The sequence below is a fragment of the Streptomyces sp. NPDC033136 genome (assembly GCF_055578235.1).
In genome coordinates, this window is sequence record NZ_JBVIPD010000009.1 from 128,678 (window position 1) to 185,636 (window position 56,959).

Genomic DNA, 56,959 nt, shown 5'->3' on the forward strand with positions numbered 1-56,959 from the left:
GCCGCGGGCCTCCTTCAGGTCGGGCTCCAGCAGGTACTGCAGCTCGCCCTGGCGCTCGGCGCGCTCGGCGCACAGTTCCTGCAGTTCGGGGAGGCGCTTGGGCGCCTGGTTGCGCCAGTCGGCCAGAACGGCCGTACGCAGCCCGGCCGTGAGGCCGAGGTCACCGGCGATGTGCCGGGCGTCCAGCAGTCCGAGCTGCACCTTGAGGTCCTCGCCGGCGGTCTTGCGGGCCTCGGCGGGCGTGCGGACGGAGTGGTCGAGGGCCAGGCCCAGGTCCCAGACGGGGTACCAGAGCCGGTCGGCGAGGGCGGCGACGCCCTTGGGGTCGCTGCCGTCGTGCAGCAGGAGCAGGTCGAGGTCGCTGCGGGGCGACAGCTCGCCGCGTCCGTAGCCGCCGACGGCGACCAGGGAGGCCCCGCGCAGCCCTTCCGCGCCCGCGGCGAACAGGCCGGTGAGCCAGTCGTCCGTCAGGTCGGCCAGGGCCGCACGGCGCGGCGGCCCGGACCGCGCCTCCTCGGTGAGGAGACGCAGCCGGGCCGCCGCGTAGCCGCTGGGTCCCGAGTCCTCTGCTTCTTTCTGCACGTCCGTACCCGTCACCCAGCGACTCCTGTTCTGTTTTCCTGCCTCAGAGCGCGTCGGGGCCGCGCTCGCCGGTCCGGACCCGTACGGCCGTGTCGACCGGGACGGACCACACCTTGCCGTCACCGATCTTGCCGGTGCGGGCCGCCTTGACCACGACCTCGATCAGCTGCTCGGCGTCGTCGTCCTCGGCCAGGACCTCGATGCGGATCTTGGGGACCAGATCGACGGTGTACTCGGCGCCCCGGTAGACCTCGGTGTGACCCCGCTGACGACCGTAGCCGCTGGCCTCGGTGACCGTCAGGCCGTGCACGCCGAAGGCCTGCAGGGCCTCCTTGATCTCGTCGAGCCGGTGCGGCTTCACGACGGCGGTGATGAGCTTCATGCGTCCACCTTCTTGCTCTCGGCGCCGCCCACGGCGGCCGCGACGGCGGCGGTCTTGGCGGCACCGCCACCAGCGCCGCTGAAGTCGTATGCGGTCTCGGCGTGCTCGGCCTGGTCGATGCCGGCGACCTCGTCGTCCTCGGAGACCCGCATGCCCATGGTCTTGTCGAGGATGAAGGCGAGGATCGCGGAGACGACCAGGGAGTAGGCGAGGACACCGAAGACACCGGCGCACTGCTTCCAGAACTGTTCCAGGCCGCCCCCGTAGAAGAGGCCTTCGACCTCGGACTGGCCCTTGCCGCTGGCGAAGAAGCCGATCAGCAGGGAGCCGAGGATACCGCCCACCAGGTGGACGCCGACGACGTCCAGGGAGTCGTCATAGCCGAACTTGTACTTCAGGCCGACGGCCATGGCGCACAGCACACCGGCGATGGCACCGACGGCGATCGCGCCGAGCGGGGTGACCGCGCCACCGGCCGGGGTGATGGCGACCAGACCCGAGACCGCGCCGGAGGCGGCGCCCAGGGTGGTGAAGGCGCCGTGGCGGATCTTCTCGTAGGCGAGCCAGCCGAGGACGGCGGCGGCGGTTGCGACCTGCGTGTTGACGAACATCAGGGAGCCGACGCCGTCGTCGTTGCCGAGCCAGGAACCGGCGTTGAAGCCGAACCAGCCGAACCACAGCAGACCGGCGCCGAGCATGACCAGCGGCAGGCTGTGCGGGCGCATCGGGTCCTTCTTGAAACCGACGCGCTTGCCGATGACCAGGATCACGCCGAGCGCCGCGGCACCCGCGTTGATGTGGACCGCCGTACCACCGGCGAAGTCGATCACGCCCATGTCGAAGGCCCAGCCGCCCTCACCCCAGACCCAGTGGGCGACGGGGAAGTAGACGATCGTGGCCCACAGCGCGATGAACAGCGCCCAGGCGGAGAACTTCACGCGGTCCGCGAGCGCACCGCTGATCAGGGCGGGCGTGATGATCGCGAACATCAGCTGGAAAACCATGAAGGTCAGGAGCGGGATGTTGGTCGAGCCCCAGAGCTCGCCCGTGTCCACCCCGGTGAGGCCGACCCAGTCGGAGTTCCAGCCGATGAGGCTGGCGGAGTCGGTGCCGAACGCCATGGAGAAGCCGTACAGCACCCACAGGATGGTGACGATCCCCAGGCTGATGAAGCTCATCATCAGCATGTTCAGGGTGCTCTTGACGCGGACCATGCCTCCGTAGAAGAAGGCCAGGCCCGGCGTCATGAGCATCACCAGGGCGGAACAGATGAGCATGAACCCTGTGTTGGCGGCAGACAGCTTGGGTGCTTCTGCGGCAAGGGTGATGGCTGGTGCCATCGGCGTCTCCTCGTCGTTGGTACGGCCCCGTGCGGGCGAAGCCTCGAGCGGAATGAGGGGTGGGCCGGTTATGCGCCACGAGATTGGCGCAGCGCCGTTTCGGTGGAAGCCCCTCGTTGTTTCGCGGCCGTGACGAAGGCGCCTGCTGTGTTACGGGTCGATGAACTGCCGGATAGCGGGCGCGCTGATCGTTATCGTGGCGCAACCTTCGGCTCTCGCGGCCGTGGGAACACGGACCGGCCGCGGTCGGCCTTCCGATGACCTGGCATGGGGGAGCCGAGTCGGGCAGTTCGGGAGGACCGGCCGCGGCCGGAGTTCCGGGAGGTCGTACGGCTGGTCAGACCGCCTCGGCGGTCTCGGGCAGTTCGGCGGCGAGCCGCTCGGTGAGGTCGACGACCTCGCCCAGGTCGCCGAAGTCGCGTGCGGCCGTGTCGACCGTCTTGCGGATGCGGGTGTTGACCCGCTCGGAGCGGACCTTCTTGGCGACCTGCATGGCCTCGGCGGCGAAGACCGTGCTCTGCCCGGGCTCGCGCTGCAGGAGGTGCACGGTGGCCATGCCGATCAGGTTCAGCGCGTGGGACCGCTGGTGCTCGCCGTCCGCGGCGAAGAGCTCCACGGCCCGCCTCATCAGGGGCTCGGCCAGCGAGGCGTACGTCGGGCTGCGGCCGGCGACGTAGGCCAGGTCGCGGTAGGAGTGGGAGTTCTCGCCGTACAGCTCGGCCTCGGAGAAGAAGCGGATCCAGTCGGGGTCCGGCTCGTCCCACTCGCCGGCGTCGGCGAAGGTGTCCTCGGCCATCCGCACCGCCCGCTTGCACTTGCCGGGCTGCCCCATATTGGCGTAGGCACGGGCCTCCATCGCATACAGCATGGACTGGGTCCGCGGACTCGCGCAGTCCCGGCTGCCGTACTGCGCGAGGTGGATCAGCTCCAGGGCGTCGTCGGGCCGGCCGAGGTGGATCATCTGCCGGCTCATGCTGGACAGCACATAGGACCCGAGGGGCCGGTCGCCGGCCTCCTTGGCGGCGTGCAGCGCGAGCACGAAGTACTTCTGGGCGGTCGGCTGGAGCCCGATGTCGTACGACATCCAGCCCGCCAGCTCGGCCAGTTCCGCGGCGACCTTGAACAGCCGCCGGGTGGTGGCCTCGGGCTGGGACTCCTGGAGCAGGTCGGTCACCTCGTGCAGCTGGCCGACGACCGCCTTGCGGCGCAGGCCGCCGCCGCACTGGGCGTCCCACTGGCGGAACATCACCGTCGTGGACTCCAGCAGGTCCAGCTCCGGCTTGGAGAGTCGGCCGCGGGCGCGCCCGGAACCGGCCGCGGACTCGGACTCGGACCGCGGTGCCGGGGGCGAGGGGACGAGCCAGCGCTGCATGGGCTCGATGAGGGCCGGGCCCGCAGACAGGACCAGCGAGCTCCCGAGGAAGCCGCGCCGCGCCAGCATCAGATCGCTGCGCGAGAACTCGCTGAGCAGGGCCACGGTCTGCGGGCCCGTCCAGGGCAGGTCGACGCCGGTCGCGGACGGCGACTGACGCGCGGTGCGCAGCCCCAGGTCCTCGACGGAGACGACGAGGCCGAAGCGCTCCGAGAACAGCTCGGAGAGGATTCTGGGGATCGGCTCGCGGGGGTTCTCGCCGTCGAGCCAGCGGCGCACGCGCGAGGTGTCCGTGGAGATGTGGTTGGCGCCCAACTGCCGCGCCCTGCGGTTGACCTGGCGGGCGAGCTCGCCCTTGGACCAGCCGCTGCGCACGAACCAGGAGGTGAGCAGCTCGTTCGGGCGCTTGTCAGCGTGCGTCGCGCTCGCAGCGTTCGTTCCGCTTCCGCCGTTGCCGCTCACTGGAACGCCCCCATCCCTGAGACCACTTGTCGCCGAGTGCGCCAAGCCCTATCAGCATGCCGGTTCGTACGGCCGTCCGTCCGGCCCTTGTCACCCTTCGAACGCAAAGCCGACTTGCCTCCGGCATACCCACGAGCGCATGTGCCCCCAGGACTCGTGCACACAAAGTAATCCTACGATCACCCGTCCAGCCACGGCTTGCACGGAAACGCCACCATTCGCCACCCCAACGAATGAACTCACGTACGGCTCCGCACGATTCACTTGACCCAGCACAACCAGGAGCGGGTGCAGCGATGCACCCGAGGGCGCGCAAGCCGGGCACACCACCCTGGGCACCCCCGGGCGCCGAGTACGACGACCGCCACCGGGAAGGCGGAAACAGAGAGTCACACGACGCGTCCGCTGCGTAACCACCGGTGCGTCGGACCCGTTGGAGGGGGCATGGGCTTCACGATCGGCATCAGCCGCGGCATGCGCGACATCCGGACCGGCTCGCGCCGCCGCCGCACGTCGGACGGCACGGCCGTGGCCGAGTACACCGGGCTGTGGGGCTGGGACGTCGTGCCGGGCGCCCGGGCGTCGGCGGGCACCTGCTCCTGCGGCCGCGGCGACTGTCCGGCACCGGGCGCGCACCCGCTGGACTTCGCGCCGGTGCTCCCGGCGGGGGCGACCCTCGACGACGTGACCGAGACCTGGGGCGAGTTCCCCGGCGCCTCGGTGATGCTGCCGGTCGGCCGGGCGTTCGACGTCATCGAGGTGGCCGAACCCGCCGGCTGCCGCGCCCTGGCCCGGCTGGAGCGCATGGGCCTGCCCGTCGGCCCGGTCGCGGCGACTCCGGACGGCCGCACCCACTTCTTCGTCGCGCCCGGCGCCGCCGCCGACCTGACCGGCCTGCTCTACCGCATGGGCTGGGACGACCCGGCCGCCCTCGACCTGCGCGGCCTTGGCCCGGGCACGCACATCACGGCACCGCCCTCCGACCGCGGCGGCCTCGGCCCGGTCCGCTGGCTCCGGTCCCCCGCCCTGGACTCGGCGTCCCGCCCGCCGGAGGCCCGCCTGGTGCTGGGCACACTGGCGTACGTGGCGCACCGGTCACGGGCTTAGGGTCCCGGCAGCCGCCCCGGCACCCGCACCCGCACCCGTACCCGCACCCGCACCCGCCCACAGCGAAGCGCCCGGCCCCCGACTGCACCTCGGGGGCGGGCGCTTCTCGCGCAGGTACCGAAATCGCGCGGGTACCGATCTTCGGAGGTCGTTCCTCGGCGGGTGCCGAGCTCACTCCCCGATAAGGGCGTCAACGAACGCCTCCGGCTCGAACGGCGCCAGGTCGTCCGCACCCTCGCCGAGCCCGACCAGCTTGACCGGGACGCCCAGCTCGCGCTGGACCGCGACGACGATGCCGCCCTTGGCCGTGCCGTCCAGCTTGGTGAGGACGATGCCGGTGATGTCGACGACCTCGGCGAAGACCCGGGCCTGGACCAGGCCGTTCTGGCCGGTGGTGGCGTCGAGGACGAGCAGCACCTCGTCGACCGGGGCGTGCTTCTCCACGACCCGCTTGACCTTGCCGAGCTCGTCCATGAGGCCGGTCTTGGTGTGCAGACGCCCGGCGGTGTCGATGAGCACGACGTTCGCGCCCATCTCCTTGCCCTCCTTGACCGCGTCGAAGGCGACGGAGGCGGGGTCGCCGCCCTCCGGTCCGCGCACGGTGTACGCGCCGACGCGCTCACCCCAGGTCTGGAGCTGGTCGGCGGCGGCGGCCCGGAAGGTGTCGGCCGCGCCGAGCACGACGCTCTGGCCGTCTGCCACCAGGACGCGGGCGAGCTTGCCGGTGGTGGTGGTCTTGCCGGTGCCGTTGACGCCGACGACCAGCACGATGCCCGGCTTGCGGTCCTCCGGTTCGGTCTTGACCACGCGGTCCATGTCGCGGCCGACCAGGGTGATCAGCTCCTCGCGGAGCAGGGTGCGCAGTTCCTCGGGGGTGCGGGTGCCGAGCACCCGTACGCGCTCGCGCAGGCGCTCGACCAGTTCCTGGGTGGGCTGCACGCCGACGTCGGCGGTGAGCAGCGTGTCCTCGATCTCCTCCCAGGTGTCCTCGTCGAGGTGCTCGCGGGACAGCAGGGTGAGCAGGCCCTTGCCGAGGGCGTTCTGCGAGCGGGAGAGACGGGTCCGCAGCCGGACCAGGCGGCCCGCGGTGGGCTCCGGGATCTCGATCGGGGGAGCCTCGGTGGGCGGCTCCTCGATGACGACCGGAGCTGAGCCGTCCGGAAGATCCACCTCCTCTATCGTGCGCCGCGGTTCCTCCCGCGGCGTCTCGGCCTCGTCGCCGACGTGCGGCTCGGCCGGTGGGGCGGTGATGTCGGGCGCTGCGGGCGGCGGCGGGGGCAGCTGCTTCTTGCGCCGGCTGCCGACGATGAGCCCGCCGAGCGCGACGAGCACGACCACGGCGATGACTACAGCAAGGATGACGATTTCCATAACAAGCCCAGTATGGCGTGACCCCCGCCCGGCCGTTCCTTGTCCACGCGGGGCCGCGAAAGCCCCACTGGGCCGGAAGCCCCTCGGGGCGGAGTCACAACGCGCCCGGTGCCGGCTCGGACCCGCAGGGTGCGCGTGCAGCGCCCCAGGGTGTGTCACGGCCCGTGCGGTGGGCCGTGGCACACCCTTTTTCCCGGTGAGAGCACCTAGCGGCCTGACGACCCGTCAGCTATGGTCCCCGCACAGCCGCCGATGAAGGGGGACACGCCCCATGCCCGTCACGGTCGTACGCTTCAACCTCGTCGCTCCCGGGGCGGGCCCCGCCGAGCTCGGCGCCCGGTACCGGGCGGCCCTGGAGATGGCCGCGTACGCCGACGACCGGGGCCTGACCACGGTGCAGACGGAGGAGCACCACGGGGCGGAGAACAACTGGCTGCCGTCGCCGTTCGCCTTCGCGGGGGCGGTCTTCGGCGCGACCCGGCGTGTCGCGGTCACCGTCTCGGCGATCATCGGCCCGCTGCACGACCCGCTGCGGCTGGCCGAGGAGATCGCCGTGCTTGACCTGCTGAGCGGCGGCCGGCTGGTGACGGTCGCCGGGATCGGGTACCGGCCGGAGGAGTACGACCTGTTCGGCGTGGACTTCGCCCTGCGCGGACGGCTCCAGGACGAGCTGCTGGAGACGCTGCTGCGGGCCTGGACGGGCGAGCCCTTCCCTTACCGGGGCCGCACGGTCCGCGTCACCCCGCGCCCGTTCACCGAGCCCCACCCCCTGCTTCTGGTGGGCGGCTCCTCCCGGGCCGCCGCCCGCCGCGCCGCCCGGCTCGGCCTGCCCTTCTTCCCCAGCGCGCACCTGCCGGAGCTGGAGGCGTACTACAAGGAGCTGCTCGTCGAGCACGGCACCGAGGGCTGGGTCATGATGCCCGCCGCCGAGACACCTCTGCTGCACGTGGCCGAGGACCCGGACCGGGCCTGGGCGGAGTACGGCCGGCACTTCCTGCACGAGGCCCGGACGTACGCCTCCTGGCAGTCGGGCGGGGTGCGCTCCGCGGTGAAGTCGGCCGCGACGACCGTGGAGGACCTGCGCGCGGAGGGTGTGTACCGGATCCTCACGCCGGAGCAGTGCGTGTCCCTGGGGCTGGACTCCTACGTCCTGCATCCGCTGGCGGGCGGGATGCCGGTGGAGGAGGGGTGGCGGAGTCTGCGGCTGTTCGCGGAGCGGGTGGTGCCAGAGCTGTGAGGCGGGAGACCGCCGCCCCGGCTCGGGCAGTGGCCGAACCGGGGTGACGGCGGGTTACGGGGAGAGGGGCAGCGGGAACCTCGGCCCTTCTCCCCGAGTTTCGGGGTCGGGGTCAGCCCATCTCCTCCAGGGTCTTGCCCTTCGTCTCCTTGACGAACTTCAGGACGAACGGGATCGAGAGCGCGGCGAACGCGGTGTAGATCACGTACGTCACGGAGAGGTTCCAGTCCGCCAGCGACGGGAAGCTCGCCGTGATGGCCCAGTTGGCGATCCACTGCGCGGCGGCGGCCACGCCCAGCGCGGCGGCGCGGAGCCGGTTGGGGAACATCTCACCGAGCATGACCCAGACGACCACACCCCAGGACAGGGCGAAGAAGAGGACGAAGACGTGTGCGGCGATCAGGGCGATCCAGCCCTGCGTGGCCGGCAGCCTGCCGTCGACGAGGGGGTGGGAGAAGGCCCAGGCCTCAAGCGCCAGACCGGCGACCATGCCGACCGAGCCGATGATCGCGAGCGGCCGGCGGCCGATGCGGTCGACGAAGATCATCGCGATGACGGTGCCGACGATGTTGATGATCGACGTGGTGAAGGAGTAGAAGAACGAGGCCGTCGGGTCGACGCCGACCGACTGCCACAGCGTCGAGGAGTAGTAGAACGCGACGTTGATGCCGACGAACTGCTGGAAGACCGACAGGCCGATACCGACCCAGACGATCGGCTTGAAGAAGAAGCTGCCGCCGAGCAGGTCCTTGAAGCTGGACTTGTGCTCGCTCTTCATGGCGCCCTCGATCTCGGCGACACGGGCGTTCAGGTCGACGTCCTTGCCCTCGACCTCGGTGAGGATCTCCCGGGCACGCTCGTGCTTGCCGACGGAGATGAGGAAGCGCGGGGACTCGGGGATCGCGAAGGAGAGCAGCCCGTACAGGACGGCTGGGATCACCTCGACGCCGAGCATGACCTGCCAGGCTTCCAGCCCCATCAGCGTGCCGCGCTGGTCGCCGTCGGCGGCGTTGAGCAGACCCCAGTTGACCAGCTGCGACACGGCGATGCCGACGACGATCGCGGCCTGCTGGAAGGAGCCGAGCCGGCCACGGTAGGCGGGCGGGGCGACCTCGGCGATGTAGGCCGGGCCGATCACGGAGGCCATGCCGATGGCGAAGCCGCCGACGACGCGCCAGAAGGCGAGGTCCCACAGCGTGAAGGGCAGTGCGGAGCCGACGGCGCTGACGGCGAAGAGGACGGCGGCGATCTGCATGCACCGGATGCGGCCGATGCGGTCGGCTATGCGGCCGGCGGTCGCGGCGCCGATGGCGCAGCCGATGAGAGTGATGGCGATGACCTGGGCCAGGAGTGCGGAGCCGACGTCGTACCGGTCGCGGATGGCCTCGACGGCGCCGTTGATCACGGAACTGTCGTAACCGAAGAGGAAACCGCCCATCGCGGCCGCCGCCGCGATGAAGATGACGTGCCCGAGATGATCGGGGTGAGCCGTCCTGGCTCCTGACTTGGATGCCTGCGCTGTGCTGGTCACGTGTACTCCTCGGGCCACCGGCAACGCTGCCGGAGCGGGTCAGCCCTTCGAGGTGCCACCTGAAGGTACCTGAAGGTAAAAAAGACGTCGCCGAGACTATGCCTTCAAGTCTCGAAGTCAATAGGGCAGCGGATTGGAATCTCAGGCAGGACTGTGTTAGCCGTGTGTTCAAGAAATGAATCCACTGAGGGGCGCAGATGGGACCGGTGCAGCCGCACGCATCTAGCGGAGGCGCTGGGAGATGACCTTCGACACACCGTCGCCCTGCATGGAGACGCCGTAGAGCGCGTCGGCGACCTCCATCGTGCGCTTCTGGTGCGTGATCACGATCAGCTGGGAGGCTTCCTGGAGCTCCTGCATGATCCGGATGAGCCGCTGGAGGTTGGTGTCGTCGAGGGCGGCCTCGACCTCGTCCATGACGTAGAACGGGCTGGGCCGCGCCTTGAAAATCGATACGAGCATCGCCACGGCGGTCAGCGACCGCTCCCCGCCCGAGAGCAGCGACAGCCGCTTGACCTTCTTGCCCGGCGGTCGGGCCTCGACGTCCACGCCCGTGGTGAGCATGTTGTCGGGGTCCGTCAGCACGAGCCGCCCCTCACCGCCCGGGAACAGCCGGCTGAAGACGCCCTCGAACTCCCGGGCCGTGTCCCGGTAGGCCTCGGTGAAGACCTGCTCGACGCGCTCGTCGACCTCCTTCACCACCTGCAGGAGGTCCGCCCGGGTCTTCTTCAGGTCCTCGAGCTGCTCGCTGAGGAACTGGTGGCGTTCCTCCAGCGCCGCGAACTCCTCCAGGGCGAGCGGGTTCACCTTGCCGAGCTGCTGGTAGGCACGCTCGGCGGCCTTCAGTCGCTTCTCCTGCTCGGCCCGGAGATACGGCTTGGGCCGGTTGCGCGGATGCTCCGGATCCTCCGGCAGCTCCTCGCCCTCGGCGGGGGGCGAGGGCGGCACGAGCTGATGTGGACCGTACTCCACCACCAGTCCGGCCGGTTCGACACCCAGCTCCTCCAGCGCCTTGGTCTCCAGCTGCTCGATGCGCAGCCGCTTCTCGGCGCCGAGTACCTCGCCTCGGTGGACCGAATCCGTCAACTTGTCGAGTTCTGCCTTGAGATCGCGTCCCTCGGTGCGGGCACGGGTGAGTTCCTGCTCGCGGAGGGCCTTCGCGGCCTCGGCGGCGGTGCGCTCCTCTTCGGCGCGGGCGAGCGAGACCTCGACGTGCGCGAGCAGCTGCCGGGCACCCGCGCCGACGGCCTCGGCGACGGCCGCCTCGTGCCGCAGCCGGGCCCGCCGCTGCTCGGCACGCGCGCGTGCCTCGCGTTCCGCCCGGGCGGCCCGGTCCAGCGAGTCGGCCCGCCCGGCCAGGCCCTTGACCCGTTCCTCGTGCGTACGGACCTGGAGACGGGCCTCCATCTCGGTCTGGCGGGCGTTGGCACCGTCGGCGGCGAGCCGGTCCCGTACGGAGGTGTCGGGCTCCTCCTCGATCGGCATCTCCTCGGCGACCACGAGCCGCTCGGCGAGTTCCTCCACCTCCTGGAGCGCCTTGTCGAGGGCCTCCTGGGCACGGGCCGCGGCGGCGGTGGACCGCTCGGCCTCCCCGGCCGCTCCCCGTGCCTGCCCGGCGAGCCGGCCGAGCTGCTGGGCGACGGCCGACTTCTCCCGGTCGGCGGCCCGGCGCCGCTCCCCCAGCTCCTCGACCAGCGCGGCACACTCCTTGCGCCGTGCCACGGCCGAGGCCTGGGACTCGGTGAGTTCCTCGCAGCGGACGGCCAGCTCCTCCAGCTCGGCGGCGGCCTCGTCGACGGAGGCCTGTACCTCGAGGAGGCTGGGTGCGCCCGCGGAGCCGCCGTGGGCGACATGGGAGCCGAGGAGGTCACCTTCCGCCGTCACCGCCGTGAGGTCGGGGTGGGCGTAGACGAGGTCCTCTGCGTCTTCGAGGGTGCCGACGACGACGATCCCCCGCAGGAGGCGGCGTACGGCGGGCATCAGCTCGGCGGGGCCGCGGACCAGCTCGGCGGCGAAGTCCCGGCGTTCGCCCGCGGGTGCGTCGTGGTGGTTCACGCCGTCCCCCGGGCCCTCAGGGCCGGAAGCTCCAGCCAGGAGCAGAGTCGCCCGTCCGCCGTCCTGTTTGCGGAGGAGTCTGATCGCGTCTGCCGCCGAGGCCGGGGTCGTCACGGCGATCGCGTCCGCCGCCGCTCCGAAGGCCGCTGCCAGGGCGACTTCATGGCCGGGGGTCACCGTCAGGAGTTCCGCCGCCGGGCCGAGGAGGCCGGAGAGACGATCCTTCGCCGCGAGCAGCATCCCGGTGCCGTCCTTGCGGCGCAGGCCCAGCGCCAGGGCCTCGTGGCGGGCCTGGGTGGCGGCGCGCTTGCGTTCCGTCGCCGTGGTCGCCTCGCGGGCTGCCGTGAGGGCGGCCTCGGCCTCGGTGAGCTGCTGCTTGGCGGCCTCGTACTGCCCGGCGAGTTCGACGTCACCGGCGTCGAGGCCGTCGACCTCGGACTTGAGGACCTCGTACTCCTCCTGGGCCGCGACGGCACGTTCCTGCGCCTCGTCGCGGGCGGCGGCCAGGCGTTCGATCTCGGCCTGGGCGGAGGCCGCCCGGGAGCGGGCCGCGTTGACCTGGCCGCCGAGCCGGGCCAGGCCCTCGCGCCGGTCGGCGATGGCCCGGGCGGCGTCCTTGAGACGACGTTCCTCCTGGGCCAGTGCGCGCTCCAGTTCGGCGCGGTGGGCGACCGTGTCCTCCAGGGCGCGTTCGGCCGCCTCCAGGGCCGCTTCCAGCTCGGCCTCCTGCTCGCGGATGCGGGCGGCCTCGCGCTCCATGTCCTCGGGGTCGCGTCCACGCCGCTCCTCGGGGGGCGCGGAGGTGGCGCTCTTCACGCGGGCGTCGGCCAGTGAGATGGTGCCGCGCACCCGCTCGGCGAGCTGGGAGAGCTCGTACCAGGTCTGCTGGGCGCGCTGGAGGCGCGGCGTGAGCTGCCGAACCTCGTCCTCCAGCAGCGCCTCGCGCTGGAGCGCCCTGCGCAGTTCCTGCTCGGCGGCCTCCTTGCGCTCCTTCAGCGCGGCCTCGTCGGCGACCTCGGCCTTGAGGGCTTCCCGGAGCCGGACGAGGTCGTCGGCGAGCAGGCGCAGCCGGGAGTCGCGCAGGTCGGCCTGGATGACTGCGGCCCGGCGTGCCACGGCGGCCTGGCGGCCGAGGGGCTTGAGCTGGCGCCTGAGCTCGTCGGTGAGGTCCTGCACGCGCGCGAGGTTGGCCTGCATCGCGTCCAGCTTGCGCAGCGCCTTCTCCTTGCGCTTGCGGTGCTTGAGGACGCCGGCGGCCTCCTCGATGAACGCGCGGCGGCCCATGGGGTCGGCGTGCAGCACGGAGTCGAGCTGGCCCTGCCCGACGATGACGTGCATCTCGCGGCCGATGCCGGAGTCGGAGAGGAGCTCCTGGATGTCGAGGAGTCGGCAGGTGTCGCCGTTGATCTGGTACTCGCTGCCGCCGTTGCGGAACATGATCCGCGTGATGGTGACCTCGGCGTACTCGATGGGCAGGGCCCCGTCGGAGTTGTCGATGGTCAGGGACACCTCGGCACGACCCAGGGGCGGGCGGCCTGTGGTGCCGGCGAAGATGACGTCCTCCATCTTGCCGCCGCGCAGCGATTTGGCGCCCTGCTCGCCCATGACCCAGCTGAGCGCGTCGACGACGTTGGACTTGCCCGAGCCGTTCGGTCCGACGACGCACGTGATCCCCGGCTCGAACCGGAGGGTGGTCGCCGAGGCGAACGACTTGAACCCACGGAGGGTCAGGGCCTTGAGGTGCACGCCGCCGGACTCTACCGCCCGGGTCCGTCTCACTCCATGAACCCACGGTTTCGCCGCTGAACGCGCAGGGCAGACCAGACGTTAAAGACGGTGAATGGATGCGCGGGGGAAAGAAAGAAGGGACGCCGGTGGCGTCCCTTGTACTTCTGACAACTTAGCGGTTGTGACGGGCTTCCCCATCACTGCTGTGCCGATGTGGAGCGGTGCAGTGATCAGGTGAGCGCAGGCTCCGCCTGGTGTGCGTCAACGCTCTCCATGATCCTGTCGTGAGAAGCGGCAGCCGTCAGCGCCTCGTTCTCCGCCTGGATCCGTACGAGCTCGGATTCCAGGTCCTGGACGCGCTGCTGGAGCCGTCGCATCTCGGCGAGGAGTCGCGGGTCGGAGCCGCCGACGTAACCGAGAAGCGCCTTTGCCATGATGGATGGTCCTCCACAATGAGTGACCGACCGATGCGGTGTGGGTCGTGAGGGATTCGCACCCGCGGTCTTGGCAGGGCCTGGAGTTGTACTGCCGTTCAGCCATGCCAAACAGCTAAGGTGCGCGGGGTGCTTTCAGCGTCTCACCAAAAAGTTTGACGGTCAACACGATCACGCCCCGTATTGGCGGGCAACCCGGGCGAACGCGGCCGGAAGTGGCGGCGCTGCGGCTTCTGCGGGGCCCTCGGGGCGTGGCGATCATCTTTGCGCCTGGAGTCCGCCAAGGCAAGCGATTCTTGGCAATCACCAGCAAGTTTCCGTCCGGGGCGGCTGCCCGGGCCCTGTCCGGGCAGCCGCCCCGGAGACCACCCGGCGGTGCGCGATCAGCGGATGGCGAAGCCGTCGTAGCCGCCGCGAGGTGTGTCCCAGATCTCGGTGACACCGTCCACGCGGCCGGGCGTGTCGTTACCCTCGAGCCACTCCAGCAGTCCTTCACAGCCCTCGCGCGGGCCCTCGGCGACCACTTGGACCCGCCCGTCGCCCAGATTGAGAGCAAAGCCACTCAGGCCGCCGATCTCCAAGGCCTTGGCCCGCGTGAACCAGCGGAAACCCACACCTTGGACCCGTCCACGCACCCAGGCGACCAGTCGCACATCCTCGCTCATGACTGCAACCTAACCGCCCGATCTCCCTCCGGGCACTTCCTCCACGTGCGCCATGCGGTACCGTCCCCCCTCAACGAATCTCATATGAAACTCACACGATCTGGTGAGTTTGGTGTTGATCTCGAGGACGAGTCGACCGCCAGGACGAGGAAGGCCAGGACATGGGACGCCACCGACGCTCCGCCGCCGGCCGCGCCGCCACGGGAATTACTCACCCCGACGGTTTCGCGGAGGACCACGACCCGCTGCACTCCACCGCGGACGACGCCCCGACGATGGGCATCGCGCCGTATCTGAACCCGGAGGCGCACGCCGGCACCTACGCGACGAGCGAGGCCTACCTGTTCGGTACGGAGACGTCGGCGGCGGGTGACCGCTTCGAGGACACCACTGTCTTCGCGAGCGACGGCTTCGCGAGCGACGGCTTCACGCCCGACAGCGGCGCCCGCCGCGCGGGCACGCACCGCCGCCGGAAGAAGGCCGCGCGGCCGATGCGCACCGGGCTGCTCGGCGTGTCCGCCGCCGTGGCACTGGGCACGGTCGCGGTCGCCACGGGCGCGGTGCCCGGCCTGGAGAACTACCAACTGGGTGGCAACGGCGGCGCCGACAAGGTGCAGGCCGGGAACACGCCGACGAACACCCCGATCGAGCAGGGCGGCACCTCCGGCAGCGCCGACGACCGGGACGGCGCGCCCACCAGCCGGGACGCGGAGCGCACCCTCTCGCCGTCGCCGTCCGCCTCGAAGTCGTCGGCCGCGCCGACGAAGACGCCGGAGAAGCCTGACAAGACGCCGGACAAGACGCCGGAGAAGACTCCGGAGAAGAAGAAGCCGACGGCCACCCCGAACGAAAAGCCGGACGACACACCCTCCCGTACGGCCACGAAGGCGCCGGCGAAGCCCGGATCCTCCGCCGCCCTCTCCGGGGAGTCCGCCACGGCGGCCCAGGTGCTCCAGCTCGTGAACGAGGAGCGGGCCAAGGTGGGCTGCAGCCCGGTCGCCGCGAACAGCGCGCTGGCCGGCCTGGCCCAGAGCTACAGCGAGGACATGGCCGCGCGGGGCTTCTTCGACCACACCGACCCGGACGGCCGCACGCCCTGGGACCGGGCCGAGAAGGCCGGGATATCCAACCTCGGCGGCGAGAACATAGCCCGCGGCCAGGCCGACGCCGCTGCCGTGATGGACGCCTGGATGAACAGCCCCGGCCACCGCGCGAACATACTGAACTGCGACTTCAAGACGCTGGGCGTCGGTGTCGAGTTCGGTTCCGGCGGCCCCTGGTGGACCCAGAACTTCGGCTACTGAGGTAGAGCACCTCACCGGTCTGGGCGTCTCGGGTGACAGTCTGGCCCTCCCGAAGCCGGACGAGTTCGCCACCCGAAGCAGGCCGGCCAGGGTGATCGGGTCGGTACCCAAAGAGGCCGCAGCACCAGCCACGGCCTCAGGGGCGACGGAGCGGTGTCCTCGGCGAACAGGGCGTCATCCACGGTCTGGCAGAAGGCGTCACGGGGTCCGTTCTCGTGCCGGATCGGGTAGGCGCCGATCTTGTCGCCCAGGCGCCTGTCAAGGGCCCCGGGGGTACGAGCGTCGCGGTGGGCACCAGATGTCGAAGCCGGTGGTGTCGTAACCAGAGCCGCTGAAGTCGGCGCACTCCCCCAGGCGCGGTTCGCGTCCTCGGTCGCGCACTCGGTCGGGACCGCACAACGTCGGTCACCACAGACCGGGCAGGCACGGCCACCGCGCACCAGGCGAACGGGCGCCGTGGTCGAGCCGAAGACCGGCCGAGCGCATAGGGGCTGGGGCGGTCGGCTCCACGGCTGCAACGGAGCCACTTTGGCGCGAGCCTCGAAGACCATGGCCCCAACGTCGTGCTGTTACGGGCAGGTCCACAGACTGCCCGACTCGCCGGAGGCTTACGGGCCATGATGACTCGCCCCAAAGCACTCCAGCCCAAAGCCGCTCCGCCGACCTTCGTTGCCGACAGCAGGCAGCCGGTCCGTGTCCGATGTGCCGAATCAGCACCTCATGCCACATCGCCAGACTTTTTACCCTGTTCTGAACACGGGTACGAAGTGCACTCCACGTGTGAGACGTGGCACACCGTCTCGACGCCAACTGAAACGGATGGTGAGCGTCCTGAACGGCATATCGAACGCAAGAGCCTCCAGCGCGCACCAGCAGAACGGCAGCTCAGGGCCTCGCGCGTCCCTACTGGGGTCGCTGGTGCTCACGCTGCTACTGGGCGCGCTGTCGGCGCTGGTGATGCTTCCGGCAGCCCAGCACCTACGCTCTCTCCAAGACGGCGAGCGGGCTCGTGCGACGTTGCATACGAGTGGCTCGTGCATGGCTGGCCACTGCCGGGTCAAGTTCGAGGCCGATGGACGGACCGTGGTGGCGGATCTTCCGGTAGGCAGCGGTGGCGGCAAGAGCTCCGTCGGCAGCCCACTGACCGTCCGGTACCAGGCGGACGATCCACAGGTAGTCGCCCGTGAAGATGATGTCGGGGGCGGCGGGGCAGCCGTACTGGCGGTGATGTCGGGCGGAGGCTCCCTGCTCTTCCTGATGGTCTCGGTCGTCGCGGCTATGTCCGTGGTGCGGCAGCGGCGCGCGGACTCGAGCCCGGCGGTGGGATCAGCCGGGCGGCACGCCAGTCCAGCGGCAGCCCATCCCCCTGAGCGCTGACAGGCGTCGCAGTCTTGTTGCTGCAGCACTCCGAGAAGGGGAGCTCATGGGGATTGTGGCCTGTTTTGGGTTCGTCACTCTGGGCGGGTACATGGTCCGGAGCGCCGCCATGGTGTGGCGCTACCCTGACCGGGCGCGGACGGAAGCCGCCGGGTGGGCCAAGCTCGGCAAGCACGGAGCCTGGGCAGTCACACGCGGCATCGTGCCCGTCGCCGGCATGTTCACCTGCCTGGCCGTCATGATGATCTCGTTTCTCGGCGCCGAGGCCTGGGGCACGGTTCGAGGGGCCCTGGAGACGGTCGGGACCGTGTTCTTCATCCTGATGTTGGTCTGCTGGCTCGCCATCGCCTCCATAGCCGTGTTCAACAGGCCAAGATTCCTCGTACCGCCGTACCTGCGCGACAGACGCCGTATGTAGCGACGAAACGCACAGGCCAGCGAACCAGCACGGCCCAACCCGCGTACGCGATCTTCCAAGCTGGTGCCGCGGCAGGCAACGTTTGCCCGTCAAGGAGCGACGTCGTGGGGGTGCCTCCCGCCCGAGCCGTGCGAAGCGCGGTTCGAGGGTGGGGGAGGGTGCTCTCGGCGTGCCGGCCGGAAGTCCTCGTACTGGATGTACTTGGGCTTTCGGCCGGTGCGGCGAGTGGGGGCACCTCCCACGCCTTTCGGGCAGTGGGGGAGCGTGCCGGGCGTCGCGACGGGGCGAGCGTTGCCTGTCGCGGCACCTAGCCGCGCGGGTTCGATCGCCATGCCCGCTCCATCCGACTCAAGGCCGAGCGAGCCACCCGACTCTGGGCGGCCGACGAGCCACTCAGGCGGCGGCCAGGCCCTTGAGGAAGACCCTGGCCGTCTCCGCCACCCGGCGGCCCAGCTGCTCCGCCGTGGCGATGTCGGCCTTGTGGACGGCGTCCGGGCCCTCGTCGGCGTTGGTCTGGGCGGCCGCCCCCGTGAAGACGCCGAGACGGTTCAGGTCGTGCTCGGAGCCGGTGCTGCTGTTCCAGCCCGGGAGCAGGCCGAGGTTGACCCAGTGCATGCCGAGCTGCGCGGCGAGGATCTGGAAGTACTGCAGGGTGTGCAGCTTGTCGCCGCTCTTGGAGGCCGAGTTGGTGAAGCCGGCGGCCAGCTTGTCCTTCCAGGCCTGCGTGGCCCAGCGCTTCGAGGTGGCCTCCGCGAAGACGTGGAAGGCGCCGGACGCGGTGCCCATGTAGGTCGGCGAGCCGAACACGATGGCGTCCGAGCCGTCGAGGAGCGCCCACTGCTCCTCGGTGATCTCGTCGACCTTGATCAGGTGCACCTCGGCACCGGCGTCGACGGCGCCGGCGCGGACGGCTTCGGCGAGGACGGCGGTGTGGCCGTAACCGGAGTGGTAGGCGAGGGAGACAACAGGGGTGGTCACGTACGGACTCCTGGAGTAGGCAGGTCACTGACGATAACCAAAGGAAAGCACTAACTTTTGGTTAGTGCAACCTGTTGGTTAGCGCTGCGTTGGCGTACGCTGGGCATATGACCACCACCCCGGAGTTCACGGAGGGGCTGGACGACCTCCCGTACAACGTGTTCGCCAAGGCCTGTCCCTCGCGCGGCACGCTGGAGCACGTCACGGGTCGCTGGGGCGCACTCACGCTCGGCGCCCTGTACGAGGGCTCACTGCGCTTCAACGAGCTGCGCCGCCGCGTCGACGGCGTCAGCGAGAAGATGCTGTCCCAGACGCTGCACGCCCTGGAGCGCGACGGCCTGGTGCACCGCGAGGCGCAGCCGACCAATCCACCTCGCGTCGACTACGAACTGACGCCGCTGGGGCGCGGGGTCGCCGAGCGGCTGCGAAGCCTCATCCACTTCGTGGAGGGGCAAATGGACGACGTGCTCGCCGCGCGCGAGCGTTACGACGCGACGCGCGGCGCCCGCTGACACGTCGGGCAGAAGTAGCTCGACCGGTTCATCCAGGTCCGCCGCCGCATCGGCGTGCCGCAGCGCCGGCACGGCAGGCCCTCACGGCCGTACGCGTCCAGCGACCGGTCGAAGTAGCCCGACTCGCCGTTGACGTTGACGTACAGGCTGTCGAAGCTGGTGCCGCCCACTGCGAGGGCCGCGTTCATCACGTCCCGCACATGGCCCAGGAGCTGCAGGGTGCGCGGCCGGGTGAAGGTCGCGGTCGGGCGCTCGTAGTGGACGCGGGAGCGCCACAGAGCCTCGTCCGCGTAGATGTTGCCGACGCCGCTGATCAGCGACTGGTCGAGCAGGGCCCGCTTGATCGTGGACCGCTTGCGGCGCAGCGCCGTGTGGAAGGCCTCGTCGTCGAAGAGCGGGTCGAGCGGGTCGCGGGCGATGTGGGCGATGACGTCGGGCAGCCCGTCCGGGGTGTTCTCGTGGAGCGACAGGCCGCCGAAGGTGCGCTGGTCGACAAAGCGGAGTTCGGTGTCCAGGGCGTCGGTGAAGCGGACGCGGACGCGCAAGTGCTTCTCGTCCGGGGCGGTGTGCGGCTGGACCAGCAGCTGGCCGCTCATGCCGAGGTGGGCCAGGACCGACTGGTCCGTGTCCTCCAGGGGCAGCCACAGGTACTTGCCGCGGCGGCTCGGGACGCCGATGCGGTGGCCCTTCAGGCGGTGCGCGAAGTCGTCGGCGCCCGCGAGGTGGCGGCGCACCGCGCGCGGGTGCAGGACCTCGGCCTCGGCGACGGTCCGGTGGGCGACCCACCGCTCCAGTCCGCGCCGTACGACCTCGACCTCGGGCAACTCGGGCATGGGGTCCCCCGTCACGTACCTGCGGATGACCGGAGCGCCCGCCCCGGGCAGGGGCGGGCGCTCGGGTGCGCTGTGCTGTGCCGACCGCCGGGTGAGGGCGGGCGGCTGTCAGCCGTCGACGCTGCCGTCGACGGCCGTGTGGGCGGCGTGCGCCGCCGCCGTCTGCGTCGCCTCGGCGTCCTTGGCCGCCTTGGCGCGCTCGTCCGCGGCGGCCCGGATGGACCGCCACGCTGCCTCGGCGGCCTGCTGCTCCGCCTCCTTCTTGCTGCGGCCGGTGCCGGTGCCGTACGAGACGCCTCCGACGCGGGCGGCAGCAGTGAAGGTCTTCTCGTGGTCGGGGCCGGTCTCCGTGACCAGGTACTCGGGAACGCCGAGCCCCTCGGTCGCGGTGAGCTCCTGGAGACTGGTCTTCCAGTCCAGGCCGGCTCCGAGGTTCGAGGACTTCTCGATCAGGGGGTCGAACAGGCGGTGCACCAGCTCCGCCGCCGAGTCCAGGCCCTGGTCGAGATAGACCGCGCCGATCACCGCTTCCAGGGTGTCGGCAAGGATGGACGCCTTGTCCCGCCCGCCCGTGCCCTCTTCACCGCGGCCGAGCCGGATGAAGGAGCCCAGGTCGAGCCCGCGGCCCACCTCGGCGAGTGCGCGCGAGTTCACCACCGCGGCCCGCAGCTTGGCCAGCTGGCCTTCGGGCAGATCGGGGTGAGTGCGGTACAGCGTGTCCGTGACCACGAGGCCGAGGACGGAGTCCCCGAGGAACTCCAGGCGCTCGTTGGTCGGCAGACCGCCGTTCTCGTACGCGTACGACCGGTGGGTCAGTGCTCGCACCAGAAGGGCGGACTCGACCTTGTAGCCGAGCCGCCCTTCCAGAAGCGTGTGGGACGAGGCCTGGTTGTCCGCAGAGTTTTTCTTCGGCGTAGACACAGTGCCTCTCACCAGCCGCTCAGACCTCGAGGACCTGGCGCTTGTTGTAGGTGCCGCACGACGGGCACGCGATGTGCTGCTGCTTGGGCTCGTGGCAGCGCTCGCACGCAACCAGGGTGGGGACCGCAGCCTTCCACTGCGACCGGCGGTGGCGCGTGTTGCTGCGCGACATCTTCCGCTTCGGAACAGCCACGGCTACTTCTCCTGCTTCTCGTCGGCGCGTGCTGACTGAGGCGCGCCGCCGCTCATCTCGTCCTTCTCGCCGTCCGACATGGTGTCGGCGAGTCCCTGCAAAGCCGCCCAACGGATGTCGACGGCGTCATGGTGGTGGTCCGGGTCGTCCGCCAGCCGCGCGCCGCATTCGGCACACAGACCAGGGCAGTCTTCCTGGCACACCGGCTGCATCGGCAGTGCGAGCACCACCGCATCACGCAGCACGGGCTCGAGGTCGAACAGGCCGTCCTCGAGGAAGAGCCTGTCCTCGTCGTCCTCGGCGTCGTCGCCCGGTTCCGCGATCACGCGGCCCCGGTCATCGGCGTCAGGGTACGAGAACATCTCCTGGAAATCCGCTTCGAGCTGCTGCTCCAGCGGCTCCAGACACCTTACGCACTCCCCCTCGGCCGCGGCACGGGCGGTGCCTGTGACGAGCACCCCTTCCATGACCGACTCCAGACGGAGTTCGAGCTCCACCGGGGCGCCTTCCGGCACTCCGATGACCCCCTTGATACCGAAGTCCTTGGGGGCGTCGACCGTGCGGGTCAGGCGCTGCAGCGCACCAGGCCGCCGGCCCAGCTCGTGCGTGTCGAACACGAGGGGGTTTCGGTGGTCGAGGCGGGCGTTCAGGGCCATTCCTGCTTTCGGTCTGCTGTAGCTGAGGGGGGCGCCGCCCTTCGGTGTTCCGGGCAGCGTTGATCGCGGACGTACGCGCGACCGAAGAGCCAGGATACTGGACCTTTCGCTGTCGGCCCAATCCGGTGCTCAGCCCTGGCCACGGCCCTGCTCGTAGGCCCGCAGCTGCTCGGCGCTGATCATGCTGGTGTCGAACAGGCTGGTCTCGTCGAGGCCGTATCCCTGGGGGTCCTGCTGCGGCTGCTGCTGGTGCTGGGCCTGGTTCGGCTCGTAGGCGGCCTGCTGGGGGTGGTAGCCCTGGTAGCCGTAGGGATCGGCCTGCTGGTAGCCGTACTGGTCCTGCTGGGCGGCGTAGGCCTGCTGCGGGTAGCCGCCGTAGGGGTCGGGCTGCTGCTGGACGGGGGCACCTCCCGCCGGAGCGTAGCCGGAGGTGGGGGAGTACGCCGGCTGCGGCTGCCCGTAGTCCGGCTCCTGGGCGGGCCGCTCGGCCGGGGGCTCCTGCTCCGCCAGGGCGACGAGGTCGGCGAGGTAGTCGGCGTCGCTGGAGTGCTGGACGGTGCTCGCGTCGCCGGCGAGGGCGCCGAGGTCGTCCGTGGCGATCCGGCCGTGCAGCTTCTGCCGGCCGCGGCCGACTGCCTCCAGGGTCTTGGCGAGGACCGCCTCGAAGGCGCCGAGCTTGACGTCGACGTACTCGTCGGCGCTGCGGCGCTGGGTCTCCGGGTCGTGGCTGCGCTCGGGAGCGTCCTCGTCCTCGTAGCCCTGCTCGTCGGTGCCGGGGCCGGTGCCGAGGAGCTTCTCGCGGCCGCGGCCGACGGAGCCGAGGGTCTTGGTGAGGACGACCTCGAAGTTGGCGAGCTTGGAGTCCACGTATTCGTCGGCCTCGGCGCGGATCTCCTCGGCCTCCTGGCGGGCCTCGCTGAGGATCCGGTCGGCCTCGGCCTGGGAGCGGCGGGCCACCTCGGTGCCGGAGATGAGCGAGCCGCGCTCGGCGTGCGCGCTCTCGATGATCCGCTGGGCCTCCTGGCGGGCCTGCTCGACCATCTGCTCGCGGCCGCCGATCAGCTCCTGGGCCTGGGCGAGCGAGTCGGGCAGCGCCGCGCGCACCTCCTCCAGCATCGAGAGCAGTTCGGCGCGGTTGACCACGCACGAGGCCGACATGGGCATGGACCGGGCGCCGGAGACCGCGGCGACGATCTCGTCGAGCTTCTTCTGCACGTCCACCGTGTGCTCGCCACTCTCTACAGATGCGTTGGAGACGGACGGGACGACTGTACGGCCATGGGGTCGCCGGGGAACACCGGGTGACGAGGTGTCAGTTCCCATGCGGCGCCCGGGGCGCGTTCACTCCTTCCGCAGCCGCTCGGTGAGGGCCTGGAGGACTTCGGCGGGCACCAGGTGGGAGACGTCCCCGCCCCAGGTCGCGACTTCCTTGACCAGGGAGGACGACAGGAAGCTGTAGGTGGGGTTGGTGGGGATGAAGAGGGTCTCCACGCCGGAGAGGCCGTTGTTCATCTGGGCCATCTGCAGCTCGTAGTCGAAGTCGCTGACCGCGCGCAGGCCCTTGACGATGGCGGGGATCTCGCGCTGCTTGCAGAAGTCGACGAGCAGGCCGTGGAAGGCCTCCACACGGACGTTGCCGTACTCGGCGGTGACCCGGCGGATCAGGTCGATCCGCTCCTCGATCTCGAACAGGCCTCTCTTGGCCTGGTTGATCATCACCGCGACGTAGACCTCGTCGTACAGTCTGGAGGCGCGGGAGATGATGTCGATGTGTCCATTGGTGATCGGGTCGAACGACCCGGGACAGACGGCGCGGCGCACTGGTGTTCCCTCGCTCTCCGGTCCGGTCATCGTGCGTCTTCGCACGTAGAGGCGGCGCGACCGTACCAAAACGTTCCCTCGCCATAGCGACGGGCCCGGAGGGGTTCGAAACCCTCGGGCCATCGGAACGCCCCGCCCCTGGTGCTGCGCTCCACGGTGACGAGGGCTTCTTCGGCGAGCCAGCCTGCCGAGCGGAGTGTGAGGAGGATCTCCCGAAGATCGTCGTCCGTGACGGCGTACGGGGGGTCGAGGAAGACGAGGTCGTACGGGACGCCGGGGGGTGTCGCGCGGATGATCTGCTCCGCTTTGCCCGATCTGACTTCGGCGCCGGGGAGTCCGAGGGACGTCACGTTGCCGCGGACCGTGCGGACGGCCTTGGCGTCGGCCTCGACGAGGAGGGCATGGCCGGCACCGCGGGAGAGGGCCTCCAGGCCGACGGCTCCTGATCCCGCGTAGAGGTCCAGGACGCGCTCGCCGTCCAGAGGGCCGCCGAGGAGGGACTGCCAGGTGGAGAAGAGGCCCTCGCGGGCACGGTCCGAGGTGGGACGGGTTCCTGTTCCTGGCGGGACGGCCAGGCGGCGCCCGCCGGCTGCGCCGGCGATCACGCGGGTCATCTGTGGTCCTTGGTCGTGGACGGCTTCACGTATCAGTGTGGCTGGTCGCGCCCGCGCGGCGGTAGCCGCAGCGGGACTCCGGCCCCGCGCCCCTCGGGGGCCCTGCGTCACCCCTTCTCCAGATACTGCTCCCTCTCCTCGTCCAGCAGGGCCTCCAGTGCCGTGCGCAGGCCCGGAAGGCGGGTCAGCTCCGGGTCCTTCGCCACGACAGCCGCTGCCTCCTCCCTGGCCTCCGCGATGATCTCCTCGTCCTCGATGACCGCGAGCACCCTCAGGCTGGTGCGGGCGCCCGACTGGGCCTGGCCGAGGACGTCACCCTCGCGGCGCTGCTCGAGGTCGATGCGGGAGAGCTCGAAGCCGTCGAGGGTGGAGGCGACCGCGTTGAGGCGCTGGCGGGCGGCGCTCGCCTCGGGCATCTCGGTGACCAGGAGGCAGAGGCCGGGGGCCGAGCCACGGCCCACGCGGCCACGCAACTGGTGGAGCTGCGAGACGCCGAAGCGGTCGGCGTCCATGATCACCATGGCGGTGGCGTTCGGGACGTTGACGCCGACCTCGATGACCGTCGTGGCGACCAGGACGTCGGTCTCGCCGGCGGCGAAGCGGCGCATGACCGCGTCCTTGTCGTCGGGGTGCATCCTGCCGTGCAGGACCTCGACCCGGAGGCCCCGCAGCGGGCCTTTGCCCAGCTGGTCCGCCACATCGAGGACGGCGAGCGGCGGGCGTTTCTCCGCGGCGTCCTCCGGGGATCCGGCGGGCCTCTTCTTCCCGGCCTTCTTCGGGTCGTCCTCCTCGTCGCCGATGCGGGGGCAGACCACGTACGCCTGATGGCCGTTCTCCACCTCCTCGCGGACCCGCTCCCAGGCGCGGGCCAGGAAGTGGGGCTTGTCCGCGGCCGGGACGACATGGCTGGCGATCGGGGAACGGCCGGCCGGGAGCTGGTCGAGGACGGAGGTCTCCAGGTCGCCGAAGACCGTCATCGCGACCGTGCGCGGGATGGGCGTGGCCGTCATGACCAGGAGGTGCGGGGGCTGTTTGCCCTTGCCGCGCAGGGCGTCGCGCTGCTCGACGCCGAAGCGGTGCTGTTCGTCGACCACGACCAGGCCCAGGTCGTGGAACTGCACCTTGTCCTCGATCAGCGCGTGCGTGCCGATGACGATGCCGGCCTCGCCGGTGGTGAGGTCCAGCAGGGCGTGGCGGCGGGCCGCGGCCCCCATGGAGCCGGTGAGCAGCACGACCTTGGTGGCCTGCTCGGCCCCGCCCAGCATGCCGCCCTCGGCCAGCTCGCCCATCATCTCGACGATCGACCGGTGGTGCTGCTGGGCGAGCACTTCGGTGGGCGCGAGCATGGCGGCCTGACCGCCGGCGTCGACCACGGCGAGCATGGCGCGCAGGGCGACCATTGTTTTTCCGCTTCCGACCTCCCCCTGCAGCAGCCGGTGCATCGGGTGGTCGGTCGCCAGGTCGTCGAAGATCTCCCGGGAGACCCGCTGCTGGCCGTCGGTGAGGGTGAACGGGAGGCGGGCGTCGAAGGCCGTGAGGAGGCCGTCCGGGGTGGGTTTCCGCGGGACGGCGGGGAGTTGGGCGTCCGCGTGGCGGCGGCGGGCGAGGGCGACCTGGAGGACGAAGGCCTCGTCCCACTTGAGGCGGGAGCGGGCTTCCTCGATGTCCGCCTTGGTGTGCGGGCGGTGGATCTTCAGGAGGGCCTCGGAGAGGGGGACCAGGCCGCGGCCCCGGCGCAGGGAGTCCGGGAGCGGGTCGAGGGCCTCCTGTGCGGTGGGAAGGACCGTCTGGAGCGCCTTGCCGATCTTCCAGGACTCCAGCTTGGCGGTGGCCGGGTAGATCGGGATCAGGGCTCCCGCCCAGGTCTCGACGGACTCCTCGGGGTCGCCGCGCAGCAACTCGTAGGCGGGGTGGGCGAGTTGCAGGCGGCGGTTGAAAAGGGAGACCTTGCCCGCGAACATCGCGCGGATGCCCGGCAGGAGCTCCTTGTGGGGCTTGTGAACGCCTTTGCCGAAGAAGACCAGTTGGAGGCGGCCGCTGCCGTCCGTGATCGTGACCTCCAGGCGCTGGCCCTTGCCGCGCGGGGCCTTGGCGGAGGCGAACGTGTGCAGCCGGGCGTCGGCGACCTGGGCGACCACCGTGACGTGCTCGTCCATGGGGAGGTCGGCGAGATGGGTGAGCTGGCCGCGCTCCTCGTACCTGCGCGGGTAGTGGTGGAGCAGGTCGCCGACGGTGAGCAGGCCGAGATACTCGGCCATCACCTTCGCGGTGGCGGGGCCGAGCACCGACTTCAGCGGTTGTCGCAGGGGTTCTTCCAGTGCGGGCACGAGATCCATTGCACACCACGCCACTGACAGCGGCCCGCAGGCCGCGGCCGCGGTCGTCGTAAAGATCCCGGAAATCCCTGGTCAGGCGGCTGGTTCGGGCCTTAGGATGACGCGCTCCCGGCCCTCTTTCGCGGTCACCGCCCCACCGGGACCGCCCGACCCCGCGCCGTCGCGAGTCCCCCACCGGCGCCGTGAAGATGGACTCCCAGAACTCACAGGCATCCCAGGCATCCCATTCGCCCCAGTCACCGCATACGTTCCAGGTCGACCTGCGTGGTCTGGTGGACCTGCTCTCCCATCACCTCTACTCCAGCCCGAAGGTGTATCTGCGGGAGCTGCTGCAGAACGCCGTGGACGCCATCACCGCCCGGCGCGCGACGGAACCCGACGCTCCGGCCCGGGTGCGGCTGTACGCGGAGGGCGGCGCCCTGCGTGTCGAGGACACCGGCGTGGGCCTCACCGAGGCGGACGTGCACAGCCTGCTCGCCACCATCGGGCGCAGTTCCAAGCGCGCCGAGGGACTCCAGGAGGCCAGGTCGGACTTCCTCGGGCAGTTCGGCATCGGCCTGCTGGCCTGTTTCGTCGTCGCCGAGCGGATCCGGGTGGTCAGCCGCAGCGCCCGTACGCCCGGAGCGCCGCCGGTGGAGTGGACGGCGTCCGACGACGGTTCGTACACCGTGCGGACGCTGCCGGACGCCGAGCGGACCGAACCGGGCACCACCGTGCACCTGATGGCCCGGGCCGGGGCGGCGGAGTGGCTCGCGCCCGAGCGGGTCGAGGCGCTGGCCCGGGACTTCGGGTCGCTGCTGCCGTACGACGTCCGGGTCGGCGAGGAGGCGGTCACCGACCTCCCGGCGCCCTGGGACCGTCCCTTTCCGGGCCCGGCCGCCCGCCGCGTCGCCCTCGCCCGGCACTGCCACGATCTGTTCGGCTTCACACCGCTGGACACGGTCGACCTGTCCGTGCCGCTGGCCGGCGTCCGCGGGGTGGCGTACGTGCTGCCGTCGGCGGTCAGCCCGGCCCAGCGCGCGGGGCACCGTGTGCACCTGAAGGGGATGCTGCTGACCGAGCGGGCCGAACAGTTGCTGCCCGACTGGGCGTTCTTCGTGCGCTGTGTGCTCGACACGGACAGTCTGCGGCCCACGGCCTCGCGCGAGTCGCTGTACGAGGACGAGACGCTGGCGGCCGTACGGGAGGTGCTGGGCGAGCGGATCCGCGCCTGGCTGACGGGGCTGGCGGCCGGTGATCCGGAGCGGCTCGCGGCGTTCCTGTCGGTGCACCACCTGGGCGTGAAGTCGCTGGCCCGGCACGACCGGGAGATGCTGCGCACGATGCTGCCGTGGCTGCCGTTCGAGACGACCGACGGGCGGCTGTCGCTGGAGGAGTTCGCACAAAGGCACCCGGTGGTGCACTTCACGCGGACGGTGGAGGAATACCGGCAGGTCGCGCCGATCGCGTCGGCGCAGGGCATCGGCGTGATCAACGGCGGCTACACGTACGACAGCGAGCTGGTGGAGGCGCTGCCCTCGGTACGGCCGGGGACCGTCGTCGCCGAGCTGGACGCGGAGACGGTGACCGCGCATCTGGACGCGGTCGATCCGTCGGAGGAGCTGGCCGTGTCCGGTTTCCTGGCGGCCGCGCGGGCCCGGCTGGACCCGCTCGGCTGCGACGTCGTGCTGCGGGCTTTCCACCCGCTCTCCGTGCCCGCGCTGCACCTCGACGACCGGGACGCCCGGCACGAACAGGCCCGGGCGGACGCCGAGGAGCAGGCCGACGACCTGTGGGCGGGCATTCTCGGCTCGCTGCGGGACAGCGCTCCCCGCGCGCGTCTGGTGCTCAACCACCTCAACCCGCTGGTCCGGCGGATCAGCTCGCTGCACGACCCGGAGCTGATCGGCACCGCCACGGAGTCGCTGTACGGGCAGGCACTGCTGATGGCGCAGCGGCCGCTCGGACCCGCCGACTCGGCGCTGCTCAACCGCGCGTTCATCGGCCTCCTGGAGTGGGCCACGCACAGCGAGGACGGTCAGGCATGAGGGAGATCACGGACTTCGACGCCCTGCGCCGGGCGATGGCGGAGAACTCCGACCAGCCCGAGGGACCGGCCCGCAACGCGCGCGCGGAGGAGCTGCTGACGGCGGCCGAGAAGCTGAACATCCCGCTCGCCGTGATCGAGGCGCTCGGACACCAGCTGAAGGTCTACAACTACAGCTCCGAGAAGGGCAAGATGTTCGTCCCCTTCGCGCGTCTGCTGCGCATGTGGGACGAACGGCCCGAGGACTTCGACGCATACGAGACCCACGCGCTGCACTGGGTCTTCAAGTGGGTGTCGTCCGGCATGCTCGATCAGCCGCACATCCCGCTCGCTTCGATCGAGAAGTGGCTCGGCGAGATGGAGCACCGCTACCGGCTCGCCGGGCACTCCGAGCGGGCGGTGCGCAGCGCGGAGCACCATGTGGCCGCGCATGTCGGGGACGTGGCGCGGGCCGAGCGGGCGTACGCCGCGTGGCTGGCCGCCGACCGGGACGACATGGCCGACTGCCACGCGTGCGAGCTGCACGCGCAGGGCTGGTGGCAGGCGGAGCTGGGCAGGGACGCGGAGGCCCTGGAGCTGTGGCGGCCGGTGCTGGAGGGCGAGTACACCTGCGCCCACGAGCCGCACACGGTCCTCGCGTCCTCCCTGGTGCCGCTGCTGCGGCTGGGCCGCCCGGACGAGGCCCGGGCCGGCCATCTGCGGGGTTTCCGGCTCGTACGGGCCATGGAGAGCATGCGGGGCGCGTACGCGGACCACGTGGAGTTCTGCGCGCTGACCGGCAACGAGGCGCGCGGGCTGGAGCTGCTCGCCGAGCGGCCGGCGTACTTCACCGACGACGGGCACCCGCAGAGCAAGCTGGACTTCATGAGCGTGGTGGCGCTGCTCATGGACCGCCTGACCGGGCTCGGGTTCGGCGACCGGCAGGTGCCCGGCCCGGCCGGCCGGGAGTGGACCGCCCGCGAACTCGCCGCACACGCGCGTGCGGAAGCTCTCGCGCTGGCGGGACGCTTCGACGAGCGCAACGGCACGACGCACGTCAGCGAGCGGGCACGCGCGCGTATGGCGCGGAAGCCGCTGGCGGAACGGCTGCCCCTGGGCGTGCGGTCGGTACGGCCGGCCCCGCCGCCCGCTCCCCCGGCGGTCCCGGCCCCCGCCACCGGGCAGCCGGATCTGCCCGCGCTGCTGGCCGAGGCCCGGCGCCTGTCGGACCACCTGCAGCCGAACGCCATGGAGGCCTGGGCCGCGGTCGCCGAGGCCGCGGAGGGCGCCGAGCTGGACCCGCGCGACCGGGCCGAGATCGCCGACCACGCGGCGATGGGCCTCGGCCCCGAGGGGTCGGCGTTGTTCGAGGAGGCTGCCGGGCTGTACGCGGAGGCGGGCGACCCGGGCGAGGCCCTGGCGGCGCGCTCGCGCGCGGCGTATGTCCGCGCGCTGGCCGGTGACGTGGACGGGGCGGTCGCGGCCGTGGCCGGGCCCTGCGAGGAGATCCGCGCGCTGTACGCCGCCGGCGACACGGGGATACGGCAGACGGCGTCCGTCCTGATGGGCAGGGCCCGGATCCTGGTGCGCCGGGCGCACGCGGCAGGGGGGTTGAGCGCGGAGGCGGTTCCGGCCGACGCCGGGAGCGACGGCCCCGACGGGGTGCCGGGCCACGTCACGGGCTCCGGGCCTGAGGCCATGCTCGGCGAGAGCTCGGAGGCCGGGCCGGAGATCGTGCTCGCCGAGCGCGGGGGTTCCGGGCCGGGCACCGCACGCGGCGAAGCGGGGAGCTCCGGGCCTGAGGCGATGTACGCCGACACCCCGGAAGCCGGGCCGGAGACCACGCACACCCACACCCCGGAAGCCGGGCCGGAGACCACGCACGCCGAGGCCGAAGCCGCCGTCCGGGAGGTTCTCGCGCTCGTCGACGGACGGGACAACGAGGACGTGCGACTGGCGGCGCGGGCCGCCGAGGCACAGGCGATGCTCGCCGAGCTGGCGGGGCTGGCCGGGGACCTGGAAACGGCCGCGGAGCTGTTCGCGCGGGGTGCGGCGGCGTTCGTCGCGGCGGGGCTGCCGTGGTTCGCGGTGGAGTACGAGGCCCGGCTGGCCTCCCTGGCCCACCACCTCGGCGACATGGCGGAGGCGGAACGGGCGCTGCGAGCGGCCCTGGAGCACGGCGGGCCGCATCTGGAGGCGCCCGGACGGGCCCAGTTGCACCTCCAGCTCGCCGAGCTGACGGGCGGCCGGGGCGAGGTCGTGGAGGCAGCCGAGCACGCCCTGGAGGCGGCGCACTGGGCCGACGAGGGGGGCGAGGGGGCGACGCTGGGCGCCTGGGCGCGGCAGCAGCTCGGCGGATTCCTGCTACGGCAGGGGCGGTGGGCCGAGGCCGCCGAGGTGCTGGAGTCGGCGCTGCCCGACCTGACCGCCGAGACGCACGGCGACGGGGCGGTCGTGCAGACGCTGTGGTGGCTCGGCGACTGCCTGAGCGAACTCGGCGAGCACCGCGCGGCTGCCGAACGGCGGCTGCGGGCCGCCGAGATCGCCCGTACCTGGCCCGAGCAGCACGACCACGCGACCCTCGCCCACCTGGCCGGGGAGTCCCTCGGGCAGGCCGGCATGGCCGCAGAGGCGGACCGGGCCTACGCGCGCGCGGGGGACTTGTGGCGCGAACTCGGCAACGCCCAAGGCCTGATCCGCTCCCTGCGTGCCCGTGCCTGGACGGCCTTGCGTGCACCGGACGGCCTGGCGCAGGCCCGGGGCCTGATGGCGGACGCGTTCCGGGAGTGCGAGGCGGCGCGGGGTACGGCAGCCGACGAGGAGTCGCGGCAGCAGTACGTCACCGAACTCGGCGACACTCACCGGCAGTTCGGTGACCTCCTGGCCCGATCCGTCTCAGGGGACGCCGACGACGCCTGCGTCCGGGCCGTGTTCGAGGAAGCCCTGTCCCAACTGCGCAGCTCCGCAGAGGTGTTCGCCTCCCTCGGCGACGACGCCCTGCACAGTCGTACCGGCGCCGAACTCACCGCGGGCTGGCTGGAGATCGAGCTGGACCGCCCCGCCGACGCGATGGCACGCGCGCGTGCGGTGCTGGAGGCCTACGACGGCTTCGACACCACCGGGGCCGACGGTGCGGGCCGCTCGGCGGTGCGGGCCCGGCGGGCGGAGGCGGAGCAGATGCTCCGCCTCGCGGCGGACGACTGACCGCCGGTCCCGCTCACTCCACGCCGATGAGGAGCAGCGCCCCCTGCCGTCCGCCCCGGTAGACGACCGTGTCGACGGCGAGGTACCCCTCACGGACCCGTCCCTCCAAGTGCTCGGCGACGGTGTCGGGCGCCTCGTCGCCGAGCACCAGGGTGACCATCTCGCCCCCGGCCGCGAGCATGCGGTCCAGGACGGTCTCGGCGGTGGCCGTGACGTCCGAGCCGATCACGGCCACGTCGCCGTCGATCAGCCCGAGGACGTCACCGGCCTGACAGATGCCGGCCATCGTCCAGGACTGGGTCTCGGCGACGGTGACCTCGGCGTAGCGGGTGGCACCGGCCGCCGAGGTCATCGACACGACGTCCTCGTCGAAACGGCGCTCCGGCTCGTGCACGGCCAGCGCCGCGATGCCCTGGACCGCCGAGCGGGTCGGGATGAGGGCCACGCGGATGCCCTCCGTACGGGCCTGCTCGGCCGCCGCCGCGGCGGTGTGGCGCAGCTCGGCGTCGTTGGGGAGCAGCACGACCTCGCGCGCGTGGGCCCGCCGTACGGCCTGCACGAGCTCTCCGCTCGCGGGCGGCTCCCCGGGGCGGGCGAGCACGGTCGTCGCGCCCGCCTCGGTGTACAGCCCGGCCAGCCCCTCGCCGGGCACGACGGCCACGACGGCCCGCTGGGCACGCTCCCGGGGCGGCCGCTCGGCGCCGGTGGTGTGCACGTCACCGGCGCCGAAGTGCGTGATCCGGATCCGGTACGGCCGCCCGGCCTCGATGGCGGCCTCGACGGCGGCGCCCGCGTCGTCGACATGGACGTGGACGTTCCACAGCCCGTCCCCGCCGACCACGACGAGCGAGTCCCCGAGGCCGTCGAGCCGCTCCCGCAGCCGCGTCACGGCGGCGTCCTCGGCCTCCAGGAGGTAGATCACCTCGAAGGCGGGGCCGTCATGACCGGGCTGGCCGCCGCTGTCGCCGCACTCCTCCGTCTCGCCGGCGGCCGGGGCGGGGCCTGCGACGGATTCGGCGAGGCCTACGGCGGATTCCACGCGTGCCTGCGGCTCGTCGGCCGAGCCGGTACGGGATCTTGACCCCGGGCTGTCCACCTGGGCGGGCCCCGGGCCTCCGTAGGGGCCGTCCGCCGAACCGGTACGGGGTTCCGGCTCCGGGCTGCCCGCCCCGGCGGGCGCCACGCCCCCGCTGGGGCCGTCGGCCGGGCCGGGGCGCGTGCCCGGTGTCGGCGGCCCGCCGGCCTGTCCGGGAGCCACGCGCGCGTGCGCCCCCTTCGGTCCCGGAGAGGCGACGGGCCCGGAGCCCCGGGCCCCCGGCACGCTCACTGCGGGCGCCGCGCCGCCCGCGCCCGTCACCGCACTCGCCGTCACCGCCCGCGGCCTCTCCCCCGTGAACGTCTCCACCAGCGCCCCGAGCACCGCCACCAGCCCGCGCCCGCCGGCGTCGACCACCCCGGCGCGTTCCAGGACGGGCAGCTGGCCCGGGGTCGCGGCGAGGGCCGTGCGGGCTGCCTCGTAGGCCGCACGGGCCACCGTCCCGCAGTCGCCCTCGGCACGGTCCGCGGCGTCGGCGGCGGCCGTGGCGACGGTGAGGACGGTGCCCTCGACGGGATGGGCCACGGCCTGGCGGGCGGAGTCGGCCGCGTGCCGCAGCGCGAGCCGCAGGCCCCGACCGTCGGCACGGGCGGTGTCGTCGCCGGCCAGCACCTGGGCCATGCCGCGCAGCAGCTGCGCCAGGATCGTCCCGGAGTTCCCCCGGGCACCGATGAGCGCCCCGTGCGCCATCGCCCGGGCGGCGTCGGCGAGGGTCGGACCCTCCACGCCGGAGTCAGCCACGCCCGAAGGGCCCGCCGCGTGCCCCGCGAACACCGCCTCGACCGCGCCGACCGCGGACTCCACGGTCAGATAGAGATTCGTACCGGTGTCCCCGTCCGCGACCGGATAGACGTTGATCGCGTCGATCTCCTCCCGCGCCCGCCCCAGGGTCTCGAGCGCGAGACCGCACCAGGTGCGCACCGCGAGAGCATCGAAGAATGTCTGCGGCACCTGCGCCACCGCGCCTCCCTGAGCTGCTGGACGTGGCACGCAGCGTAGACCCCGGAGCGCTCTCCACCGGAAGAGGGCCGAGGGCGGGCCCCTGAGCTGCCGTGCTAGTTTCGTTGTACGGGTGCAGCCGTTGTATGCTGCTCCGGTTGCCCGATCTGATCGGGCTTTCCCCCTGGCAGCGCCACTCAGATCTCACCGGCTCCTGGAGTCGCAGGATCTCGATCCCGGCATGCCGGGATCAACCGTAAGTGCATCTGAAGTCTTTGGAGTGACCCGTGGCTGCCAACTGCGACGTCTGCGGCAAGGGGCCGGGCTTCGGCAACAACATCTCGCACTCGCACCGCCGTACGTCCCGTCGCTGGAACCCGAACATCCAGCGTGTGCGTACCGTGGTGGGCGGGACGCCGAAGCGCGTGAACGCTTGCACCTCGTGCATCAAGGCCGGCAAGGTCTCGCGCTGACGCTCAGCTAGCGCGCGGCCACTGCTGGTTCGCTGCAGAGCCGGTCCACCCCTGGTGGACCGGCTCTTTGCGGTGCCCGGGATCAGGGGCGCCGCCCCTGGACCCCGTGCCCGGACGCTCAGGCCCGGACACTCAGGAGGCCGCCCCCTGAACACCGCGTCCGGACTCGAGGAACCGCCTCCCGAAAGCCGTGCCTCGACCGCTCAGGCCCCATCCCTGGACGCGGCACCTCGGCGCTCAGCCCCGCCCCGGAACCGCCAGCCATGATCCACCGGACCGATGCCCCCGCCGAGCGCGAACCCGGCCTCGACGGCCCCGGTGACGTACTCCTTCGCCGCCGCCACCGCCACCGGTACGCAGTCCCCCTTCGCGAGCCGTGAGGCGATCGCGGAGGCGAGCGTGCAGCCGGTGCCGTGGGTGTGGCGGTTGTCGTGCCGCGGCGCCCGCAGCCAGTGCTCCTCGGAACCGTCCGTGAGCAGGTCCACGGCGTCCCCGGAGAGATGGCCGCCCTTGATCAGCACCCAGCGCGGGCCGAAGCCCAGCACCGCCGCCGCGGCCCGCCGCATCTCCCCCTCCGACTCGACGCGCACGCCCGTCAGCTGGGCGACCTCGTCGAGGTTCGGCGTGGCGACCGTCGCCGCCGGCAGCAGCTTCGTACGGACGGCGTCCAGCGCGGACGCGGCGAGCAGGGGGTCGCCGTGCTTGGAGACGCCCACTGGGTCGACGACCGCCGGGGCGTCCGTCCCCGCGATCAAGTCGGCCACCGCCTCCACGAGTTCGGCGGAGGCGAGCATGCCGGTCTTCACCGCCTGGACGCCGATGTCGTCGACGACGCTGCGGTACTGGGCGCGCACGGCCTCCACCGGAAGTTCCCAAGCGCCCTGCACGCCGAGGGAGTTCTGCGCGGTCACCGCCGTGATGACGCTCATGCCGTGCACGCCGAGCGCGAGCATCGTCTTCAGGTCGGCCTGGATGCCGGCGCCTCCGCCGGAGTCGGAGCCCGCCACCGTGAGGACATGGGGGATCATGACTCGAGGTCCCCGAAGTGGTCCCAGCCGCCCTTGCTGGTCCACGGCGCCCCGTCGACCGTCACCTGGGGCAGTGCCGAGGGGTTGAGGACCTCGCCGATGACCTTCCAGCGGGCCGGCAGCTTCACGTCCGGCGGGAAGGTCGCCACGATCGCGTGGTCCTCTCCCCCGGTCAGCACCCACTGCATCGGGTCGACACCGACGGCCTGCCCGATGTCGTTCATCTGGGACGGTATGTCGATCGCCCCGGAGCGGACGTCGATCCGTACCTTGCTGGCCTCGGCGATGTGCCCGAGGTCGGCGATCAGCCCGTCGCTCACGTCGCACATCGCGGTCGCCCCGAGCCCGGCGGCGGCCGGACCCGCGTGATACGGCGGCTCGGGGCGCCGGTGGGCCTCCACGAACGCCCGCGGCGAGCGGAACCCCCGGGCCAGCACCGCGTAGCCGGCCGCCGACCAGCCCAGCCAGCCGGTCACGGCGACGAGGTCGCCGGGCTGTGCGCCCGCCCGCGTCACCGGCTCCTGGTTGCGCAGATCGCCGAGCGCGGTGATCGACACCATGATGGAGTCGCCGCGTACGACGTCACCGCCGACCACGGCGGCACCCGCCACCTGGCATTCGTCGCGCAGGCCGTCCATCAGCTCGCTCGGCCACGTCACCGGCAGCTCGGCCGGGACGACCAGACCGAGCAGCAGCGCGGTCGGTACGGCACCCATGGCGGCGATGTCCGCGAGGTTCTGCGCGGCCGCCTTGCGGCCCACGTCGTAGGCCGTCGACCAGTCCCGGCGGAAGTGCCGGCCCTCCACCAGGATGTCCGTGCTCGCCACCACCCTGCGGTCGGGCGCGGCCACCACGGCGGCGTCGTCGCCGGGGCCGACCCGGACCGCCGGGGTGGTGGTCAGACGGGAGGTGAGCTCCCTGATGAGCCCGAACTCACCGAGCTCACCAACAGTGCCCTTCATTGCCCTTTCTCCCCTTCTGTCCCTGTTCGTGCCCGGTCGCGAGGCATCTCAGTCCTCGCTACGGTCGAAGTGACCGTCACGTTGTGCCCGACCTGTACCCCGGCACGCAAGACCCGGTCCCCACAGGTCTCCCCGCGGTGAGCGGCGACGCGATACCGTGGCGTTCCTTTTCCCCACATGATCCTCGTGGCCGCCCTGGAGGTTCCGTGGTACAGGCGTACATCCTGATCCAGACGGAGGTCGGCAAGGCGTCGACCGTCGCCGAGACGATCAGCAAGCTCCCTGGGGTCATCCAGGCCGAGGACGTGACGGGACCGTACGACGTGATCGTGCGGGCGCAGGCCGACACCGTCGACGATCTCGGTCGCCTGGTGGTCGCCAAGGTCCAGCAGGTGGACGGCATCACCCGCACCCTGACCTGCCCGGTCGTCCATCTGTAGCCCCCGTCTACCCTGAGCCGGTGAACTCTCTCCGTCACCGGCACCCTTGTGCCTTCCGCGTGTTCCGCCTGCCCGCTCTCGCACTGTTGATCACTGCCGCGGGCTGTTCCTCAGCAGACGACGGCGCGTCGGCGGCGGTTCCCAGTCCGGGCGCGAAGGTCACGGAACTGTGCCGGAACCTGGACAAGGTACTGCCCGCGCGGGTGGACGGTGAGCGGCGCGAGGATCCCGAGCCCGCGTCGGCACTGACGGCGGGCTGGGGCAGCCCGGCGATCATACTTCGCTGCGGTGTTCCGCAGCCGCCGAAGATGGTCGATCCGAAGGTGGCCGACGGGCATGACCCGGATGCGGTCGCCGGGGGTGTGAACGGGGTCGACTGGCTGATGGAGAAGCAGGACGACGGGGGGCACGTCTTCACCACCGCCAACCGGGAGGCGTACGTGGAAGTGCGCGTGCCGGAGGGGCCGGACAGCTCCGGGGTGCTGATCGATCTGGCCGCCGCGGTCAAGAAGGCGATCCCCGAGGGGATCGCCTCCTGAGCGCCGTGCCTCAGGGCCGGTTCAGCGCAGACCCGTCGACCTGCGCAGCGCCGCCCGCACCAGCCGGTCGATGAGCTCCGGGTAGCTCACCCCGCTCGCCTGCCACATCTGCGGATACATCGAGATGGGCGTGAAGCCGGGCATCGTGTTGATCTCGTTGATCACGAACTCGCCGTCCTCGGTGAGGAAGAAGTCCGCGCGGACCAGGCCCTCGCAGGACGCCGCCTCGAAGGCGTCGACCGCCAGGCGCCGCACCTCGGCCGTCTCCTGTGGCGTCAGCGGCGCCGGCACGATGCCGGGCGTGGAGTCGATGTACTTGGCCTCGAAGTCGTAGTACGCGTGCGCCTCGGGAGCGGGGATCTCCGCGGGCACGGAGGCCCGGGGGCCGTCCTCGAACTCCAGGACGCCGCACTCGATCTCCCGGCCGCGCAACGCGGCCTCCACGAGGAACTTCGGGTCGTGCCGCCGGGCCTCGGCGATCGCCTCGTCCAGTCCGGAGAGGTCGTCGACCTTGGTGATGCCGATCGACGAACCCGCGCGCGAGGGCTTCACGAACAGCGGCCAGCCGTGCTCGCCGGCGAAGTCCACGATCTTCTTGCGGGCGGCCGTCTCGTCCTGCTCCCACTCACGCGGCCGGATCACCACGTACGGGCCCACCTTGAGCCCGAAGGAGGCGAACACCCGCTTCATGTACTCCTTGTCCTGGCCCACGGCCGAGGCGAGCACGCCCGACCCCACGTACGGGACGCCGGAGAGCTCCAGGAGGCCCTGGAGGGTGCCGTCCTCGCCGTAGGGGCCGTGCAGCACCGGGAAGACCACGTCGACCTCGCCGAGCGCCTTGGGCACCGATCCCGGCTCGCTGTAGACGACTTCGCGGTTGGCGGGGTCGACCGGGAGGATCACCCCGCCCTCGTCGGACTCGGCGAGCGCGTCGACGCTCGGCGGGCGCCGGTCGACGATCGCCATCCGCTCCGGTTCGTCCGCCGTGAGCGCCCAACGGCCGTCCTGGGTGATGCCGATCGGCAGGACGTCGTACCTGGTCCGGTCGATGGCCTTGAGGACGGCGCCGGCGGTGACCACGGAGATCCCGTGTTCGGAGCTGCGCCCGCCGAACACGACGGCCACACGCGGCTTGCGAGGCGGCTGCTCGGGGCTCTGGGGGAGGTTCTCGGTGCTCATATCGCGTTGAGAGTACCCGTTGGTAGGGCCGGGATACAGCGCCCCCGGAGCCGCGTCGCTCAGCGTCGTTCGGGCTTCGCGCTGCGCGACATCAGCTCCTTGAGGGCGACCACCGGAGGCTTGCCCTCGTGCACGATGCCGACGACCGTCTCCGTGATCGGCATGTCGACACCGTACCGGCGGGCCAGATCCAGCACCGACTCGCAGGACTTGACGCCCTCGGCGGTCTGCTTGGTGACCGCGATGGTCTCCTGGAGGGTCATGCCCTTGCCGAGGTTGGTGCCGAAGGTGTGGTTGCGCGACAGCGGCGAGGAGCACGTGGCCACCAGGTCGCCCAGGCCCGCGAGTCCGGAGAACGTCAGCGGGTCGGCGCCGAGCGCCATCCCGAGCCGGGTGGTCTCGGCGAGACCGCGGGTGATGAGCGAGCCCTTGGCGTTGTCGCCGAGGCCCATGCCGTCCGCGATGCCGACGGCGAGGCCGATGACGTTCTTCACGGCTCCGCCCAGTTCGCAACCCACCACGTCCGTATTGGTGTACGGGCGGAAGTACGGCGTGTGGCAGGCGGCCTGGAGCCGCTGGGCGACGGCCTCGTCGGTGCAGGCGACCACGGCGGCGGCCGGCATCCGCGCGGCGATCTCCCGGGCCAGGTTGGGCCCGGTGACCACGGCGATCCGGTCCGGGCCCACCTTGGCGACGTCGTCGATGACCTCGCTCATCCGCATCGCGGAGCCGAGTTCGACGCCCTTCATCAGCGAGACGAGGACCGTGCCCGGCGCGAGGAGCGGGCTCCACTCGGCGAGGTTGCCGCGCAGGGTCTGCGAGGGGACCGACAGGACCGTGAAGTCGGCGTCCGCCGCTGCTTCGGCGGGGTCCGTGGTGGCCCGCACGTTCTCCGGGAGCTGGACGCCCGGGAAGTAGTCGGGATTGGTCCGGGTGGAGTTGATCGCCTCCACGAGTTCCGGGCGGCGCCCCCACAGGGTGACCTCGCATCCCGCGTCGGCCAGCACCATGCCGAAGGCCGTGCCCCACGAACCGGCGCTCAGAACCGCCGCCTTGACCGGCTTGCTCACTTGCCCAGCCCCTCTTCCTGCGCCGGCTGCGACGCCTGTGCCGACTGCACCGCCGCCCGCCCCGGCTGCTGCCCGCTCCGCTGTGTCTGCGCCTGCGTGCGGCGCCGCTGCTCGATCCGTTCCCGCCGCGGGTCGTAGGGCGTCTCGGGCGCCTTCTCGCCGCGGATCGCCTCCAGCTGTACGGTGATGGCCGCCATGATGGCCTCGGTGGCCTCCTTCAGGACATCCGCCGTCATCTCCCGGTCGTAGAACCGTGTGAGGTCCACCGGCGGTCCGGCGAGCACGCGGTGCGTCTTGCGCGGCAGCAGATGCGGCTTCTTCGCGTACGGCGGCAGCAGTTCGTTGCAGCCCCACTGGGCGACGGGGATCACCGGGCACTTGGTCTGCAGGGCGACGCGCGCGGCCCCGGTCTTGCCGGTCATGGGCCAGCCGTCCGGGTCGCGGGTGAGGGTGCCCTCGGGATAGAACGCGACGCATTCTCCCCGGTCCACGGCGCCGATCGCGGCCCGGAAGGCGCTCAGCGCGTCAGTGCTCTCGCGATAGACGGGAATCTGCCCGGTGCCGCGCATCACGGCGCCGACGAATCCCTTCTTGAAAAGCCCGCTCTTCGCGAGGAATCGAGGAACCCGCCCGGTGTTGTACTGAAAGTGCGCGTAAGCGAAGGGGTCGATGTGCGAATTGTGGTTCACCGCGGTGATAAATCCACCCTCGGCCGGAATGTGCTCCATTCCGCGCCAGTCCCGCCTGAGCAGAACCACCAGCGGCGGTTTGCAGATCACCGCGGCGAAGCGGTACCAGAAGCCGATTCTGCGGCGGGGCACGCGGACACCTTCCTCTAGGGCCTGAAGCGGGGGGCCACGGGGGGCCGCACAAGTGTCGCCCCAGGCCGCCGGTCTGTCGAGAACACCGTACGCCCCGGCACGCCGCCCGCCCGGTGCCCCGGGTGACAATGACCGCGACAAGAGGAGGACGGAACACCTGTGCAATGGACCCTGGTCGTACCCCTGAAGCCCCTGGCCCGGGCCAAGAGCAGGCTTGCGGACACCGCGGACGACGGGCTGCGGCCGGGCCTGGCGCTCGCCTTCGCCCAGGACACGGTGGCGGCCCTGCTGGCCTGCCCCGCGGTACGGGATGTGGCAGTCGTCACGGACGACGCCCGGGCGGGCCGTGAGCTGGCCGCACTGGGCGCCGCGATCATCCCCGACGAGCCCGGGAGCGGCCTCAACGCCGCCCTGGCCCACGCGGCGGGGGTCGTACGGTCCGCCGGCCCGGCCGCTCCGGTGGCCGCGCTCAACGCCGACCTCCCGGCGCTGCGCCCCGGGGAATTGCAGCGGGTACTCGACGCCGCCGGTGAATTCCCGCGCGCATTTCTCGCGGATGCGGCCGCAATCGGCACGACCCTGCTGACCGCCGCCCCGGACCGGGAATTGCGCCCGGCCTTCGGCACCGATTCCCGGGCCCGGCACCGCGCGTCCGGTGCCGTGGAACTGTCCCTGGCCGCCGTGGATTCCGTACGCCAGGACGTGGACACCGGCGACGACCTGCGCAGCGCGCTGGCCCTGGGGGTCGGCCCTCATACGGCCGCGGCCGCCGCGCGGTTGCTGATACCCGGGCAGTAGGCTGCGGCCATGCAGGCGACCGCGTACACGTACGACCCCGAAAGCCGCTGCGGGCAGGTGCTCCTGGACGACGGCACCCCGGTGCCCTTCGACACGGCGGCGTTCGACGCGGGCGGCCTCAGGCTGCTGCGTCCGGGGCAGCGGGTCCGCATCGAGGTGGAGGGCCCGAAGGACGCCTTGCGGATCACTCTGGTGACCCTGCAGACCCTCTGACCACTCCATGAACACGCCGCGGGCCGGACTCCGTACGGAGTCCGGCCCGGCGCATGAGTACCCGAGCGCCCCTACTTCTTGCGGGCGGTGGTCTTCTTGGCGGTGGTCGTGCGCGCCGTCGACTTCTTGGCGGGCGCCTTCTTGGCCGTGGCCTTCTTCGCCGGGGCCTTCTTGGCGGTGGTCTTCTTCGCGGCGGTGGTCTTGGACGTCGCCGTGGTCTTCTTGGCGGGCGCCTTCTTCGCCGTGGTCTTCTTCGCGGCCGCCGTCTTCGAGGTGGCCTTCTTCGCCGTCGTCTTCTTGGCGGTGGTCTTCTTCGTGGTCGCCTTCTTGGCGGCGGCCTTCTTGACCGTCGCGCCGGCACCGCCGGTCAGGCTGCCCTTCGGCGCCTTCTTGACGGAGACCTCGCCGCCTCGCGGGAGCTTCTTCGAGCCGCTGACCAGGTCCTTGAAGCCCTGGCCCGCACGGAAGCGCGGAACGGAGGTCTTCTTGACCCGAACCCGCTCGCCCGTCTGGGGGTTACGGGCGTAGCGGGCCGGACGGTCGACCTTCTCGAAGGAACCGAAGCCGGTGACGGAAACCCTCTCACCTGCGACGACCGCACGGACGATGGCGTCCAGCACATGGTCGACAGCGTCGGCGGCCTGCTGGCGGCCGCCCATCTTGTCGGCAATCGCTTCTACGAGCTGCGCCTTGTTCACGTCTTCCCCTTCGGAGACATCGCCAGAACGAAAGTGTTCAAGCTTTTTCGCACGTTAGGCAGATATATACCGCAAATCAAACACGAAACGGGCTTATCACCCTTGTGCCGCAACCAACTCGGCGGTGTCGGCGGTTCAGCGTTCCTCTTCGGGGAGAAACCCCTTGTCGAGGTCCGCGGTGAACCGCTCCAGCCGCCTTGCCGCGTCGGCGAGATCGTGCTTGGCCGCGGCCGTAATGACCAGCAGCTTCCGGGTCAGCGCCATCCGTACGCCCTCCGGGACTTGCAGTGCGCGCACTCTTGCGTGCGCTTCCTTGAGTTGGCCCGCGACTGCCGCATAGAGCTCGAGTTGGCCGTCGTGTTCCATGCACAGATTGTGCCATCTGGGGCGAGTTGTCGCCTGCGCAGGGGACAACTGCCGCCTCGAACGGCCTTCCCGGCACACGTGGAAGTCACGGCTGTGCAACTCGCGTACCCCGACAACCACCGGCGTAACGTGGGCAGTTGCCTGCCCCGCGCAGGGCGGGCAGGGCCGTTCGGGTGCAGAAACGGCTGTACCCCCGATCGGGCTGATCGGGGGTACAGCGGGGGTGTTGCGGTGGCCGAAAGTCGCCTTGTTCAGGGCGGCGGATCGTGCTCCGGGTCAGACCGGGAGTGTCCGCGGCTTGAACGACGGGCGCTTCGCCTCGTACGCGGCGATGTCCGCCTCGTTCTGGAGGGTGATCGAGATGTCGTCGAGGCCGTTCAGCAGCCGCCAGCGGGCGTTCTCGTCCAGCTCGAAGGAGGCGGTGATGCCCTCGGCGCGCACCTCGCGGGCGACCAGGTCGACGGTGATCTCCGCGGTCGGGTCCTTCTCGGTGAGCTCCCACAGCGCGTCCACGACCTTCTGCTCCAGAACCACCGTGAGCAGGCCGTTCTTGAGCGAGTTGCCGCGGAAGATATCGGCGAAGCGAGAGGAGATCACGGCCTTGAAGCCGTAGTTCTGCAGCGCCCAGACGGCATGCTCGCGGGAGGAGCCGGTGCCGAAGTCGGGGCCGGCGACCAGGACGGTCGCGCCCTGCCGCTCGGGCTGGTTGAGCACGAACGACGCGTCCTTGCGCCAGGCCTCGAACAGCCCGTCCTCGAACCCGTCGCGCGTGACCTTCTTGAGCCAGTGGGCCGGGATGATCTGGTCGGTGTCGACGTTGCTGCGGCGCAACGGGACGGCCCGGCCGGTGTGGGTGGTGAATGCTTCCATGACTGATCAGACTCCAGCGGGCGTACGGACGTCGGCGTCGGACAGGTCGGCCGGGGAGGCCAGGTGGCCCAGCACGGCGGTCGCCGCCGCGACCTGCGGTGACACCAGGTGCGTACGGCCGCCCTTGCCCTGCCGGCCCTCGAAGTTGCGGTTGGAGGTGGACGCGGAGCGCTCCCCCGGCGCCAGCTGGTCGGGGTTCATCCCCAGGCACATGGAGCAGCCGGCGTGCCGCCACTCGGCGCCGGCCTCCTTGAAGACGACGTCCAGACCCTCGGAGACGGCCTGCAGACCGACCCGCGCGGAGCCCGGGACGACCAGCATCCGTACCCCGTCGGCGACTTTGCGGCCCTCGAGCAGCTCGGCGGCGGCGCGCAGGTCCTCGATGCGGCCGTTGGTGCAGGAGCCTACGAAGACGGTGTCCACCTTGATGGAGCGCAGCGGCTGACCGGCCTCCAACCCCATGTATTCCAGGGCCTTTTCGGCGGCGTAGCGCTCCGATGCGTCTTCGTACGAAGCAGGATCGGGGACGGACGCCGAAAGCGGTGCGCCCTGTCCGGGGTTGGTTCCCCAGGTGACGAACGGCGACAGTTCGGCGGCCTCGATGACGACCTCGGCGTCGAACTCGGCGTCCTCGTCCGTCTTCAGCGTCTTCCAGTACGCGACGGCGGCGTCCCAGTCCTCGCCCTCGGGGGCGTGCGGGCGGCCCTTGAGGTACGCGAAGGTGGTCTCGTCCGGGGCGATCATGCCCGCGCGGGCGCCGGCCTCGATCGACATGTTGCAGATGGTCATGCGCGCTTCCATCGAGAGCTTCTCGATGGCCTCGCCGCGGTACTCCAGGACGTAGCCCTGGCCGCCGCCCGTGCCGATCTTCGCGATGATCGCCAGGATCAGGTCCTTGGCGGTGACGCCCTCGGGCAGTTCGCCGTTGACGGTGATCGCCATGGTCTTCGGGCGGGACATCGGCAGCGTCTGCGTGGCCAGCACGTGCTCCACCTGGGAGGTGCCGATGCCGAACGCCAGCGCGCCGAAGGCACCGTGCGTGGAGGTGTGGGAGTCGCCGCAGACGACGGTGGTGCCGGGCTGGGTCAGGCCCAGCTGCGGGCCGACGACGTGCACGACGCCCTGCTCGACGTCGCCCAGCGGGTGCAGGCGCACACCGAAGTCGGCGGCGTTCTTGCGCAGCGTCTCCAACTGCACCCGGGAGACCGGGTCCGCGATCGGCTTGTCGATGTCGAGGGTCGGGGTGTTGTGGTCCTCGGTGGCGATGGTGAGGTCGAGGCGGCGCACGGTGCGGCCGGTCTTGCGCAGCCCGTCGAAGGCCTGCGGGCTGGTCACCTCGTGCAGCAGGTGCAGATCGATGAAGAGAAGGTCGGGCTCGCCCTCCGCGCGCCGGACGACATGGTCGTCCCAGACTTTCTCCGCGAGTGTCCTACCCATCGCTGTTCCCTCCGGCCGGCTACGGTCCGCCGACCCAACTAGAGATCTTGAGGAAGCGGTGCCCGTTTCCCCTGATTCCGGGCACACACCACCAGGCCCTTACGTCACGGGCCGTTGTGACTTCGTGATTCCAGGGTGGCGGGTTCCACGGAAATTTGAACTTGCGTTTCACAGAGTGAGACGCGAGTATCGTTGCATGGACAACAGTAGCGGCGTCGGCGTTCTGGACAAGGCGGCCCTCGTCCTGAGCGCTCTGGAGTCCGGTCCGGCCACCCTCGCGGGCCTGGTCGGCGCGACCGGACTGGCACGACCCACGGCTCACCGCCTGGCCGTGGCCCTGGAACACCACCGCATGGTGGCGCGCGACATGCAGGGCCGTTTCATTCTCGGCCCCCGCCTGGCCGAGCTGGCCGCGGCCGCGGGTGAGGACCGTCTCCTCGCCACCGCCGGCCCGGTGCTCACGCACCTGCGTGACGTCACGGGCGAGAGCGCGCAGCTCTACCGCCGCCAGGGCGACATGCGCATCTGCGTCGCAGCGGCGGAGCGGCTGTCCGGACTGCGGGACACGGTCCCGGTCGGTTCGACGCTCACGATGAAGGCCGGCTCCTCGGCGCAGATCCTCATGGCCTGGGAGGAGCCGGAGCGGCTGCACCGCGGACTGCAGGGCGCCCGCTTCACGGCGACGGCCCTGTCGGGCGTACGGCGCCGGGGCTGGGCCCAGTCGATCGGCGAGCGGGAGCCGGGCGTCGCGTCCGTCTCCGCGCCGGTGCGCGGCCCGTCCAACCGCGTGGTGGCGGCCGTGTCCGTGTCCGGGCCGATCGAGCGGCTGACGCGGCACCCGGGGCGGATGCACGCGCAGGCCGTGATCGACGCGGCCGGGCGCCTCTCCGAGGCGCTGCGGCGCACCGGCTGAGCCGACTGATCGTCCCGGGGAGAGCAGGCCTCAACGCCGCGGCGGGCTCTCCACGGGCAGGCGCACACAGCCCCGCGCCCCGGGAAGGGGCATACAGAAGAGGCCCTCCACCGAAGTGGAGGGCCTCCTGCGTTCAAGTACCCCCGACCGGATTCGAACCGGCGCTACCGCCTTGAGAGGGCGGCGTGCTAGGCCGCTACACAACGGGGGCCTGGACACTGCGTTTCCGCAGGTCCGAGCTGGTCTACCTGGACTCGAACCAAGACTAACTGAACCAGAATCAGTCGTGCTGCCAATTACACCATAGACCAATGTGGTTTAGACCAGTCAGTACCCCCGACCGGATTCGAACCGGCGCTACCGCCTTGAGAGGGCGGCGTGCTAGGCCGCTACACAACGGGGGCCCTAGCAGTCCCGAGACGATCGTCGATCTCTCGGAACCAGTACCCCCGACCGGATTCGAACCGGCGCTACTGCCTTGAGAGGGCAGCGTGCTAGGCCGCTACACAACGGGGGCTTTGCAGATGAGCTCTGCGAGCTGGCCTACCTGGACTCGAACCAAGACTAACTGAACCAGAATCAGTCGTGCTGCCAATTACACCATAGGCCACTGGAACGCAAGCCCCTGAGGGGATCTTGTTCTAGTAGTGCGCCTGGGGTTCCTGCCTTCCGGCCCGCTCCCCGCGGCGCAGGAAGAACATTACCCGAAGGTGGACGGGGCTCCAAAACGAGTATCCGCGCCGAGCAGCGACGGCAGTTCGGCGAGGGAGGCGATGCGGTGCGGCCCGACGGGCCGGTCGATCGTGGCGTACGCACCCCCGCGATCGATCCACACCGACAGCAGCCCGGCGTCGGCGGCACCCCGCCCGTCGATCTCCGGGTGGTCCCCGACGTAGGCGACCTGGTGCGGGGCCAGGCCGAGGGACTCGCAGGCCGCGAGGAACGCCCCGGCCTCCGGCTTGGAGATGCCGAGTTCGGCCGCGCACAGGATGGTCTCGAAGCGGTGGTGGACGCCGAGGGCGCGCAGCTTGCGGTCCTGGACGTGGAGGCTGGAGTTGGAGAGCACCGCGTGCCGGTGGCTGGCGGCGAGGGCGTCGAGGACGGGCATGACGTCCGGGAAGAGGGCCCAGGCCGCCTCGTAGTGGGTGATGTACCGCTCGAACCACGCGTCGGCCTCGGGGTCGGTGAGGTCCCGGTCCAGGAACACCCGTACGCGGTCGCGCCGCTGGCCCTCGAAGGTGGCCTCACCGGCCGCGAAGCGTGCCCACTGCAGGTCGGTGATCTCCCGCCAGCGGGTGATGGCCTGCTCGACGGTGTCGTAGTCGTCCATCAGGCCCTCGGCCGTGAGGTGGGCGCGCATGCCGAGGCGGTCGGCGGTGGTGTAGTCGAAGAGGGTGTCGTCGACGTCCCAGACCACGGCGTGGATGCTCATGCTCCGACCGTACCCACCGCGGCGTGCTCTCAGCCCGGGGTCGTGGTGCCGGTGAGCGCGCGGTCCTGGCCCTGGCCGTCGCGGGGGGCCAGTGGGCTTCCGGGTGCCGGTGCCGCCCGTGGTTCCGCCGTCGCTGTCTGGTTCAGCTGCCACGCCGGTGCCGGCCGGGACGGAGAGCTCCGGATGGCGGCTGGGCGGACACGGCGAGGGCGGCGCCCGAAGCGGACGCCGCCCTCGCCGTGTGAGATGTCGCGCGTTACGCGGCCAGCTTCGTCAGCGCCGCGTCGATCCGGGCCAGGGTCGTCTCCTTGCCCAGGACCTCCAGCGACTCGAACAGCGGCAGGCCTACCGTGCGGCCGGTGACGGCGACACGGACCGGGGCCTGGGCCTTGCCGAGCTTGAGGCCGTGGGTCTCGCCGGCGGCCAGGACGGCCTCCTTGAGCGACTCGGCGGAGGTCCAGTCGGCCGCCTCCAGCTTCTCGCGGGCGGTGCGCAGCAGGGCGTCCGAGCCTTCCTTCATGGCCTTCGCCCAGCTGGCCTCGTCCGCCACCGGCTCCGGCAGGAACAGGAAGTCGACGTTGTCGGTGATCTCGGAGAGCACCTTGAGGCGGGTCTGCGCGTGCGGCGCGACGGCCTGCCACTTGGCCTCGTCGAAGGCCTCGGGGGCCCAGGGGGCGAACGGTGCCCGCAGCCACGGGCGGCAGCGCTCCGTGAAGTCCTTCACGTCCAGCAGGCGGATGTGGTCGCCGTTGATGGCCTCGCACTTCTTCAGGTCGAAGCGGGCCGGGTTGGGGTTCACGTCTGAGATCTCGAACGCCGCGACCATCTCGTCGATCGTGAACACGTCCTGGTCGGCCGAGAGCGACCAGCCGAGCAGGGAGAGGTAGTTGAGCAGGCCCTCGGGGAGGAAGCCGCGCTCCCGGTAGAGGTTGAGGGAGGACTGCGGGTCGCGCTTGGAGAGCTTCTTGTTGCCCTCGCCCATCACGTACGGCAGGTGGCCGAAGGACGGGATCTCCTTGGCGATGCCCAGCTCGATCAGCGCCTTGTACAGGGCGATCTGGCGCGGGGTGGAGGAGAGCAGGTCCTCGCCGCGCAGGACGTGGGTGATCTCCATCAGGGCGTCGTCGACCGGGTTGACCAGCGTGTACAGGGGGGCGCCGTTGGCGCGGACGAGCCCAAAGTCCGGGACGTTCTCCGGGGTGAAGGTCAGCTCGCCGCGCACCAGGTCCGTGAAGGTGATCGTCTCGTCGGGCATACGGAAGCGGACGATCGGGGTGCGGCCCTGGGCCTGGTACTCCTCGACCTGCCCGGCGCTCAGGTCGCGGCAGTGGCCGTCGTAGCCGGAGGGCTTGCCCGCGGCGCGCGCGGCCTCGCGGCGGGTGTCCAGCTCCTCCTGCGAGCAGTAGCAGCGGTAGGCGTGGCCGGCGTCGAGCAGCTTGGCCGCGACGTCCTTGTAGAGGTCCATGCGCTGCGACTGGCGGTACGGCGCGTGCGGGCCGCCGACCTCGGGGCCCTCGTCCCAGTCGAAGCCCAGCCAGCGCATCGAGTCGAGCAGCTGGGTGTACGACTCCTCGGAGTCGCGGGCCGCGTCGGTGTCCTCGATGCGGAACACCAGGGTGCCCTGGTGGTGCTTGGCGAACGCCCAGTTGAACAGGGCGGTGCGCACCAGGCCCACGTGGGGGTTACCGGTGGGCGACGGACAGAAACGGACGCGTACTGGAGATGAGGGCGCCCCCTGCTCGAGCGGAGCCGAGAGCTTGGGGGAGGGTGCGCTAGCCACGCTTGACAACCTTGTTGGTGAGAGTGCCGATGCCTTCGATGGTGACGGCGACCTCGTCGCCGACGTTCAGGGGGCCGACCCCAGCCGGGGTGCCCGTGAGGATCACGTCGCCGGGGAGCAGCGTCATGGCCTCGGAGATGTTGACGATCAGGTCTTCGATGGAGTGGATCATCTCGCTGGTGCGGCCCAGTTGGCGCTGCTGGCCGTTGACCGTGAGCTGGACGGTGAGGTCGGCCGGGTCCAGGTCCGTCTCCACCCAGGGGCCGAGCGGGCAGGAGGTGTCGAAGCCCTTGGCCCGGGCCCACTGCTTCTCGCGCTTCTGGACGTCACGGGCGGTGATGTCGTTGGCGCAGGTGTAGCCGAAGATCACGTCCTTGACGCGCCCGCGCGGGACCTCGCGGCACATGCGGCCGATGACCACGGCCAGCTCGGCCTCGTGGTGCACCTCGGAGGAGAAGGACGGGTACTGGATGTCGTCGCCGGGGCCGATCACCGAGGTGGACGGCTTGAAGAAGGCGAAGGGGGCGTCGGGCACCTCGTTGCCCAGTTCGCGCGCGTGCTCCGCGTAGTTGCGGCCGAAGGCCACGACCTTGTTGGGCAGCACCGGCGGCAGCAGCCTGACCTTGCCGACCGGCACCTTCGTGCCGGAGAGCTCGAAGTCCGCGAACGGGATGCCCTTGATGATGTCCAGGACGAGTTCGTCCTGCTTGTCGCCCTCGATGGCGCCGAAGGCGACGTTCCCGTCGATGGAGAATCTGGCGATGCGCACGGGATGCTTTGCCCCTTGACTGAAGCGGCTGGAGTCTGACGCTCCAGGCTAACGCGGAGAGGTGGCCCCGCCCCGCGCACGGCGAAGGGGCGCCCTGTCACGGGGGCGCCCCTCGAAGTCCGTGTCCGCCGCCGTGAGCATCCGGCGGCCGGCACGCGTACTCCCTGGTGTCACTCCGCGGCCGCGGCGGCCGCGACGGGGATCTCCATAAGGACGGTGCGCTTGGGGTTCGCGGTCTGGGCGGGCAGTTCGACGGGGTGCTCCGGCTGTTCCGGCGTCTGCAGTTCGTCGGCGTCATCCAGGTGCGCCAGCGTCGTGCGCCGCGGGTTGGCGATCTTGTGGAACATCGTCGTCGTCTTCACTGTTTACTTGACCCTGTCCTGTGACGGGCGCCGGGAGGGTGCCTAAGACCCCGCCCGCGCGCGGGTTGTCGGTTGCGGCTTCTCTGTAAAGCGTCAGGCTAAACATGCGATTCCCCGGCTCAGTGGGCGGGGGACCATGATCAGCATGTGAGTTTTCTCACGACTCAGAGGGCAAATCGGTCAATCCGGACTCGCACTTCACCCCAACGAAACGGACATTGGCTCCCCGAAGCCAACATTCCGCTCCTGATCATGGCGACTGGGACACCCACCCCGACTCGACGACTCGCGGGCGTATGTCCGATATGGGTGAACTCGCTTTCCACGCCCGGTGATCCGGCCCTCACGTGGTGTCACCTAGGTCACGGCTCGGCCTACGGGCCTTGTTGGAGATCCTGTGCTGTGCTGGAATCTCACGGACCGCCGCAGGATCGAGCCGGCGCACAGGGGGCGCACAGACGCGCCGAGTGGGCGGTGAGAAGAGGGAGCCAGCGCCGGTCACTCACGACCACCACGGGGGCGTTTTTCAGGGCGTCCCCAGAACGCCGACACCGTGCCCCGCCGTTCAGGCGACGGGGTGCCTGGTCCAGAGGTTGCGACGCTAGTGCAGGGACGTTTCAAGAGGGATGGCAACGCTTCGGCGGAGCCGGAGCCGCACGGCGGGACTGGCCCCATGAATGGCGGCCCCTCGCCCCAGCACGCCCAGAACCAGGGGCCGGCCGGTGACGGCGGCGAGCGCCCCGGGCGCCCCGGCACGTCGGCACCCTCGGGTTCCGCGAGCCCGGCCCCGGCGCTGAAGCCGCCGACGGGCCCCACCGGCCCCGGCCCGCGAATAGCGCTGCGCAACTGGCGCATCTCGACCCGACTGGTGTCGCTGCTCGCGCTCCCGGTGGTCGCGGCCACCTCGCTGGGCGCCCTGCGTATCAACCAGTCCATGGACGACATCCAGCAGCTCGACAACATGAAGCTGCTGACGGACATGACCAAGCAGGCCACCGAGCTGTCCGCCGCCCTCCAGGAGGAGCGCGACCAGTCGGCCGGCCCGCTGGCGCACGGCGGCAAGGCGACCGACTTCGCGGTCAAGGGCCTGCGCGAGAAGACCGACCGCGCGATGAAGAACTTCCTCGACAGCTCCGAGGAGATCGACACCGCCAGCAAGGACGGCAACCTCAAGGGCGTCCGCGAGTACCTCGTCCAGCTCGCCGGCGAGCTGGGCGACCTGGAACAGATCCGCAGGGGCGCCTACGCCTCCGAGGGCAACTCCACGCAGACGGTCGAGGCGTACCACCGTCTGATCGAGAACCTGATCGACCTCTCCCAGGACATGGCCGAGGCGACCAGCAACCCGGACATGATCCAGCGCACGCGTGCGCTCGCGGCGTTCTCCTCCGCGAAGGAGTACTCCTCGATCCAGCGCGCGGCCCTCGCGGCGGCGCTGCCCGCGAGCAACACCACGGCCGGCAAGCTCTCGCCGAACGACCGGCTCTACGCCGAGTCGGCCCTGGAGAGCCAGAAGTCCGAGATCCGCAGCTTCAAGAGCATCTACGGCGAGGACGTCGCCGCCGAGCTGCTCAAGCCGATCGAGGACGGCGGCAACTCCACGATCAAGGCGACCGACACCTACGCGCGTCGCGCCCTGGTCTCCGCGAGCGGTCTCGCCCAGCAGGACAAGCGGTCCTACCGCGACTGGCTGGACGACAGCTCCACCAAGATCCAGCAGATGAAGAACATCGAGCACACGCTGCTCGAGGAGATGGAACAGAAGGCCCGCGAGCTGCGCAGCGCCACCGAGCGCGACGCGATCATCTCAGGTGCCCTGATCCTGATCGTGCTCGGTGTGTCGCTGGTCGGCGCCTTCGTCGTGGCCCGCTCCATGATCCGCTCGCTGCGGCGCCTGGAGGAAACGGCGACCAAGGTTGCCTCCGACCGCCTGCCCGAGCTGGTCAAGCAGCTGTCCGAGTCCGACCCGCAGGACGTCGACACGTCCGTGGAGTCGGTCGGTGTGCACTCCCGGGACGAGATCGGCCGGGTGGCCGCGGCCTTCGACGACGTGCACCGCGAGGCGGTCCGCCTCGCCGCCGAGCAGGCCCTGCTGCGGGGCAACGTCAACGCGATGTTCACCAACCTCTCGCGCCGCTCCCAGGGTCTGATCCAGCGCCAGCTGTCGCTGATCTCCGAACTGGAGTCCCGCGAGGCCGACCCGGACCAGCTGTCCTCGCTGTTCAAGCTCGACCACCTCGCGACCCGCATGCGCCGTAACGGTGAGAACCTCCTCGTCCTCGCGGGTGAGGAGCCCGGCCGCCGGTGGACCCGCCCGGTCCCGTTGGTCGACGTGCTCCGCGCCGCCGCGTCCGAGGTGGAGCAGTACGAGCGCATCGAGCTGGCCTCGGTGCCGACCACCGAAGTGGCCGGCCGCGTGGTCAACGACCTCGTGCACCTGCTCGCCGAGCTGCTGGAGAACGCGACCTCGTTCTCCTCGCCGCAGACCAAGGTCAAGGTCACCGGTCACGCGCTGCCCGACGGCCGCGTGCTGATCGAGATCCACGACACCGGTATCGGTCTGTCGCCGGAGGACCTGGCGGCGATCAACGAGCGGCTCGCCGCTCCCCCGACGGTGGACGTCTCCGTCTCCCGCCGCATGGGTCTGTTCGTGGTCGGCCGCCTCTCGCAGCGCCACGGCATCCGCATCCAGCTGCGCCCGTCCGACTCCGGGGGTACGACCGCGCTGGTCATGCTGCCCGTCGATGTCGCCCAGGGCGGCAGGAAGCCCCAGCCCAAGCAGGCCGGTCAGCCGCCGCTCGGCGGTGGCGGTCCGGCCGCCGCGCAGGCAGCCGCCGGTGCGGCCGCGGCCCGGCGTGCCGCCGGTGCCGGCCAGGGCGGCGGTGCCCTCGGGGCCGGTCCGTCCGGTGGCGGTGCCTTCGGTGGCGGCGCGTCCGGCGGGGGCCGCCTCGGTCCCGGCCAGAGCCCGCGGGCCGCGCTTCCCGGGCGCGACGGCGACGGTGGCCGTCCGGCGGGCCAGGGCGGAGCGCGCGGACCGCAGGGTCCCGGCCATTCGATGTTCGAGCAGGGTGGTCCCGCGCAGAGTGGTTCCTCGCAGGGCCGTCCGGCTCCGACTCCGGCCGGCACCGGCAACGGATTCGGCCAGGCGCCGGGGGCTCCGCAGGGCCTGCAGGCCGCGGGCACGAACGGGCCGCAGGGCCAGGACGCCTTCGGCGGTGGCCGTGGCCGGCAGCAGGGCGGCAACTCCGAGCAGGGCAAGGGCCGTCGCCCGCAGCTCCCGCCGCGCGGCGGTCCCCGGGCCGAACTGCCCGGCGGCGATCCGCAGCCGCGCGTGCCGAGCTGGAGCGACGAGAACGCCCAGCCGCAGGTGCCGCGTGCCTCGCTGGACAGCCCGCGCGGCCACGAGGAGCCGGACGTCTCCCGTACGTCCGCCATGCCGCACATCGACGATCGGCAGGGCCCGGGCGCGACGGCGGAGATGCCGGCCGTACCGCGTGACAACAACCGGCAGGGCCCCGGCTCGGCCGACTTCGGCGGCCCCCAGCACCAGGACCCGTACGCCCAGGGCGGCAACGGCCCGGGCCAGTTCGTCCGCCCGGACGTCTTCGGCACCGCGACCGGCCGCCACGACCCGGCGTCCACGACGGGCCAGTACCCGGCCCCGCCGGCTCCGCAGGCCCCGCAGGCCTACGACAACGGCTCCACCGGTCAGTACCCGGCCCCGCAGGCCCCGCAGGCCTACGACAACGGCTCCACCGGTCAGTACCCGGCGCCCGGCTCCAACGGCCAGTACCCGGCGCCCCGCCAGGACAACGGCCGCCCGCCCCTCCCGGGTCCGGCCACTGCGGCCGACCCCACGGGCACGGGCCAGTTCGAGCGGCCGCAGGCCAACGGCAGCCGGAACGAAGCCGACTTCGGCGCCCCGCGTCCGCCCGCCCCGCAGGCACGGCCCGTCCGGCAGGAGCCCGAGGCCCTGCCGCCGGCATCCGGCCCGGGCGACGGACGCACGCCGCTGTACGACACGCTGGAGACCAACTGGTTCCACGGCCAGCAGGAGCAGCCGGAGCAGAACAACGGCTCCGCTCCGGCCGCCCCGCAGCAGCCGCAGGGACCCACCGGTCCGCAGCGGTCCACCCCCGCCGGCTGGCGTACTTCGCCGAACGACGACCTCGTCCGCCAGGCCGAGCGCGTCCGCCAGCCCGCCGCCGGCGGTGTCACCACCTCCGGCTTGCCGCGCCGGGTGCCCCGGGCGAACCTCGTCCCGGGCACGGCGCAGCAACAGACCCACCAGAGCGGTCCGCAGGTCTCCCGTGCGCCTGATGACGTACGCGGCCGGCTGACCAATCTCCGTCGGGGAATCGCACAGGGTCGTCAGGCCGGGTCCACCCAGACCGGCAGCCACCCACGGCCCACTCACCAGCAGGAGCGTTAGTTGAGTCCGATGAGCCAGGCGGCACAGAACCTCAACTGGTTGATCACCAACTTCGTGGACAACACCCCCGGGGTGTCCCACACCGTCGTCGTGTCCGCCGACGGTCTCCTCCTGGCGCTGTCGGAGGGCTTCCCGCGCGATCGCGCGGACCAGCTCGCGGCCGTCGCCTCGGGCCTGACGTCCCTGACGGCAGGCGCGTCCCGGATCTTCGAGGGCGGCGAGGTGGCGCAGACAGTCGTGGAGATGGAGCGGGGATTCCTCTTCCTCATGTCCGTCTCGGACGGCTCGTCGCTGGCGGTCCTCGCGCACCCCGAGTGCGACATCGGCCTGGTCGGCTACGAGATGGCGCTCCTCGTCGACCGCGCGGGCGCGGTCCTCACCCCCGACCTGCGAGCCGAGCTCCAAGGCAGTCTGCTCCACTGATCGGCCCCGGCACCACCCGCCTCACCACATCACCGTCCGGCCGCCACACCCCCCACAGGCCCCGTCAGACGGCTGACTGACCGACTTGCTGTCCCGCCCGGAGGACCCATGACCCCGCCCACCGCCTCTCATGATCCGTACGCGGAGCCGTACGAGGACGAGGGCGACCAGCCACTGGTACGGCCTTACGCCATGACCGGTGGCCGGACCAGGCCGCGCTATCAGCTGGCCATCGAGGCACTGATCAGTACGACGGCGGACCCCGCGGCGCTCATGGGGCTGCTCCCCGAGCACCAGCGCATCTGCCACCTGTGCCGCGAGGTGAAGTCGGTCGCCGAGGTCTCGGCGCTGCTCAACATGCCGCTGGGTGTGGCCCGAATCCTGGTCGCGGACCTCGCCGAGGCCGGTCTCGTCGCGATCCATCAGCCGGGCGGCGACGACGCCACCGGTGCACCGGACGTGACACTGCTCGAAAGGGTGCTCAGTGGACTTCGCAAGCTCTGACGCGGGGCGGTCCACCACTTCCGCGAAGATAGTGGTGGCTGGCGGCTTCGGCGTGGGCAAGACCACGTTCGTCGGCGCCGTCTCGGAGATCAACCCGCTGCGCACCGAGGCCGTGATGACCTCGGCGAGCGCGGGCATCGACGACCTGACCCACACCGGGGGCAAGACCACCACCACGGTGGCCATGGACTTCGGCCGTATCACCCTGGACCAGGACCTGATCCTGTACCTCTTCGGTACACCGGGCCAGGACCGCTTCTGGTTCATGTGGGACGACCTGGTGCGCGGCGCCATCGGAGCGGTGGTCCTGGTGGACACCAGGCGTCTGGCGGACTGCTTTCCGGCCGTCGACTACTTCGAGAACAGTGGTCTGCCGTTCGTGGTGGCGCTGAACGGCTTCGACGGGCAGCAGCCCTACCAGCCCGAAGAGGTGCGCGAGGCGCTGCAGATCGGGCCGGACACCCCGATCATCACCACGGACGCCCGGCACCGGGCCGACGCGAAGAGTGCCCTGATCACGCTGGTGGAGCACGCTTTGATGGCACGACTGAGGTAGCACCCAAATCAGGAGCACCATACGGTAGTTGTCGTAGATACACTGGAGCCGACTGTGTCCTTTGACACGGTCGGCCAAGGTGTTCATAACGTTTCGGCAGAGGAATCTGGTGGTACGGCCACGCGTCGCGCACATCCGGTGTCGCTGCGCACACGAAGGCCCCGCCTTTTGGCGGGGCTCGCTCTTTATGACCGTTTTATCTGGGGTTTACATCACGGCGGATCAGCCCCCCGGACTGTTTGGAAGAGCGCAGGTCGTCGTGCTGGAATGCCTGAACTGCCCAATAGTCAATGACGTACTCCATCAGTCGATGGAATGTTGGGCTCTGAGACACTGCGGCACAACGTTGGTGCCGACCGCCGAGAGGTTGTTGGTCGAGTGAGGCGAAGCAAGAACAGTCCCGAGCCGTCGGCCCGGGGCAACTTCACCCCGCCGCCGCGCACAGCGGCGCCCGCCCCCGTGCCCGGTTCGGAGCCATCGGCCGCACCCGCCCAGAGCGGCGGCCGTCTCTCCCCGCGCAACTGGCGCGTGGCGACCAGACTCAACGCGATCCTGCTCATACCCGTGCTGGTCGGCCTCGTCATGGGCGGCTTCCAGGTGAAGAGCTCGATCGACACCTGGCAGGAGGCCGAGGACGCGGAGAACACCGCGCGTCTGGTCCGCGCCTCGCTGCTCTACGCCAACGCCCTCTACATCGAACGTGACGCGTCGGCAGCGCCCCTGCTGAAGGGCAGCGCCCAGACCGCGCAGGACAAGGCGACCGTCACCCAGGTCCGCAAGGCCACCGACGAGGCGTCCGACGCCTTCGACGCCGCGGCCCAGAACATGCCGGCGAAGCCCGGCCTGGAACGCCGGCTGAAGCTGTTCCGCGAGGCGGAGCCCAAGCTCGCCACCCTGCGGCAGGTCGCGTACACCTCCAAGCTCAAGGGCGTCCAGACCGAGGAGGGCTACGTCGAGGTCGCCCACCCGCTGACGGAGTTCGCCAACGAGCTGGGCCTCGGCACCGGCAACATCACCAGCTACGGCCGGACCGTGTACGCCATCGAGCTCACCAAGGCGGCTCTGTCGCTGCAGCGCTCCATCGGCATGCACATCCTGGTCAAGCCGGGCCCGGACGACGGCAACCTGGCCAGCCAGCGCATCGCCCTGTCCTCGTACGCCTATCTCGAGCGCATCGCCGTGCAGGAGTACATCGGCGGCGGCACCGAGGAGGACGCGGCCAAGCTGAAGGCGGCCGAGGCCAAGCTCAAGACCGACGGTGCCGCGATGGCCCGGGAGGCCAAGGCCAAGAACCCGGACTACGTCCCCCCGCCCTCCAAGCCGGAGACGATGGTCGCGGCCATCGCGACGCTCCAGACCACGGACCCGAGCGCCCGCGCCGCCCTCGCCGAGAAGGGCATCACCGCCGAGAACTGGTGGGC

General features: G+C 71.1%; 50 protein-coding genes and 5 tRNA genes (2 of these 55 cut by a window edge). 18 read left to right on the forward strand and 37 right to left on the reverse strand.

Annotated elements, in window-relative coordinates; all coding sequences use genetic code 11:
• From ACZ5TL_RS19020 to nsdA, 4 genes are all read right to left on the reverse strand, one after another.
• Positions 1-597 carry the beginning of a [protein-PII] uridylyltransferase gene (locus tag ACZ5TL_RS19020; protein WP_468591055.1) on the reverse strand. It extends 1,851 nt beyond the left edge of the window, so 597 of the gene's 2,448 nt are visible here — the first part of the coding sequence; the start codon lies at positions 595-597; its stop codon lies beyond the left edge, outside the window.
• 28 nt (positions 598-625) lie between these two features.
• The gene (locus ACZ5TL_RS19025; RefSeq protein ID WP_006346309.1) at positions 626-964 is read right to left on the reverse strand and encodes a P-II family nitrogen regulator; all 339 of its coding nucleotides are present in this window, start codon (positions 962-964) and stop codon (positions 626-628) included.
• Positions 961-2,304, reverse strand: a complete 1,344-nt coding sequence (locus tag ACZ5TL_RS19030; protein WP_468591057.1) for an ammonium transporter — start codon at positions 2,302-2,304, stop codon at positions 961-963. Before ACZ5TL_RS19030 ends, ACZ5TL_RS19025 begins: the two co-directional genes overlap by 4 nt.
• A gap of 337 nt (positions 2,305-2,641) precedes the next feature.
• Entirely contained in the window at positions 2,642-4,138 is a 1,497-nt protein-coding gene (gene nsdA / locus ACZ5TL_RS19035; protein WP_468591058.1) for a transcriptional repressor NsdA, read from the reverse strand.
• Positions 4,139-4,582: 444 nt separating this feature from the next.
• Here nsdA and ACZ5TL_RS19040 point away from each other — a divergent pair, with 444 nt between their 5' ends.
• Positions 4,583-5,245: a bifunctional DNA primase/polymerase gene (locus ACZ5TL_RS19040; RefSeq protein ID WP_468591059.1), complete on the forward strand. Its 663-nt coding sequence runs from the start codon at positions 4,583-4,585 to the stop codon at positions 5,243-5,245.
• 171 nt (positions 5,246-5,416) lie between these two features.
• On the opposite strand, the gene ftsY is transcribed toward ACZ5TL_RS19040, so the two are convergent.
• Positions 5,417-6,616, reverse strand: coding sequence for a signal recognition particle-docking protein FtsY (ftsY, locus tag ACZ5TL_RS19045; RefSeq protein WP_468591061.1), 1,200 nt, complete (start codon positions 6,614-6,616; stop codon positions 5,417-5,419).
• Positions 6,617-6,887: 271 nt separating this feature from the next.
• Between ftsY and ACZ5TL_RS19050 the strand changes: the two genes are divergently transcribed.
• Positions 6,888-7,853: an LLM class flavin-dependent oxidoreductase gene (locus ACZ5TL_RS19050; RefSeq protein WP_468591062.1), complete on the forward strand. Its 966-nt coding sequence runs from the start codon at positions 6,888-6,890 to the stop codon at positions 7,851-7,853.
• Positions 7,854-7,965: 112 nt separating this feature from the next.
• Here the strand turns inward: ACZ5TL_RS19050 and ACZ5TL_RS19055 are convergent, their stop codons facing one another.
• The 4 genes from ACZ5TL_RS19055 to ACZ5TL_RS19070 form a co-directional block, all read right to left on the reverse strand.
• A complete protein-coding gene (locus tag ACZ5TL_RS19055) occupies positions 7,966-9,384 on the reverse strand; it encodes a sugar porter family MFS transporter (protein WP_468591064.1) in 1,419 nt (472 codons plus the stop codon).
• Between the two features lie 222 nt (positions 9,385-9,606).
• Positions 9,607-13,185: a chromosome segregation protein SMC gene (smc, locus tag ACZ5TL_RS19060; RefSeq protein WP_468591066.1), complete on the reverse strand. Its 3,579-nt coding sequence runs from the start codon at positions 13,183-13,185 to the stop codon at positions 9,607-9,609.
• Between the two features lie 212 nt (positions 13,186-13,397).
• Positions 13,398-13,601, reverse strand: a complete 204-nt coding sequence (locus tag ACZ5TL_RS19065; protein WP_003993245.1) for a hypothetical protein — start codon at positions 13,599-13,601, stop codon at positions 13,398-13,400.
• A 383-nt stretch (positions 13,602-13,984) separates the two neighbouring features.
• Positions 13,985-14,266, reverse strand: coding sequence for an acylphosphatase (locus ACZ5TL_RS19070; protein WP_468591067.1), 282 nt, complete (start codon positions 14,264-14,266; stop codon positions 13,985-13,987).
• 161 nt (positions 14,267-14,427) lie between these two features.
• On the opposite strand from ACZ5TL_RS19070, the gene ACZ5TL_RS19075 reads away from it, so the two are divergent.
• Complete coding sequence (locus ACZ5TL_RS19075; RefSeq protein ID WP_468591068.1) at positions 14,428-15,570, forward strand: CAP domain-containing protein; 1,143 nt, start codon at positions 14,428-14,430, stop codon at positions 15,568-15,570.
• Positions 15,571-16,993: 1,423 nt separating this feature from the next.
• Entirely contained in the window at positions 16,994-17,365 is a 372-nt protein-coding gene (locus tag ACZ5TL_RS19080; protein WP_468591069.1) for a hypothetical protein, read from the forward strand.
• Positions 17,366-17,758: 393 nt separating this feature from the next.
• On the opposite strand, the gene ACZ5TL_RS19085 is transcribed toward ACZ5TL_RS19080, so the two are convergent.
• Positions 17,759-18,343: a flavodoxin family protein gene (locus ACZ5TL_RS19085; RefSeq protein ID WP_468591070.1), complete on the reverse strand. Its 585-nt coding sequence runs from the start codon at positions 18,341-18,343 to the stop codon at positions 17,759-17,761.
• A 107-nt stretch (positions 18,344-18,450) separates the two neighbouring features.
• Between ACZ5TL_RS19085 and ACZ5TL_RS19090 the strand changes: the two genes are divergently transcribed.
• Positions 18,451-18,855 carry a winged helix-turn-helix transcriptional regulator gene (locus tag ACZ5TL_RS19090; protein WP_468591071.1) on the forward strand — a complete coding sequence of 135 codons (405 nt, stop codon included), beginning with the start codon at positions 18,451-18,453 and terminating at the stop codon, positions 18,853-18,855.
• Here ACZ5TL_RS19090 and mutM read toward each other — a convergent pair.
• The 8 genes from mutM to recG all read right to left on the reverse strand — a co-directional run bounded on the left by mutM (position 18,828) and on the right by recG (position 26,229).
• A complete protein-coding gene (gene mutM, locus ACZ5TL_RS19095) occupies positions 18,828-19,688 on the reverse strand; it encodes a bifunctional DNA-formamidopyrimidine glycosylase/DNA-(apurinic or apyrimidinic site) lyase (RefSeq protein ID WP_468591073.1) in 861 nt (286 codons plus the stop codon). The two genes, ACZ5TL_RS19090 and mutM, sit on opposite strands and share 28 nt — an antisense overlap.
• Before the next feature lie 108 nt (positions 19,689-19,796).
• Positions 19,797-20,609 carry a ribonuclease III gene (rnc, locus tag ACZ5TL_RS19100; RefSeq protein WP_468591074.1) on the reverse strand — a complete coding sequence of 271 codons (813 nt, stop codon included), beginning with the start codon at positions 20,607-20,609 and terminating at the stop codon, positions 19,797-19,799.
• A 19-nt stretch (positions 20,610-20,628) separates the two neighbouring features.
• Positions 20,629-20,802 carry a 50S ribosomal protein L32 gene (gene rpmF / locus ACZ5TL_RS19105; RefSeq protein ID WP_003951102.1) on the reverse strand — a complete coding sequence of 58 codons (174 nt, stop codon included), beginning with the start codon at positions 20,800-20,802 and terminating at the stop codon, positions 20,629-20,631.
• Positions 20,803-20,804: 2 nt separating this feature from the next.
• Positions 20,805-21,458, reverse strand: a complete 654-nt coding sequence (locus tag ACZ5TL_RS19110) for a YceD family protein (protein ID WP_468591075.1) — start codon at positions 21,456-21,458, stop codon at positions 20,805-20,807.
• 129 nt (positions 21,459-21,587) lie between these two features.
• Positions 21,588-22,679 (reverse strand): DivIVA domain-containing protein, encoded by a 1,092-nt coding sequence (locus ACZ5TL_RS19115; RefSeq protein ID WP_468591076.1) that lies wholly within the window; start codon positions 22,677-22,679, stop codon positions 21,588-21,590.
• Between the two features lie 120 nt (positions 22,680-22,799).
• A complete protein-coding gene (coaD, locus tag ACZ5TL_RS19120; protein ID WP_468591236.1) occupies positions 22,800-23,279 on the reverse strand; it encodes a pantetheine-phosphate adenylyltransferase in 480 nt (159 codons plus the stop codon).
• A gap of 26 nt (positions 23,280-23,305) precedes the next feature.
• Positions 23,306-23,893, reverse strand: a complete 588-nt coding sequence (gene rsmD, locus ACZ5TL_RS19125) for a 16S rRNA (guanine(966)-N(2))-methyltransferase RsmD (RefSeq protein ID WP_468591077.1) — start codon at positions 23,891-23,893, stop codon at positions 23,306-23,308.
• A gap of 107 nt (positions 23,894-24,000) precedes the next feature.
• On the reverse strand, positions 24,001-26,229 hold the full coding sequence (recG, locus tag ACZ5TL_RS19130) for an ATP-dependent DNA helicase RecG (RefSeq protein ID WP_468591078.1): 2,229 nt from the start codon (positions 26,227-26,229) through the stop codon (positions 24,001-24,003).
• 188 nt (positions 26,230-26,417) lie between these two features.
• Between recG and ACZ5TL_RS19135 the strand changes: the two genes are divergently transcribed.
• Both ACZ5TL_RS19135 and ACZ5TL_RS19140 read left to right on the forward strand, forming a co-directional pair.
• On the forward strand, positions 26,418-28,256 hold the full coding sequence (locus ACZ5TL_RS19135; RefSeq protein ID WP_468591080.1) for an HSP90 family protein: 1,839 nt from the start codon (positions 26,418-26,420) through the stop codon (positions 28,254-28,256).
• Positions 28,253-31,438: a tetratricopeptide repeat protein gene (locus ACZ5TL_RS19140; RefSeq protein ID WP_468591082.1), complete on the forward strand. Its 3,186-nt coding sequence runs from the start codon at positions 28,253-28,255 to the stop codon at positions 31,436-31,438. Before ACZ5TL_RS19135 ends, ACZ5TL_RS19140 begins: the two co-directional genes overlap by 4 nt.
• A gap of 13 nt (positions 31,439-31,451) precedes the next feature.
• Here the strand turns inward: ACZ5TL_RS19140 and ACZ5TL_RS19145 are convergent, their stop codons facing one another.
• Positions 31,452-33,494: a DAK2 domain-containing protein gene (locus ACZ5TL_RS19145; protein ID WP_468591084.1), complete on the reverse strand. Its 2,043-nt coding sequence runs from the start codon at positions 33,492-33,494 to the stop codon at positions 31,452-31,454.
• 266 nt (positions 33,495-33,760) lie between these two features.
• Between ACZ5TL_RS19145 and rpmB the strand changes: the two genes are divergently transcribed.
• Positions 33,761-33,946 carry a 50S ribosomal protein L28 gene (gene rpmB / locus ACZ5TL_RS19150; RefSeq protein ID WP_003993230.1) on the forward strand — a complete coding sequence of 62 codons (186 nt, stop codon included), beginning with the start codon at positions 33,761-33,763 and terminating at the stop codon, positions 33,944-33,946.
• A gap of 203 nt (positions 33,947-34,149) precedes the next feature.
• On the opposite strand, the gene thiD is transcribed toward rpmB, so the two are convergent.
• A complete protein-coding gene (gene thiD, locus ACZ5TL_RS19155; protein ID WP_468591086.1) occupies positions 34,150-34,974 on the reverse strand; it encodes a bifunctional hydroxymethylpyrimidine kinase/phosphomethylpyrimidine kinase in 825 nt (274 codons plus the stop codon).
• Complete coding sequence (locus tag ACZ5TL_RS19160; protein ID WP_468591088.1) at positions 34,971-35,936, reverse strand: thiamine-phosphate kinase; 966 nt, start codon at positions 35,934-35,936, stop codon at positions 34,971-34,973. Before ACZ5TL_RS19160 ends, thiD begins: the two co-directional genes overlap by 4 nt.
• Before the next feature lie 206 nt (positions 35,937-36,142).
• On the opposite strand from ACZ5TL_RS19160, the gene ACZ5TL_RS19165 reads away from it, so the two are divergent.
• Positions 36,143-36,376: an Lrp/AsnC family transcriptional regulator gene (locus ACZ5TL_RS19165; RefSeq protein ID WP_007384930.1), complete on the forward strand. Its 234-nt coding sequence runs from the start codon at positions 36,143-36,145 to the stop codon at positions 36,374-36,376.
• A gap of 20 nt (positions 36,377-36,396) precedes the next feature.
• Complete coding sequence (locus tag ACZ5TL_RS19170) at positions 36,397-36,915, forward strand: DUF3515 domain-containing protein (protein ID WP_468591089.1); 519 nt, start codon at positions 36,397-36,399, stop codon at positions 36,913-36,915.
• Between the two features lie 21 nt (positions 36,916-36,936).
• Here ACZ5TL_RS19170 and ACZ5TL_RS19175 read toward each other — a convergent pair whose 3' ends face one another.
• From ACZ5TL_RS19175 to ACZ5TL_RS19185, 3 genes are read right to left on the reverse strand one after another with little or no spacing between them, the layout of a single operon-like run.
• Positions 36,937-38,094: a D-alanine--D-alanine ligase family protein gene (locus ACZ5TL_RS19175; RefSeq protein ID WP_468591090.1), complete on the reverse strand. Its 1,158-nt coding sequence runs from the start codon at positions 38,092-38,094 to the stop codon at positions 36,937-36,939.
• 59 nt (positions 38,095-38,153) lie between these two features.
• Positions 38,154-39,164: an NAD(P)H-dependent glycerol-3-phosphate dehydrogenase gene (locus tag ACZ5TL_RS19180; RefSeq protein ID WP_468591091.1), complete on the reverse strand. Its 1,011-nt coding sequence runs from the start codon at positions 39,162-39,164 to the stop codon at positions 38,154-38,156.
• Positions 39,161-39,985, reverse strand: coding sequence for a lysophospholipid acyltransferase family protein (locus ACZ5TL_RS19185; protein WP_468591092.1), 825 nt, complete (start codon positions 39,983-39,985; stop codon positions 39,161-39,163). The genes ACZ5TL_RS19180 and ACZ5TL_RS19185 overlap by 4 nt, the downstream gene beginning before the upstream one ends.
• 159 nt (positions 39,986-40,144) lie before the next feature.
• Here ACZ5TL_RS19185 and cofC point away from each other — a divergent pair, with 159 nt between their 5' ends.
• Both cofC and ACZ5TL_RS19195 read left to right on the forward strand, forming a co-directional pair.
• A complete protein-coding gene (gene cofC / locus ACZ5TL_RS19190; protein WP_468591094.1) occupies positions 40,145-40,783 on the forward strand; it encodes a 2-phospho-L-lactate guanylyltransferase in 639 nt (212 codons plus the stop codon).
• A gap of 9 nt (positions 40,784-40,792) precedes the next feature.
• Positions 40,793-40,996, forward strand: coding sequence for a hypothetical protein (locus ACZ5TL_RS19195; RefSeq protein WP_468591095.1), 204 nt, complete (start codon positions 40,793-40,795; stop codon positions 40,994-40,996).
• A 71-nt stretch (positions 40,997-41,067) separates the two neighbouring features.
• Here the strand turns inward: ACZ5TL_RS19195 and ACZ5TL_RS19200 are convergent, their stop codons facing one another.
• The 4 genes from ACZ5TL_RS19200 to leuC form a co-directional block, all read right to left on the reverse strand.
• Positions 41,068-41,694 (reverse strand): HU family DNA-binding protein, encoded by a 627-nt coding sequence (locus tag ACZ5TL_RS19200; RefSeq protein WP_468591097.1) that lies wholly within the window; start codon positions 41,692-41,694, stop codon positions 41,068-41,070.
• A 135-nt stretch (positions 41,695-41,829) separates the two neighbouring features.
• The gene (locus tag ACZ5TL_RS19205) at positions 41,830-42,060 is read right to left on the reverse strand and encodes an SCO5555 family protein (protein WP_468591098.1); all 231 of its coding nucleotides are present in this window, start codon (positions 42,058-42,060) and stop codon (positions 41,830-41,832) included.
• A 276-nt stretch (positions 42,061-42,336) separates the two neighbouring features.
• Positions 42,337-42,930, reverse strand: coding sequence for a 3-isopropylmalate dehydratase small subunit (gene leuD, locus ACZ5TL_RS19210; RefSeq protein ID WP_468591100.1), 594 nt, complete (start codon positions 42,928-42,930; stop codon positions 42,337-42,339).
• A gap of 6 nt (positions 42,931-42,936) precedes the next feature.
• On the reverse strand, positions 42,937-44,367 hold the full coding sequence (gene leuC, locus ACZ5TL_RS19215; protein WP_468591101.1) for a 3-isopropylmalate dehydratase large subunit: 1,431 nt from the start codon (positions 44,365-44,367) through the stop codon (positions 42,937-42,939).
• 196 nt (positions 44,368-44,563) lie between these two features.
• Between leuC and ndgR the strand changes: the two genes are divergently transcribed.
• Positions 44,564-45,280 (forward strand): IclR family transcriptional regulator NdgR, encoded by a 717-nt coding sequence (ndgR, locus tag ACZ5TL_RS19220; RefSeq protein WP_020270051.1) that lies wholly within the window; start codon positions 44,564-44,566, stop codon positions 45,278-45,280.
• 138 nt (positions 45,281-45,418) lie between these two features.
• On the opposite strand, the gene ACZ5TL_RS19225 is transcribed toward ndgR, so the two are convergent.
• The 9 genes from ACZ5TL_RS19225 to ACZ5TL_RS19265 all read right to left on the reverse strand — a co-directional run bounded on the left by ACZ5TL_RS19225 (position 45,419) and on the right by ACZ5TL_RS19265 (position 49,623).
• Positions 45,419-45,491: transfer RNA gene (locus tag ACZ5TL_RS19225), tRNA-Glu, on the reverse strand.
• Between the two features lie 28 nt (positions 45,492-45,519).
• A tRNA-Gln gene (locus ACZ5TL_RS19230) sits at positions 45,520-45,591 on the reverse strand.
• A 20-nt stretch (positions 45,592-45,611) separates the two neighbouring features.
• Positions 45,612-45,684: transfer RNA gene (locus tag ACZ5TL_RS19235), tRNA-Glu, on the reverse strand.
• Between the two features lie 40 nt (positions 45,685-45,724).
• Positions 45,725-45,797: transfer RNA gene (locus tag ACZ5TL_RS19240), tRNA-Glu, on the reverse strand.
• A gap of 21 nt (positions 45,798-45,818) precedes the next feature.
• Positions 45,819-45,890: transfer RNA gene (locus ACZ5TL_RS19245), tRNA-Gln, on the reverse strand.
• 90 nt (positions 45,891-45,980) lie between these two features.
• Complete coding sequence (locus ACZ5TL_RS19250; protein ID WP_468591103.1) at positions 45,981-46,712, reverse strand: HAD family hydrolase; 732 nt, start codon at positions 46,710-46,712, stop codon at positions 45,981-45,983.
• Positions 46,713-46,968: 256 nt separating this feature from the next.
• A complete protein-coding gene (gene gltX / locus ACZ5TL_RS19255; protein WP_468591105.1) occupies positions 46,969-48,492 on the reverse strand; it encodes a glutamate--tRNA ligase in 1,524 nt (507 codons plus the stop codon).
• Positions 48,485-49,261, reverse strand: coding sequence for a fumarylacetoacetate hydrolase family protein (locus tag ACZ5TL_RS19260; protein ID WP_468591106.1), 777 nt, complete (start codon positions 49,259-49,261; stop codon positions 48,485-48,487). The genes gltX and ACZ5TL_RS19260 overlap by 8 nt, the downstream gene beginning before the upstream one ends.
• Positions 49,262-49,431: 170 nt before the next feature.
• Complete coding sequence (locus ACZ5TL_RS19265) at positions 49,432-49,623, reverse strand: hypothetical protein (protein ID WP_351639492.1); 192 nt, start codon at positions 49,621-49,623, stop codon at positions 49,432-49,434.
• A gap of 604 nt (positions 49,624-50,227) precedes the next feature.
• On the opposite strand from ACZ5TL_RS19265, the gene ACZ5TL_RS19270 reads away from it, so the two are divergent.
• The 5 genes from ACZ5TL_RS19270 to ACZ5TL_RS19290 all read left to right on the forward strand — a co-directional run.
• Entirely contained in the window at positions 50,228-54,055 is a 3,828-nt protein-coding gene (locus tag ACZ5TL_RS19270) for a sensor histidine kinase (protein WP_468591107.1), read from the forward strand.
• A gap of 9 nt (positions 54,056-54,064) precedes the next feature.
• Positions 54,065-54,478, forward strand: coding sequence for a roadblock/LC7 domain-containing protein (locus ACZ5TL_RS19275; protein ID WP_031138073.1), 414 nt, complete (start codon positions 54,065-54,067; stop codon positions 54,476-54,478).
• 108 nt (positions 54,479-54,586) lie between these two features.
• Positions 54,587-54,982 (forward strand): DUF742 domain-containing protein, encoded by a 396-nt coding sequence (locus ACZ5TL_RS19280; protein ID WP_030851927.1) that lies wholly within the window; start codon positions 54,587-54,589, stop codon positions 54,980-54,982.
• Complete coding sequence (locus ACZ5TL_RS19285; RefSeq protein ID WP_352096868.1) at positions 54,963-55,538, forward strand: GTP-binding protein; 576 nt, start codon at positions 54,963-54,965, stop codon at positions 55,536-55,538. Before ACZ5TL_RS19280 ends, ACZ5TL_RS19285 begins: the two co-directional genes overlap by 20 nt.
• A 378-nt stretch (positions 55,539-55,916) precedes the next feature.
• Positions 55,917-56,959: the 5' portion of a nitrate- and nitrite sensing domain-containing protein gene (locus ACZ5TL_RS19290; protein WP_468591108.1), read on the forward strand. 2,374 nt of this gene lie beyond the right edge of the window; the window shows 1,043 of its 3,417 coding nt (coding positions 1-1,043); the start codon lies at positions 55,917-55,919; the stop codon falls past the right edge of the window.

Excerpts from the sequence above, each read along its gene's own strand:
- ACZ5TL_RS19160 (WP_468591088.1), bottom strand. The coding sequence starts at position 35,936 with ATGAAGGGCACTGTTGGTGAGCTCGGTGAGTTCGGGCTCATCAGGGAG.
- ACZ5TL_RS19280 (WP_030851927.1), top strand. The coding sequence starts at position 54,587 with ATGACCCCGCCCACCGCCTCTCATGATCCGTACGCGGAGCCGTACGAG.
- thiD (WP_468591086.1), bottom strand. The coding sequence starts at position 34,974 with ATGATCCCCCATGTCCTCACGGTGGCGGGCTCCGACTCCGGCGGAGGC.
- ACZ5TL_RS19090 (WP_468591071.1), top strand. The coding sequence starts at position 18,451 with ATGACCACCACCCCGGAGTTCACGGAGGGGCTGGACGACCTCCCGTAC.
- ACZ5TL_RS19050 (WP_468591062.1), top strand. The coding sequence starts at position 6,888 with ATGCCCGTCACGGTCGTACGCTTCAACCTCGTCGCTCCCGGGGCGGGC.
- ACZ5TL_RS19140 (WP_468591082.1), top strand. The coding sequence starts at position 28,253 with ATGAGGGAGATCACGGACTTCGACGCCCTGCGCCGGGCGATGGCGGAG.
- ACZ5TL_RS19025 (WP_006346309.1), bottom strand. The coding sequence starts at position 964 with ATGAAGCTCATCACCGCCGTCGTGAAGCCGCACCGGCTCGACGAGATC.
- ACZ5TL_RS19205 (WP_468591098.1), bottom strand. The coding sequence starts at position 42,060 with ATGGAACACGACGGCCAACTCGAGCTCTATGCGGCAGTCGCGGGCCAA.
- ACZ5TL_RS19070 (WP_468591067.1), bottom strand. The coding sequence starts at position 14,266 with ATGAGCGAGGATGTGCGACTGGTCGCCTGGGTGCGTGGACGGGTCCAA.
- ACZ5TL_RS19075 (WP_468591068.1), top strand. The coding sequence starts at position 14,428 with ATGGGACGCCACCGACGCTCCGCCGCCGGCCGCGCCGCCACGGGAATT.
- ACZ5TL_RS19030 (WP_468591057.1), bottom strand. The coding sequence starts at position 2,304 with ATGGCACCAGCCATCACCCTTGCCGCAGAAGCACCCAAGCTGTCTGCC.
- ACZ5TL_RS19195 (WP_468591095.1), top strand. The coding sequence starts at position 40,793 with ATGCAGGCGACCGCGTACACGTACGACCCCGAAAGCCGCTGCGGGCAG.
- mutM (WP_468591073.1), bottom strand. The coding sequence starts at position 19,688 with ATGCCCGAGTTGCCCGAGGTCGAGGTCGTACGGCGCGGACTGGAGCGG.
- rsmD (WP_468591077.1), bottom strand. The coding sequence starts at position 23,893 with ATGACCCGCGTGATCGCCGGCGCAGCCGGCGGGCGCCGCCTGGCCGTC.
- leuD (WP_468591100.1), bottom strand. The coding sequence starts at position 42,930 with ATGGAAGCATTCACCACCCACACCGGCCGGGCCGTCCCGTTGCGCCGC.
- ACZ5TL_RS19040 (WP_468591059.1), top strand. The coding sequence starts at position 4,583 with ATGGGCTTCACGATCGGCATCAGCCGCGGCATGCGCGACATCCGGACC.
- ACZ5TL_RS19110 (WP_468591075.1), bottom strand. The coding sequence starts at position 21,458 with ATGGCCCTGAACGCCCGCCTCGACCACCGAAACCCCCTCGTGTTCGAC.
- ftsY (WP_468591061.1), bottom strand. The coding sequence starts at position 6,616 with ATGGAAATCGTCATCCTTGCTGTAGTCATCGCCGTGGTCGTGCTCGTC.
- ACZ5TL_RS19065 (WP_003993245.1), bottom strand. The coding sequence starts at position 13,601 with ATGGCAAAGGCGCTTCTCGGTTACGTCGGCGGCTCCGACCCGCGACTC.
- ACZ5TL_RS19275 (WP_031138073.1), top strand. The coding sequence starts at position 54,065 with ATGAGCCAGGCGGCACAGAACCTCAACTGGTTGATCACCAACTTCGTG.
- recG (WP_468591078.1), bottom strand. The coding sequence starts at position 26,229 with ATGGATCTCGTGCCCGCACTGGAAGAACCCCTGCGACAACCGCTGAAG.
- ACZ5TL_RS19250 (WP_468591103.1), bottom strand. The coding sequence starts at position 46,712 with ATGAGCATCCACGCCGTGGTCTGGGACGTCGACGACACCCTCTTCGAC.
- ACZ5TL_RS19175 (WP_468591090.1), bottom strand. The coding sequence starts at position 38,094 with ATGAGCACCGAGAACCTCCCCCAGAGCCCCGAGCAGCCGCCTCGCAAG.
- ACZ5TL_RS19080 (WP_468591069.1), top strand. The coding sequence starts at position 16,994 with ATGGGGATTGTGGCCTGTTTTGGGTTCGTCACTCTGGGCGGGTACATG.
- ACZ5TL_RS19135 (WP_468591080.1), top strand. The coding sequence starts at position 26,418 with ATGGACTCCCAGAACTCACAGGCATCCCAGGCATCCCATTCGCCCCAG.
- ndgR (WP_020270051.1), top strand. The coding sequence starts at position 44,564 with ATGGACAACAGTAGCGGCGTCGGCGTTCTGGACAAGGCGGCCCTCGTC.
- leuC (WP_468591101.1), bottom strand. The coding sequence starts at position 44,367 with ATGGGTAGGACACTCGCGGAGAAAGTCTGGGACGACCATGTCGTCCGG.